The following is a 46,045-nucleotide window of genomic DNA, read 5'->3' as shown; positions in this document are numbered from 1 at the left end:
GGGATAAAAACCTATTAACGTGACCAACAGAGCGACCAGCAAGGTAATTTTTGGAAACTTCAACACCATACTCAATAATGGTTTATAAGCGCCGATTAATAAGCGATTAACTGGGTTTTTATGCTCTGAAATCACTTTACCGCGAATAAAATAGCCCATTAATACTGGCACTAAAGTAATAGCAAGCCCTGCAGAGGCGGCCATAGCATAGGTTTTTGTATACGCCAGAGGTGAAAACATCCGCCCTTCTTGGGCCTGTAAAATAAATACCGGCATAAAACTTACAGTAATGATCAACAAACTGAAAAATAAAGCTGGGCCCACCTCGCTTGCAGCATCAGTAACAACTTGCCAGCGGTTTTCGTCGGTTAGTGGCGTTTTTTCCATGTGTTTGTGCATATTTTCAATCATCACAATAGCGCCATCGGTCATGGCCCCCATAGCAATGGCAATACCACCAAGCGACATAATATTGGCATTAATCCCTTGCCAATACATAATAATAAATGCAGTTAAAATACCCAGTGGCAAAGTAATAATAGCCACCAATGATGAGCGCACATGAAACAAAAACACCACACACACTAGCGCTACAACAACAAGCTCTTCAAGTAATTTACTGGTGAGGTTATCTACCGCATTTTTGATCAAATTTGAACGATCGTAAACGGAAACTATTTCAACGCCATCCGGTAAGCCTTTTTTTAGAGTCTCAAGCTTTTCTTTAACCCGTTTTATGGTTTTTTGCGCATTTTCGCCAAAGCGCATGACCACTACGCCACCAGTTACTTCGCCTTTGCCGTTAAGCTCGGCAATGCCGCGACGCATTTGTGGCCCAAGGCGAATATCAGCTACATCTCCCAGCTGCAGTGCAGTGCCATTGGCATTAACGCCCAGCGGTATCGCTTCTAAGTCAGCAATACTTTGAATATATCCTGTACTGGTAACCATATATTCAGCTTCAGCCATTTCGAGTACTGATGCGCCCATTTCTTGATTACCTTGCTTAATAGCCGTTTGAATTAAGCTCAGCGGTATACCATAAGCGCGCAGCTTATCTGGCTCAACGCTTACTTGATACTGCTTAACCATGCCGCCCACTGAGGCAACTTCTGATACTCCCGGTACGGTTTGTAATTCAAATTTTAAAAACCAATCTTGTAAGCTTCGTAGTTGACTAATATCGTGCTGACCGGTTTTATCCACCAACGCATATAAATAAACCCAGCCTACACCGGTTGCATCGGGGCCAAGCTCCGCACTAGCTGTTTGTGGTAAACGACTTGCCACTTGACCTAAATATTCTTGAACCCGGCTACGCGCCCAATATAAGTCAGTATCTTCGTCAAAAATGACATAGACGTACGAGTCACCAAAAAATGAAAAGCCACGCACTGTTTCAGCGCCCGGTACCGACAACATCGCAGTAGTGACTGGAAATGTGACTTGATCTTGCACTACTTGCGGGGCTTGCCCTGGATATGAGGTTTTTATAATGACTTGTACATCTGATAAGTCAGGCAAAGCATCAACGGGGGTATTTTTTACTGAAAAAATCCCACCACCAATCACTATGGCTGTAAGTAACAGTACAAAAAAGCGATTAGTAACAGACCAACGTATTACTGCAGCTATCATATTACCTCCTAGTGCGCATCATGCGGTTGCATGATCATTAAAGGGTTAATATCACTAATAACAAACTCGCTGTTTTGCAAACTAAAGGTAAAACTTACTTGCTGCGCTGCACTGAGGTTTTCTAAATCAATATTGCCAGCAAATACAAATTCCATGATGGCAGAATCGCGGTGCCATTTTGGTATAGCATCACGGTTAATGGTAGCTGTGCGCTGGGCTTTATTAATACTATTAATGGTGCCATTTACAGTGGCTGAGTTGGCCATTTTCATACTGCGACTATTACTTTTCATATCTGTCATTGCTTTATCTTTCATAGGAGCTTGCATGCGTTTAAAGTCGGAGCTTTTACTCGACTCAGAATCAATTAAAAATTGCGCAGAGATCACCACTTCATCATCATGTTTAAGACCAGCTAAAATAACAGTATTATTGCTATCACTGCGGCCAAGTTTTACTGCCACCGATTTAAAGCGCCCTTCGCCTAACGCCACTACAACTCTATTTTGACTCCCGGTGCGGATCACAGCTTCTCTAGGCACAATCATCTGCTTGGCATCAGATTTGGCATGAATAGTTACTTGAGCAAACATATTGGGCTTTAATTGGTGATCTTTATTAATAAACCGCAGCCTTACTCGTAGGGTACGGTTATTAGCATCAAGCGTCGGATAAATATAATCCACTTTCCCTTGCCAGCTTTGTCCGGCTAAGTAATCAAGACGCATAGTGACAGGTAAACCCACGCTAATAAGCTCGGCTTGGCGTTCAAATACTTCAGCTTCAACCCACACCTCATCCAACTTGCCAATACTCATCATCGATGTGTCAGGTTTAACATAAAAGCCTTCGCGTATATTGAGCTCTTCAACGACACCACTTTGACGTGCATAGAAAGTAATATTTTGCATAATGTTTTTATTACGTTGTAAACGCTCAATGAAGCCGTCTGATACATTCAATGATTTTAAGCGAGCTTTAGCGGCGCGAATAAGTACTGTGTTATTACGATTAACCGCTAACATAAACTCTTCTTGAGCACTCACTAATTGCGGAGAGTACAACGTATACAACGGCTCACCTTGCGCTACTTGCTCACCAGCAGCTTTAACAAATAACGTTTCTAACCAGCCTTCTACGCGCGGGTGAATATGCACAAGCTGATCTTGGTTATATTGCACATACCCCACAGTTTTCACTTCGCTTTGCAAAGCTTGTAGCTGCACCTTTGCAGTTCTAACACCTAAGTTATTAACCACGGCAGGGGAAATTGTGACGGCACCAGGGTCATTTTGTGCTGAGCTGCTACTTTTTTCATAAACTGGAATTAAATCCATTCCCATAGGAGACTGGCCTGGCTCATCACGACGATAATTACTGTCCATTGGCGCAACCCAGTAAAGCGGCTTTTTATCAGCGTGGTTTTCGCTCATAGGGGGTGTCGCATGCATAAAGTTAAGCATAAGACCAGCAAGCCCCGCACCGACTAAGGCTGCAATTAATAGTTTAATATTAGAGTTCATGGTTTTGCTCCGCTCTTTGCTCACGCATTACTGCAGCATCTTTACTACTGGCATAATAATTCAGGCGGGCAATAATAATTTGTTGATCAATATTGATATTTAACGCATCAATTTTAGCGTTTAGTTCGCTGATACGTGCACGCATAACCTCGGAAAATTCACCGTAATCACGGGTATACGCATTTAAAGTGACTTGTGTTTGCTCTGCCATTTGTGGCAGTAATGAAGTTTGATAAAGCGCGCCACGCTTTTTTAATCTAGCCAACTGACTAAACTCTTTAAAATACATACCTTTTAACTTTTGTAACGCAATTAATTTATCGGTCTTTACCGCCTCAGCACTAGCGATAGCAGCATTGACTTGCTGATCTTGACGCTTATCGGTAAACAGGGGCAAATCAATACTCACGCCAACAGAGAATAAATCAGCTCGGGAGTCGCCCATTTGGGTATCATCGCGATAGCCATAATCCATATTCACGTCAAATTGTGGCTTGTAACTTTGCTCAGCTAGTGTAATTTCGGTTTGCTTTGCAGATACCGTTTTATCAATCGCAACAATTGCCGGATGCGCCATTAATAGTGACATTAACTGTGAAAGATCAAGGTTTTCAAAATCAACAAGCGCTGCGATATCTTGACGCTTAGCACTGACAGGCTGCGTTAACATAGATATTGGAAGCCATTGCGTTAAGCGTTTTTTAGCACTTTCGAACTGCTGCTCAAGCACGATAAGTTTGTCTTCCAATCGGGTTAACTCTAATTGAACACGAATAATATCTTGCTGGCGAGTATTACCCACTGAGCTGGCATAACTTGATTCAGTAATATCAATAAGCTGAGTAAATAAGCTTTTATCTTGCTCAATTAACTTAATGCTTTGCTGAGCTCGAAAGGCATTTAGCCATGACTCAATCACAATCACTTTTACTTGAGCAACGCGATCGGCGCGTAGCCAGGAGTATTGCTGTGCTGATTGAGCTAATACTTGCTGCTGCAATTCTAGGCTATTGCCGCGGCTAAACTTCTGGCTAAGCCTTACTTTTAGCTGGGTCATGCCTTCTTGTTCTAAAGAAAAACCACCGGTAGGTAAGTTCATTAATCCCACGCTGAGTACAGGATCGGGTAAGGTGCCAGCAACTAGGCTTTGTGCAATGACGGCTGCTTGGCGATGCTTACTGGCGCTCAGCCAAGGCTCGTTACTGAGCGCATAGGTAAGCGCTTTGTCAAGGCTAAGCCCATTACTTTGTTTTTGATTACTATGTACGGAAATTGCAGTTCCAAGCATTAAAGCAAAGAAACTGACTTTTACTGCGCTGAAGTGATTCATCACTTACTCCACTAAAATTAAAAAATGATTAATTCAGAGGCAGAAAAGAAGTGTTAAATCGATATATTATAAATTTTGAACACACCTATCCTGCAATTACGCAGACATAGGGGGGCGATATAAAGATCGTGTTATAAGGTGTTGATGTTGGGGAAGGTAAAGCTGTACTTTTTCAGATGCTGATAAAGCAAGTAAAAATGAAGCTTCGATATTAAGTATTGAATGCGCATTACACGCACTTGCAGGACAACCACACTCTTTTTTTACAATGGTGTCATCATCACAACAGTCTATATTCATCATGCCCGCAGACATTATATTATGTTGGTTTTCACTGTTATTATTTTTCTGGCTGTGGCTCATATGCGGCATTTCACACACCATAGATACAGACGCAACAGCTTGACCCACTAAAGTGAGTAACAAGCAAAGTGTCAGTAAACTAAGGTAAATGCGCTGCAAAAAACACCTTTTATAAGGCAGACTCAATATTCAGCGAAGTTTATGGTAACTTGCTGGTTAATACAAATGTTTAACTATTTTTCTTCAACACTAATCAAGTGACTCGCAGCAACAGCAAATAAACAATAGCCAGTAAAATACCAAAAGCCAACACCAAGCTCAGCATCCACATTAATTAATTCCCCCATCTGGCCATCCGCATTACCCGCTAAATACGCCACAATTAAGGCAATTACAAATACGTCCACCATACTCCACTTACTTAAGCCTTGTATAACTTGACCGAGCACTTGCTTAAATCTACTCACGGGTAAAAAGCAATGCAGTAATTGCATCAGTAATTTTAGCGTCGGGATCACAATTGAAAACAGCCCAATCAAGACGGCAACTAAGTAATTATTATTTTTGGCCAACTCGTTTACTGTTCCCCAAATACTACGCGTTTTTTTATAAGCGCTCACTTCACCTTCAAGTTTATCAAGGCCAAGCATACTTGAGGCCATCGACAACATATTACGAGTATTGTGGTTACCTTCGTCGGCCAACATATTAATGCCGGTTTGCGCTAGCTTTGATTTATCAATTTTCCCCTCAAGCGTAAGTACGGGCTGAGTTACCCCTGGAAGTAATAACCCTAATGCAATAATCACCGATAACACACTAAATAACGAACGCATAACTTTAACTCATAAACAATAATTGAATCTCATTATAGCGAAAGACATAGCCACAGTGAATTCAGCCAGACGCAATCATAGAAGCTAGCACTTCGTCAGCGTATTTCCGCGCACTTAGCATAGTGTTATGCACTTCATCGATACCAGATGCAGGACGGATGGTTTCAAGCAATTTAGTAGCTAACGGCCAATTTTCTTCTTCAACAGCTTTAACTAATTGAAGTGCGCCGCCTAACACGCCATCAAAACTAAGTAATGCGCTAGAAAGATCTGCTCCTAAAGTAAACTCTTTGGCTATGGCATCAAGTTCTATATCTAATATGGCATCGAGTACCGACATTAATCCGACTAAATAACCTTGCTCAGCTATTTCTTTACTGCCAAGGCTTAAAATAGATGCAATAAAGTATGCTCTAATTAATCCAGTTTTAGTAAGTTCAGAGGGTTTATCAACACCTAGCTCACCTAATGCCAGCACTCGAATAAATTGCCGCATAGCATCTTCGCCTAAATAAGTAACGGCTTGCGAAATAGACTTAATAACCAAGTTTTTATTACCAGAACGAGCATTAGCTAACTTTAATACCCTTGCTGTAAGCCCTACATCTCGAGATACCTTTTGCTGGACTTGGTCAAAGTTAATATTGGTATTAGAGGTACATCGTAACAGTTCGAACACAGCTAATTTTGAGGGCTCAATATTAGAATAAGAAAGCATTTCAGGGCGAGAAAAGAAAAAACCTTGAAATAGGTCACATCCTGCTGCTTTTAACTGTAAAAATTGTTGATGCGTTTCAATCCGCTCAACAACTATTTTTACATCAGGATAAAGCTGCTTGAGCTTTCTGATTTCCATATTCGTTTTTATAACCGGCTCAACAACTTCCAGCTTTATATAATTAACTAGAGGCAGTAATGGTTGCCATTTTTCATCACCATCGTAGTCATCAAGTGCAAACAAATAACCTTCTTTTTTTAATGCTTTAACTCGCTTCGCCACTTCTGCGATTTTATCAGCGCGCTCAACTATCTCGATAACGGTGTTACTAGGCTGTAAAAGCTTTGGAAAACCTTCAAGTAAAGCATCCGACGAAAAATTAATAAATGCAGGGTAATTAGCCACCAGCTTTTCAAGACCAATCAGCATCAACGCATTAAAAAATAGTCGTCCAGTAGCTTGTCCATCGGTGGTGCCCATAGGAAAAGCATTATCGGTAGAGTCTCGATACAACAGTTCGTACGCATAAAGATTTTGCTCAGCATCAAAGATAGGCTGCCTTGCTATGTACTGCGTTACTACCTTTGGAATTGGCTCCAAAACACCCTCTTTAGCCATTTAGGTTCCCGTTAACGTACTACTTTAAGTAAAGTCCAATGGATTTATTAATGTTAGCAATCAAATAACTTGCTTTATCTGAGTATAGTTAAGTTTATAATCATTACCTAGACAAAAATAACATGATGAAAATACCCTCACTGCAAATAAGGTTATTTCGCATTTTACTGATGATTGCTATAATAGCGAAAAATACTCCTTAAACTTATAGAACCCCAATATGAGCATTGAACAAGCCTTAATCGAACGTAGTAATAATCAGTGTGAGCTTTGTAGTTCAACAGACAACCTTAGTGTATATGAAGTACCGCCTGTTACAGAAGCACACTCAGATAAATGTATTTATACTTGCCAAACCTGTAAAAGCCAAATCGAAAATGACGCAAAGCTGACCCCAAATCACTGGCACTGCTTAAACGACAGTATGTGGAGCCAAGTACCTGCGGTGCAAGTAGTGGCTTACAGAATGCTTGCACGTTTAGCAGCTGATAACGGCTGGGCGCAAGATGCACTCGATATGATTTACTTAGAAGAAGAAACGCTTACTTGGGCCAAAATTGCACTAGCAGAAGAAGATGATATTAAACACGTAGACAGCAATGGAGTTGTTTTACAAGCGGGTGATTCGGTAACCCTAATTAAAGACCTTGATGTTAAGGGCAGTAGCCTTACAGCAAAACGCGGCACCGCAGTGCGTAATATCGGCTTAACCAGTAACCCCGAGCATATTGAAGGGCGCGTTGACGGCCAGCGAATTGTTATCCTAACTAAGTATGTTAAAAAATGAACATTTATTTAGGGTGTATAAGCACCCTTTTTTATGCATTTTAACAACAATTAGCTGATTTCTATTACTTAATTAAGTATTGATTAAGTAACTAGTTACTATCATTCTACAAAATAATCCAGTTATGATTAAAGGAACAACAATGTTTAAGCGTAAGCCAAGTTCAATGTTAAAGTCGGTAGCAGGGCTCAGCTTTTTAGCTACGGGTGCATTACTATTATCTGGATGTAATGATACTAAAAACACTGCAGAATCAACGCAAGTAGAATCAACAGCGACAATAACAGCAGAAGTCAGTTATTTAGATCGCAGCATGGTTGCACCTAATTCGCAGCTAAAAGTAACGCTTGTAGACGTATCTAAAATGGACACTAAAGCAACCACTATTAGCCAGCAAGTTATTGATTTAAATGGTGCTCCTCCTTACACGGTAGATCTAGTATACGATACCAATAAAATTAATAAATCACTAAGCTATAGTATTAGCGCGCGTATTGAAAATAATGGTGAGCTTCTCTACACCACAACCAGCAATAACGATCCTTTTGCAGCAGATGCACAAACTAATCCATACAAAATTGTGGTAACAAAAGTAAATCAAAAACCAGATGTAGATTTAGCAAATACCTACTGGAAAGCAATCACTCTAGCGGGTGATGATGTCACTGTTACTACAAAAGAACCATTCATTCAATTTAGTAATGACGATAAGGCACATGGCTTTTTAGGTTGTAATAACTTTAGCGGTAGTTATAAAGTGAGCGAACAGACAGTAACCTTTGATCACATAGCTGCAACTAAAAAAATGTGTCATGAAAACATGGATCAAGAAGCGGCAATGTCTAGTGTATTAAATAATGCCACACAGTGGCACATTAGTGGTGAATCGTTGATTTTAAAAGATAAAGAAGGTGAGCAGTTAGCTACTTTTAAAGCCACGTACTTTAACTAAACCACCTAAACTAATTAATATCTATTAACTAAAAACGCCCAGCTAATTTGCTGGGCGTTTTGTTTTAACAGAGGTACTTTACTCGTCTACCAGCAGCTCACTGCGATAAAAACCACTTGGTTGGCTCAGTAACTCAACGAGCTCAGGCAACACCTTATCCATAGTTTGCTTTAGCTTCCAGGGCGGATTAATTACAATCATTCCTGACGCAGTCATACCATGTACATCCGTGTCTGCCTCGGTTGCTAGTTCAAATAACTGAATATTACGAATTCCCGACTCAACTAACCCCGTCTCCATACGCTCAATGCGCTCTCGGTCAACCACTGGATACCAAATCATATATGTACCCGTAGCGAATCGTTGGTATGCTTGAACGATTGTTTTAATCACCGTGTCGTAATCGTCTTTCACTTCATAAGGAGGGTCAATTAGCACGCAAGCTCGCCGTGAAGCCGGTGGCAATAAACCAATTAAACCAGCAAAGCCGTTTTCACCACGCATTCGAATAGAGCGCCTACCTTGCATATTATCTTCAAGCAAGGTTAAATCTCGTGGGTGAAGCTCAAAAAACCACCCTTTATCTTGACGACGTAAAAAACGCTCTGCAACTTTAGGTGACCCCGGATAAAACTCAAGCTGCCCATGATTAAAAGACTTAATCAACGAAATGTAGTCATTCAACCCTTCATTATCGCTAGTATGTTGCCACAGCTTAGCAATTCCTTCTTGGTACTCTTGTGTTTTTTGGGCATCACTACTGGCAAGCTCAAAAAAGCCAGCTCCTGAATGAGTGTCTATATAATCAAGAGGCTTATCTTTAATTGTTTGGTAATTTAACACTTCGGCCAGTACTAAATGCTTGAGGACATCAGCAGGGTTTCCCGCATGAAATGAATGTCGGTAACTGAGCATATTTTATTTTCGCTATGAACTAGTTGATAAAAGTAGTGAACCATAAGCACTGTGCATTGGCAACTTAAGGTGAACCATTTCTGAATGAAAAAGCATAATAGCTGAATTATTCCTTAATTATAAATAAAAATCAGCTAAAACAAGCGTAAATGCTGGCATATCAAGTAACTTTGTTTTACATTTGCAAGACTTTAATCACAGTTATATGAGCGCATTAATGAACAACGACACTCTTCCTCAACTCGAACAACTGATCGACCAATTAATTAGTCGTAACAATCAACTTGAAAGCCAGTTTAATGAGCTAAAAGCTCAGCATTCAAAATTGATTGATGAAAATGAAACATTACAGCTTGAAGTACTTGATAGCGACGAAAAGCAAAAAGAAACCAATACAGCATTAGCAGGTTTACTAGACAAGTTGCAAAGCGCTAACCAGGCAAGCTAATGTCTGATTTGGAAAATCAGCGAGTTATGGTAAAGCTGCTCGGTAAAGAGCAGCAATTTGCTTGCCCTAAAGGGCAAGAAGATGCATTGATCGCAGCAGCAAAACATCTTAATGACTTAGTTGACCAAATGAAGCAACGCTCCGCTGTCCGTAACGACCAAAAAGCACTACTCATGGCTGCGCTTAATATTAGCCACGAATTACTTGAGACTAAAAATCAGCAAATTTCAGCCGAGCACCAGCAAGATCTACTTATTGATAAACTCACCGATTATTTAGGTGATAAATAACATGCTTGCACCGCTAATGGCGATTGACTAAGCGTCGTGTCATCGCCTTTTTTTATCATGCTAAAAAAACAACTCATAGTAAGTGTTGTTATCTTCATAAGCTTACCCATAAATGCAGTAACTTGGCAGCAAATAACCCCACACATAAACTTTTTACAACAGCCTGAACCGCTGCGCTTTTATGATTCTAACCAAATCGTTATTGAAGGCGATGAGTGCGCGCTGGTATTTGATGCCAGTGGTGATTTTAGCAACGTAGAACGGATGGTAGTTAAACTAAAAAAACGCCTCAAAACGCCACTGTGCTATTTAGTTGCCAGTCATTATCATGATGATCATCTACTTGGAATGGCTGTATTACAACACTACTTTAAAGATGCAAAATTAATTGTGCACCCTGCAATTAATGCAGAATTCAATAAGGTGAAAACTGCATTCACTGACAAGCTAGACAGTTATGAGCAAAGTATAGAGTTAAGCTACCAGCGTTTAGCTGAACAGCCAAAAGAACAACAAGCAGCTTGGCGCACTAAACTTAATAAAGCTAAAAAACGCTTACTGCGCTTTCGAAAATACTCATTACAACCACCAGCAATAACGGTGGCCCAAAGCCTTACTCTTGATTTAGGTAATTACCCAGTAGAACTTAAAGCTTACCAAGCCCAAACTAATGCCGACTTAACTTTATTTGCCCCGCAAGAAGGCGTGTTATTAGGCGGCGATATTATTGACTACCTACCGTACCCTGGGCAGGGTAATTTAGCCTCTTGGCTTGAGGTACTTAAGAAAATAAAACAAAATAAAAACATAAAAAAATTACTACCTGGCCACGGACCAGCACTACAAAAAGCTCAACTAACCCAACCAATTAGCTTTTTACAGGCTCTATTAGATACAGCTCAAAAAACACCAGAGCAATCACTTGAGCAGCTGCAATTGACTTTTCCAAGCCATTTTGCAACCACCTATGAACGCGACGAAATATCCAAAAAAATATATCCGATATTCCTTCAAGCTGGACTTAAGCGCGCTAAAGCGTCGAATATCAGAACACAGACAGATGCATTAACTGATTATTAAGTTAATTAAAATAGTGAATATGGATAGGTTTGTTATTGTGCAAATAGTTTTACTAAGCTTTTTTTAAAGATTGCATTGAGTGCCTTATTAGCTATTTTAATGCTTTTATTGGGCTGTCAAAGCACGGCTTAAAATAAAAATGAAGTGTTCGCAAGCGAACCTCGACAAAAATACATAGCCAATAAATTAGCAATGACGGTTTTTTATCTTAATCGCACTTTAAAAAACGTATTGCTTACTATAGCAAACTACCCCAAAGCATCAGCCTACCAACAATAAAAGTCTACTTTCAGGATTAAAGAAAGATAAACATGCCCTAGTTTATAAAGCTTATTATTTAGCGTAAAATTACACATTAACAAGTAGTATAACAAAAGAATATTATGCAAATTAATAAAGATTCTGTGGTTGAGTTTCATTACACTTTAAGTGAAGCGGGCGAACAGGTAGAAACCAGTAAAGATGCTGAGCCACTGTCATATATTCACGGCAGCCAAGGCATGCTACCTGGACTTGAAAAAGCATTTACAGGTAAAACCACAGGTGACACCTTTAGTGTTACTCTTAAACCAACTGAATCGTACGGCGAGCGTGCTGATGGTTTAATTCAGCGTATTCCACTTAAGCACTTACAAGGCGATACCAAAGTATGGAAAGCCGGCATGACTGCCATTGTTAATTCAAATCAAGGTCGTCACCAAGTTACACTCGTCAAGGTCGGTCGTTTTAATGCTGATTGTGATTTAAACCACCCATTTGCCGGCAAAACGCTGACTTTTGATGTAGAAGTTATCAATGTTCGTGAAGCAACCAATGAAGAGCTTTCTCATGGTCATGTTCACGGCGGAGGTGGCTGTGGCCAAAGCCACTAAAAAGCTGAGGAAAATTAAATGAATAAAGTTGCAATCGTTACTGGTGGTAGTAAAGGCATTGGCCGCGCTATTGTAGAGCGCTTAACAAAAGAAAATTATCAAGTGTTTAACCTCGATATTAATGAAGTTGAGGGGAATTGGCTAAAGTGTGATGTCAGTGATGTTAAACAGGTCCAGCAAGCTATTGAACATGTTATTGCTAAAACAGGCCGAATTGATGCACTTATATCAAACGCAGGCCGCCATTTAAGTGCCACCATAGAGCAAACTGACGAGGCAACTTTTGACTCATTATTTGCCCTCAATGTGAAAGGCGCATACAGCGCCATTCGCACCGTACTACCGACAATGAAAGCCCAGCAAGGCGGCGTAATTATTTTAGTCGCATCAGATCAAGCAATTATAGCCAAACCAAATTCATTTGCTTATAACTTAACAAAACATGCGCTAGCTTCTTTAGCAAAAACCACCGCGCTTGATTACGCTACATTTAATATTCGTACCAATGCAGTGTGTCCGGGCACAGTTGAAACACCGTTATTTCATAACGCTATTGATGCTTACTGCGCCAAAAGTGGCGCTAATAAAGCCGATATCGTTGCCGAGGAAGCCGCGCAGCAACCTATTGGACGTTTAGGTCAACCTGAAGATGTTGCCGCATTAGTTAATTTTTTAATCAGTGACGAGGCAAGCTTTATCACCGGCAGCTTACAAACTATAGACGGTGGTTACACCACCCAATGAGTGAAAAAATAATTGATCCTCATGTGCATTTTTTTAACCTTAATGAGGGTCAATACTCATGGTTACAAGGCGAAACCCCACCCGCTTGGCCAAACCTTGAAATCATTAAAACACCCAGCTCGTTTTCACAGCTTCAGCAAGCTTGTCCATTTGAGTTAACGGCTCTTGTACACATAGAGGCTGGCTTTGATAATCGCCAGCCAGTTAACGAGCTGACTTGGCTTGCAAAACACTTAGCAGGGCATAAATACAAAGCCGTCAGCTATGCTCAAATTGATAAACCCTTCAACGACTTTTCACACGCACTCGGTGTTCAATGCCACCCCAGTCTAGTTGGCATTAGAGATATAACTGAAGGTGATGATGCTATACGTTTACTAAGCTCAAATTGCCTTGCAAACCTTGATCATTTAAGCCAGCAAAAACTGGTGTTTGAAGCACAATTTAATATTGAAAATAGCGCTATTAGCCAGCAAGTGATTAACTATTGTCAGCAACTTCCGGATTTAAAAATTGTAATAAATCACGCAGGCTTACCCAATAACTTAGCCCTGTGGCAAGCTAATATTTGTCAGCTTGCAAAATTACCCAACTGCTTTATTAAGTTCTCAGGATTTGAGCTATTATGCGAAGTGCTTCAAGCGAAGCGCCAGTACTGTTTTGACTTTATTACTAAGCACTTTAGTCATCAGCATATTATGTTTGCCAGCAACTTCCCTGTGTGCCAAATAAACGCAAGCTATCAGCAGTGTTGGCAAAGTCATTTTGCGCTATGTAAAAGCCACAATTTATGGCAACAGCTTAGTTATAAAAACGCGCAACGTTGCTATCAAGTTTAATTAAAGCAGCTATATTCAGTTTGCATTTTATTAGCCATAGCACTGATTATTATGGCTAATTCATCCCATTTAAAGCAACTTCCACTCTTTTCACGTTCGCCATCATTGCTCTTCTAAATAGCTATTATCCAATTGCTGTTGCTTTAGTTATTACTTTACTTCAACGCGCTGCGATCGCATAACAACTTCATCATTAAGTTCGATACCTAAACCGGGTTCTTCTGATACTTCAAAGAAGCCGTTTTTAGGCTGTGGATCTTGCAAGCATAGCTCACGGTTCCATTTTTTAATCGCGTAAGTATGATGCTCATGAATTAAAAAATTAGGAATAGCAGTTTCTAAATGCAGTGACGCAGCCGTTGCAACAGGCCCGCCGCAAACGTGTGCCTGAATACGCACATCAAAAATATCAGCGTAATCACAGACTTTTTTAGTTTCAGTAAAACCACCGCATAAGCCGATATCAGGCTGTAGCACGTCAATACTTTGATCTTCTAAATATGGGCGCACACCCCAGCGATTATATAAACGCTCACCACCAGAAATAGGTACAGCCACTTTATCTGCTACTTTTGCATGTAAAGAGTGGTTTAAATAGTTTACTGGCTCTTCATAAAACATGCAGTCAAACTCTTCGGCTATTTCACCAATTTGAATCGCAGATGTTGCGCCTGGTAAACTGTGGCACTCAAAGATAATATCCACTTCATCACCTACGGCCTCACGAATAGCCTGCATACGTGCGCGATACAACTTCATTTCACCACGTGAAATTATATTCGTACGGTCATAGTAGGTATTGCCGTGCTTGTCATACTGAATTGGATCAACTTTAACCGCATCATAACCATCTGCAACCGCTTTTAACGCCGCATCTGCATATTCTTGTGGTTGCACAAGGGCTTTAAATTCACTGTCCCAGTCAAACTGTAGTTGTGATGCATACGTACGTAGCTTATCGTTAACCTTCCCACCAAGCAGCTGATAAACAGGCAAACCAAGGGCCTTACCTTTAATATCCCAAAGCGCGGTATCAATGGCACTCATAGCCGCATAAACTACAGGGCCACCACCTAATCCCCAAAAGCTTTCACGCAGCATGCGCGACCATAGCTTTTCGGTTTGAAAGGGGTCATGTCCAATTAAAAAAGCATCGGCCATTTCTTTGATCATCGCCGCAGCAGCACTGTGCCCTAAGTCGTAGGCAAGCCCAGCTTCACCTACGCCACTAATACCTTCATTTGTATGAATACGCACAAATACCGGTGTCCAAGCTGGACGTTCTGGGCAATGAATATCAAAAACTTCAACGCGATTTACTTTCATTATAATTCCTTATTGAGCAAAGCTAGGGTCAAGACGATAGGCTTTACGTAACATAGCAGGCCAAGCAAGTTGTCCGCCAGTACTACCGCTGTGTACTACATTCGCTTGATTATAAATATTATCAATAATAGCCTGCGGCACAGGAGTAACATCTTGGCCACTGGCTTGAAGCGCAAGTTGAATCTCACAGGCGCGCTGCAAGTCATAAAAACGCATAAAAGCATCACCGACCGTAGCGCCGACCGTTAAGCCTCCATGATTAACCAGTAGCATATGATTAGTGTTTGCTAAGTCATCTTGCAGACGTTTTTTCTCATCATTGTTTACAGCTAAGCCTTCATAGCCATGATACGAAAGCGACGCTAAAGAAAACATCGAATATTGACTAAGCGCTAACAAGCCATTTTTTTGTGTGGCTACACCTATGGTTTCTTTAGTGTGCAAATGGATAACACAATGGGCGTCGTCACGTACTTCATGAATTGCACTGTGAATTGTAAAACCCGCAGGGTTAATTTCAAATGGCGTGTCATCCAAGATTTTGCCATCTAAATCGACTTTCACTAAATTAGATGCGGTTACTTCGTCAAAACTTAACCCAAATGCATTCACTAAATAATGATCAGTACCCGGTAAACGAGCCGATAAGTGAGTATAAATTAAATCGCCCCAGCGAAAGTGCTCAACTAAGCGATAACATGCAGCAAGATCAACACGAAGTTGCCACTCTTGTGCTGATACTTTATTTTTTAAATCAAGTTGAGGTAAGTCAAACATAATGGGCCTTGGAATATGCAACAACACAAACAGATGGATAGAAGTCTAAAGCAGTCTGAGTTTTTGATCAATAGATAGGGCTCAAACTAAAAAGCCACATCAATTGATGTGGCTTAGGGATTTAGTCTGAGAATTACTTAACTTGTGACAAGTATTCTGCAATGGCAGTCATTTCTTCTTCAGTTACACTTGCAACCATAGCTTTCATAGCCATAGACATACCATTATTACGCGCACCAGATTTAATATCTTTCATTTGGGCAAGTAGGTATTCTTTGTTTTGACCATTTAGTTTTGGATACATCGCCATAATAGGCTCTTTACCCTCTGCACCATGGCAAGTTTGGCAGCTTTTTGCAGTATAGAGCGCTGCACCATCAGCAGCTTGTGTATTTAACGATAAAGTCGCGGTTAAACTTAAACCAGCCCCTAGTAAAATTTTTGTTATCTTGCTCATAATGTATTTCCTTTTGACGGTTAGAAATCTCTTTGTTAAGTGTAGACCAATATCACACACTATTTAGACTATATTTTATGCAGCAACAACTTACCAGATCAAATCATCAGGAACTTCAAAGTCAGCATAAGGATCGTCTTCATCTTTTGGCTTATTTTCAGGTTCAACATGAAACACGATATAGCTCTCACTAACAGCAGCTACTTTACGTGCAGGCTCATCTTCTAAAACAAAAAATTGCCCATCTAGTACACAAATAGCCAAACGACCACCTGATAATGCTTTTTGCGTCTTTTCGTTTACCTCAAGCTCTTTAACTTTATTGTTATAAGTAAAGTTAAAAGTACGCTCACCACGAATAGCATCCTGGTTATGGTGTTCAAGTATTTGTTTAACACGAGCAGCGTTTTCACGTTGATTTAACTCTTGCTGACGTTTTTTATTAAGCTCTTCAGCCTTTTTTTGCTGCTCTTGCTTGGTCTGCGCAATGTGCTTTTGCAAATCATTAGGATTACTTGTCGCCCCTTTCTTTGGTTTTTTCTGTTGCTTACGTTTTTCAGACTTAGCAACTTTCGCTTTATGTGATGTTGATAACCCTGCTTGCAACAATTGGTCTTGTAGTGAACCCATAACCTTGTCCCATTAAAACTGATATTAACGCTATTTTAATCAGCTCTTGGCACAAATAACAGTGTCACTTAGTTAAAAACGTAAATTAACAACAGCTAAATTTATAAGTATGAATTTTATGTACATCAAATATTAATCCACAATTAAGTAAACACTGTTGATTTAGCGAAAATTTTGCTACTTAACGGGTATTACTTGTAAATAATTATAACCTCGTTAAGCTTGTTACTTTTAGCTCTGGGCGTAGTTATGCAACTGATTCAATTACTTGGCTGCTCGGTCTTTATTTTCTTTGTTTTATACGCACCCCAACCGCTTTTAGATTTATTTTCTAAGCAATTTTCTGTCACCCCTGCAGCTGCTGGCAGCTTAATGACGGCTACCATGTTGCCATTAGCCGTTGCGCCATTACTGTATGGCCTACTACTTGCCAAGCGTAACCCGCTGCAAGTTCTACGCATCGCCATGCTGATATTAGCATTTAGCTGTATTTTATTTACCTGGGCAACCCGTTTTGAACTGCTGTTAGTCATTCGTTTCATACAAGGACTTACCCTACCCGCAGCGCTTATTGCCATGACCAGTCATATTGGTAACAACTACCAAGCCGATACATTACAAAAAAACATGACACTTTATATTGGTAGTACTATCGTTGGTGGATATTTAGGGCGTGTACTGGCCGCAAGTTTTAATGACTGGTGGAGCTGGCAAAGTTTTTATTATTTTATGGCCGTCATGCTATTGCTATTAGCATTAGCTATTAATAAGAAACATCGTCTTAGTCGCATAACTGTCACGGTTAATTCACCACTGGGGTTCTTAAAGCAGTTAGCAACACGCCCAGTATTGACTTTATACGGCGCCATTTTTTGTATGTTCTTTTGTTTTGCGGCACTGCTTAATTACCTACCGTTTATACTTAAAGATAACTTTTCAATTACTAATACACGACATATTGGTTGGGTATACACAGGCTACTTAATTGGTGCACTAGCGTCGGTTGCTAGTCCTTGGTTGCTCAAAAAAAGTCATTCACCTTGGCAGTTATTAGTAAGCGTATTTGCTTTTTATTGCTTAAGTACTGTATTACTACTGAGCCCACAATTGATAATATTTTTAATTGCCTTTACCTGCTTTTGTGGTGCCATGTTTATTATTCATTCCTGCGCGGCGCCACTGGTTAATAAGTTAAGCCAGGCGCCACCAAGTGTTACTAACGGCGGTTATGTATCATTTTATTATAGCGGCGGTGCACTGGGCTCATTTTTACCCGGTGTTATATATCAGCACTATGGCTTTAGCGCTTTTATTATTACTTTACTCTGTGTTTGCCTAAGTGGCTTAGCATTAGTTACACAAGGTTACTTTGCCGGTAAAAACACACTTTAGGTTGATGCCCTGTATTATCAAAAAACAATTCAAGATCTGCTTTTTTCATCAGCCAAGTTTCGGTGTTTTCAAAGGGATGACAATGAAACAAGTCGTTAAACCATACTTCCTGATCAATCCATAGAGTCACGTCATTTTGCTTATCATTCATTAAAGCAAGCATCGATACACAACCCGGTGCGACCTTTAAATAACGAGCCAAACGTTCATCCGAGGCAAACCCTAAGCGAGACAATCCTTGATACTTAGCCAATGTTTTTAAATCAAGTTGCTTGTCATGTGCCGTGATCACTAAAAAATGTTTTTTTCCTGCGTTGTCGCGTAAAAACAAGTTTTTTAAGCGTGTTCCAGGGCGTGTCACCATAAGGTCATCTGCATCCAAGCTACCATGTAAAGCAGGATGCTCAATAACATCATATTGAACCGCTAAATGGCTCAATAAGACTGTTAATTTACTTTTATCAGCCAACATACTATAAACACTCACCTCTTAACTGTACGCTTAGTTCACGCCACAACACTTCGTTAATTTCGTAATCATTATCACAATAATCACGCTCTTCAAGTTCAGATTGTAAAAGACGTACAGCTTCATCTTCTAACTGCAATTTTAAACTGCTCGACTCTTCAAAATATTCGTGCTCAGCAAAGCTTTTAAACTCACTACGGGTAAGCGGCCGGTTTGAATTTAAACTTTTGCGGCTATTTGCCTTAACTGAAACCACATAAGCAAAAACTTTATTCCCTTGCTCATCAAGTTTTTGATGAAACTGTTTGGTATTAATTTCATAAGGCGGTTCGTCATTTGAACTGCTACAAGCACTCAATAAAACTATAAATAGCCATGTGTATTTTTTCATAACGGGTTTCGTTTTAGTGGTTTATAGGAGCTAGTCTATCAAAAATTCTTTTCAGTAGTGAAAATTTGCGAAGATAATTAAAAAATGCTTGACCAAAATCATAAAAATATTTAAAGTTCACCCACTTGAGAGCCAAACTCAAGTATAAGAAATTTGGGGCTATAGCTCAGCTGGGAGAGCGCCTGCCTTGCACGCAGGAGGTCAGCAGTTCGATCCTGCTTAGCTCCACCATTTTCTTAACTCTTTTCTATTCTCTTATTTAGTATTTATTAATTAAACATCATCTACCTTGATAATATAAAAGCTACCCGTTTTCTATCTGCTAGATCTTGCGATTTTATTTATACGATCAAAAATGCCGAGCAAGGCTCGGCATTTATAGTTAGTACTTATAACTCGTGTTTAATTAGTCACGAGTTTGGCCTTCGCCGTTTACTAAATATTTTTCAGTTGTCAGTGACTCTAGGCCCATTGGTCCATAAGCATGTAGCTTACTTGTTGCGATACCAATTTCAGCCCCTAAACCAAGCTGCGAACCATCTGAGAAACGCGATGATGTGTTAACCATAACTACTGAAGCATCAACACTACGTTGAAATAACTCAGCAGCAGCTTTATCTTTAGTACAGATAACTTCTGTGTGGTTTGAGCCAAATTTATCAATATGGTCAATTGCACCGGCAAAGTCAGGCACTACGCGAATAGCGATTTCTAAATCTAGGTATTCTTCACCAAACTCGTCATCGGCTAAAACCGTTGCGTTATCAAAGTACTTAGCGGCTTGTTTATCTGCGTTGATTTTAACACCTTCTTGGCGTAAAACTACGGCACATAAATTTAAAAACTCATCAGCAATAGCTTGATGTACAACTAAGCCTTCAAGGGCGTTACATACACCAGTACGCTGAGTTTTACCATTTAGCAGTAAGTTTACAGCAACTTCTAAATCGGCGTCTTTATCTACGTATAAGTGGCAAACACCTTTAAAATGCTGAATAACAGGAATCGTGCTGTTTTCAGTTACGTAGTTAATTAAACCTTCACCACCACGTGGAATGATTAAATCAATGGTGTCACGTTGTTGCATTAATTCCATTAATAAACCACGGTCTGGATCTGGAATAACCGAAATTAGTGACGTAGGTAAATTATGCTGCTCAAGTACTTGATGCATTACACTTGCAATTGCTTGCGAGCTTTTAAGTGCTTCTTTACCACCACGTAAAATTACTCCATTACCTGATTTAAAGCACAATGCACCCGCATCAGCGGTTACATTTGGGCGTGCTTCATAAATCATACATACTACGCCAAGTGGTACGCGCATTTTACGAATTTTAATACCATTTGGACGATCTGTAATGTCACGTAGCTGACCAACTGGGTCTTCAAGACTAACGATAACTTCAATGCCTTCGGCCATCGCTTCAATACGTTCGTCATTTAACGTTAAACGGTCAACCATTGAGCTGGCTAAGTCGTTTTCACGAGCAGCAGCTAAATCACTCTCATTTTCTTTAATAATAAAGTCTTTTTGTGCACGTAAAGCATTCGCCATATCCCGCAGCACTTGATTCTTTGTCTCGGTATCGAGTAAGGCTAACTGGTTGGCAGCTTTTGCAGCTTGACTTGATATATCTGTAATTAAACTCATAACTTCTCCAATAATGCGATATCTTTTTCTGAGATAACAGGACCAATTGAGTCTTGCATTTTTTCACTAAAATCACTTTGGTCATTATCTGCAATAAAACTTAACAGGCAGCTACTATAATTTGCAGTAGCTTTGGCTAAACGGGTGCCATCTCCACTTCGTACTAAAATAGTATCACCTACGGCAAACTCACCATGTACAGCAACAATTTCATCGCCACGAATACAACCAGACTCACCTTCAAGAGAATCATCAAACGACCCATCGACAACCACTTCACCTTGTTCATTAGCGGTATGCGTCATCCAATGGACATTTTCTTGCATTGGCTTTTCGTATGGTAAGAAAATAGTGCCTGGATTCTCACCCGCAAGTAAACGACTAAACGTTTGCCCTTTAAAACCATTAATAATAAAAGTAGTTATACCATGCGAAGTTGCTTTTTCTGCTGCTTCAATTTTGGTTTTCATGCCACCAGTACCTACGGCGCTAGTTGCACACCCTGCCATCTCATAAATAGAATCATCTATAGACTTAATTTCTGGCAATAACACGGCATCATCATGTAGGTTAGGGTTTTTATCATACAACCCATCAACATCTGAGAAAATCATTAATGCGTCAGCGTCTGCAGCCGAAGCCACCATTGCTGATAAGTTATCATTGTCGCCTACTTTTAAGTCATCTGTGGTTACCGTATCATTTTCGTTCATGATAGGTAGTACGCCATGATCTAATAATGTAAATACTGTTTCACGAATACTTTCATAACGTTCACGGTCACGTAAGTCACCATGGGTTAATAGAATTTGCGCTGAAGGAAAGTCAAAAAAGCGGTCCCACATAGCCATCATTTCAGTTTGACCTGCAGCAGCCATCGCTTTTTTCATAGGTACAGTTCGTGGTGTATCAATAGGAAACAAGTGTGAGCCAGCGGCTACTGAGCCAGAAGAAACAAGTATTACTTCAATACCTTGAGCTCTACAACTAACAATAAATTGAGCGATAGTTAATAAGTAACGAGAACGACAACCATCTTGCTCTGGAGCTATTAGTGCACTACCAACTTTTAAAACTATACGGCGCCATTTAAACTTTTGCATAACTGTTCAACTTCCCATTTTACTATTTGTTCAGTGCTTTATATAGCACCGAATTAAAAGGTAACGTCTCACTTATTGTGTGGACGAATAAATTCTTCATCACTTTGTCATAGATTCACTTATCCACACACGCGCTGATACCGCGTACAGAGTACGTTAAATATATAGCACAACTTTTAACCTACTTGTAGATTATCGGATTAAAACCGTCAGTTGCTTAAAATAAGATAAGTGTTGTTTATGCATCGCTGTAAAAAGCTGTGTGTGGCTTTTTTATTAACAACATACATAGAGCCTCTGCAATCAGGTACACCAACAGATAGGGCGTAGATTGCAGGACCGAGATTTAGTTACCACGATGGGCACCAAATATTGACCGGATAATGAACTATTATTGTATTCAACTCTTACTAAATCTTCGCTGAATATGTAATGCTCATTCCTATTTAATTAGAAAACAAAGTGCAATTATTGCTCAAAACCATGTAATAAACCGTTTTTTTTGGTTAATTAAAAAAAATACACTAACCTCTTAAAAACTTTTTAGGTAACAAATTGTTTGAACACGAAGTATAATACGGTTTTAGCGGCCTAAGATCAAGGCTGTATTTTAATCATGCGCCATATTCTTGCTATACACCCAGTGAATAGATCTTAAATTTCAAAAAGTTAACTACAACAAAAAAACTTTTAATGATTTTTTACTACTCTAATTAGTGTGTAAAGTGAAATAACAGCTCAAAAAGTATGATAAACGACTAAAATATTATAAACATTATTAATGTTTTCTTGTGTAATTTACCAAGAGTACGCTTTAATAGCATACTTATACTCGCGCTATTTCATGATACAAGTTTCAGCTGGAGTAGTTGTGTATAATCCGTTGAACAAAATTACCAACCGATAGAGGGTACACATTATATTGAATGCTTTACCTTTACATAAACCAATTCGCTGTTTTTCATGCCTCGCTCGCAGTAACCAATAAGGAAGAGTTAATCTATGTCAGCAATTTATATCGCCGGGATCGCGCTATGCTCGGTTTTAGCTCAATGGGTAGCGTGGGCCTTTCGCGTTCCAGCTATCTTATTCTTATTACTTACCGGGCTATTACTGGGGCCATTTACCGATACCTTAGATCCCGATGCACTATTAGGCGACTTATTGTTTCCAGTCGTGTCGTTAAGTGTTGCAGTGATTTTATTTGAAGGTTCACTTACGCTACATTTCAGGGAGCTCAAAGGAATAAGCAAAGTGGTCAGGAACCTCTGCTCTATTGGTATGCTGGTAACCTGTATTGTTATAAGTTTAAGCGCTTATTGGATTCTAGAGCTAAATTGGCGAGTAGCAGCGGTGTTAGGGGCTGTACTCGTAGTAACAGGTCCAACCGTTATTGCACCACTACTAAACTCCATGCGCCCAAATCAAGATATTGACCGTGTACTTCGCTGGGAAGGCATCGTCATTGACCCTATTGGCGCATTATTCGCAGTATTAGTATTTGAAGCCGTTATGTTGGTAGGCCAAGGCGAGGTACTGAGCCACACGATTATTGCACTTGTCAAAACCTTAGCTGTTGGACTCTCTATTGGTGTTGCTGCAGGCTGGCTTACCACTCAATTAATTCGCCGAGAGTGGCTACCTTTTGAACTGCATAAGTTTGGTATTTTAGCACTGGTACTTATTAGTTTTACGGTTTCAAATCACTTAAGTCATGAATCAGGACTATTAGCGGTTACCGTATTTGGTATTTGGTTAGCTAATCAAGACGACCTTGAAATAGACTCCGTACTTGAGTTTAAAGAAGACTTGTCAATGATCTTGATTTCGACCTTATTTATTCTGTTAGCTGCCCGTTTGCAGCTCTCTGATTTAATGATGCTCGACAGTGATATATTTATATTTTTAGCCGTTGTACTGTTTATAGCGCGCCCACTGTGTATTGCCATTTCGACCTTTGGTACCGATTTACCTATCAGGTCACGCTTAGTGCTCGCTTGGATTGCTCCTCGAGGCATTGTTGCCGCAGCGGTCGGCTCCGTATTTGCATTAAGTATGATTGAAGCTGAAATTGCCGATGCTGAAAAAATAGTACCGCTTATATTTACAGTCATTATTATCACTGTGGTTTTGCAAAGCTTAACTGCTACACCGTTAGCTAAGTTACTTGGGGTGCGCCAGCCAGCACCGAATACCATTTTAATTATCGGTGCAAACCACGTAGCACGCGCCATTGGCCGAGGCCTCAAAGAGCAAAATGTTCAAGTACACCTATCTGATCCTGCTTGGGAAAACTGCAAAATGGCGCGTATGGATGGACTACCTTGTTATTATGGCAATCCGCAGTCAGAACATGCAGAACGTTATTTACCACTTACCACAGTTCGCAGCGTAATGGCGCTTTCGCCAAATCGCCATCATAATGCCTTGGGGGTGCAATACTTTTCGCACTTATTAAAAGAAAAAAATGTGTTTTCACTCCGCTCTTCTAATAGCCAAGCAAGAGCTAATAAAGACAGTGCGATGTTTTTATCTCGCCAGATTTTATTTGGTGATAGTGGTTCATATGCACGCCTTAGTAGCTTAATTGCTAAAGGTGGTAAGGTCAGTGCAACCCGTATTTCAGAAGAGTTTTCATGGGAAAAGTACCAAGAAGTAAATAATGAAGCTATTCCGCTATTTATACTTCAAGGTGAAAAAGACAATGATGAGGACTCGCCCGTTAAATTGCGTCCATTTACCATTAATATGGAAAAGCCACCTCAAGAAGGTGAACGAATTATTGCTTTACAACCTCCCAAAATATCAGTGTTAAAAGACCCTTCTAATGGTAAGTCTAAAAACGCCAAAGAAGATAAGTTCCCTAAAAGTGATGACGCTTTAAGTCAGAAGAAAGATTAAAAAATGGGCCAGGTTTGATACCTGGCCCATTTTCTTTAACTAAAAATTTACCCTAGCCAACTTTACCTCAGCTACATCAGCATTCGTGCGCGAATGCCATAACGCTATTTGGCATTTTTTTAGCAAGCTTACCAGTGATTTTTCGCTTTTTTGTGAGAGGCTTTATCAGCCACCATAGAGTGGAAAACCAGCGATAGGCAGCTTCAAAGTTTCTAGAACTACCGTACCCTTGATTAAATAAAATTTCCCAGCAGATCTGCGCTTTTAAATTTCCTTGCGCTGACGCTTCACATGGATACTTAACCGCCATATAAAAGTTGCTAGGGTGCCACGCCATTTTATTAGCTCGCGCTTCTATATGTTGTACTAACTGGCAATCATCTGCCTTTACTTGCACTAAATGAGTATTTTTATTAATTAATGTTACCAGCTCACTTTCAGTATACAAAGGTACAGTTGTAACGGGCTCTTGGTCCTAAACCAAGCTTGAAATAACAATGACAGTGGCAGTAAAGTACGCATGGTGATCACTTAGCAAAAAATCTCACTCGATAGTGAATAAAGATTGTTCCACATTGAATTTATGGCACAAAAAAAGCTGCATTCAGCAGCTTTTTTTAAACAAATAAGTGATTAAGCAAACGGGTTATTTAATACCATTGTTTCTACACGATCTGGACCTGTTGAGATAATATCAACTGGAACGCCGGTAATTTCCTCAATACGCTTGATGTAATCAATTGCCGCTTTAGGTAAGCCGTCAAGAGAAGTAACACCTACGGTATTTTCAGACCAACCAGGCATCTCTTCGTATACTGGAGTTACTTTATCATAACCTTCCGCTGCAAGTGGTGTAACGTTAGTTACAGTGCCATCTTCAAGCTGGTAGCCAGTACAGATTTTCAATGTTTCTAGACCGTCTAAAACATCTAGTTTAGTTAAGCAAAAACCTGAAATTGAGTTGATTTGTACAGCGCGGCGCATTGCAACGGCATCTAACCAACCGGTACGGCGTAAACGGCCTGTAGTCGCACCAAATTCATGGCCTTTATCACCTAAATGCTTACCTACTGGGTCTTGTTTTTCAAGGCCGTCATAAAGCTCTGTAGGGAATGGACCTGAACCTACACGTGTAGTGTACGCTTTAATAATACCTAAAACGTAATCAAGGTTTAATGGACCAAAGCCAGCACCTGTTGCCACACCACCAGCAGTAGTATTTGAAGACGTTACGTACGGATATGTTCCGTGATCGATATCAAGTAATGTACCTTGAGCACCTTCAAATAAAATATTATCGCCAGCTAAACGCGCTTGATCAAGCAGCTCAGTTACGTCAATAGACATCGCTTTAAAAATATCAGCAACTGCCATTGCATCATCGTACGTTTTTTGGAAATCAACAGGCTCTACTTTATAATAATTTTCTAAAGTAAAGTTATGGTATTCCAATATCTCTTTTAGCTTAGCTGCAAATTGTTCTGGCTGAAATAAATCACCGACACGTAAACCCCGACGGGCTACTTTATCTTCATAAGCTGGACCAATACCACGACCTGTAGTACCAATTGGCTTATCGCCGCGTGCTTTTTCACGGGCTACATCTAATGCAATATGAAAAGGCAGAATAAGCGGACATGCTTCACTAATTAATAAACGCTCGCGTACAGGTACGCCTCGCTCTTCAAGCATGCCGATTTCGTTCATTAATGCTTCGGGTGAAACAACTACACCATTACCGATCACACACTTAACATTGTCACGTAATACACCCGATGGAATAAGGTGTAAAACCGTCTTTTCTCCGTCGATCACCAAAGTATGGCCAGCGTTATGACCACCTTGGTAACGAACTACTAAAGATGCCTTGTCTGTAAGGAGGTCTACTACCTTACCCTTACCTTCGTCACCCCATTGGGTGCCTAATACAACAACATTTTTACCCATTGTAACTTCACTTAGAAAAAATTAGGACGAGATTTTATCAGAAAACAAGGTAAAAGATCACCCCGTTTAGCTTATTTTTTCTGCATTGCTAATAATAAATACCAATAAAAAAAAACAACTAACTGAATAACATCAATTTATAAATAAAACTATCGTCACAGTAAAAGAAAAACCCTGCTGAAGCAGGGTTTGGACTTGTTCTACATTAAAGCAACTGCTATTGCGATGCAGCTCCTTTCATATATTTAAAGAAGTCGCTGTCAGGCGATAACACCATTACGTCTTGCTTATCGTTAAAGGTGTTTTTGTATGCTTCGAGACTGCGTACAAAACTAAAGAACTCAGGGTCTTTATTGTAAGCTCCAGCATAAATTCCAGCGGCTTTTGCATCGCCTTGACCACGTACAGAACGAGCATTACGCTCTGCGTTAGCAAGCATTACTGTTACACGGCGATCAACTTCAGCGCGAATCTTTTCGGCTTTTTCTTGACCCTCAGAACGATGTTCTTTAGCAACTGCAGCACGTTCTGCGCGCATACGTTGATAAATTGAATTACTCACCTCTGAAGGTAAATTGATTTGCTTAACGCGTACATCAAGTACTTCAATACCTAGTTCTTGCGCACTTTCAGAAGCTTGCACAAGCGCTTCTTCCATAAGCTCACTACGCTCACCAGATACTATTTCGCGAATAGTACGAGTACCAAAGTTAGTACGCAGACCATTATTTACTTTTTGTTCTAGTAACGTCTCAGCATATTGCTTGTCGCCACGAGCACGTAAGTAAAAAGCACTAAAGTTACTCACTCGCCATTTTACAAACGAATCAACAATTAAGTCTTTTTTCTCACTGGTTACAAAGCGATCTGGCGCACCATCTAAAGTTTGAATACGCGCATCAATGCGACGTACTTGACTAAAGAAAGGCACTTTAAATTGTAAGCCAGGGTCATAGACAATAGCTTCGCCACTGTCATCTTTTTGCACTTTGCTAAATAGCATTACAATTGCTTTTTGCCCTTCTGGTACTACAAATACTGATGAAAAACATAGTACAACGGCAGCTAACAATACAACTAAACTAAAGTTTTTCATTATGCTTATCTCCCGCTATCGTTAAAGCGATCAGACGAAAAACGGTCTGAACCTGAATTGACAGTGCTGTTGCTTGAGGTATTAGCTTTGTTGCGTAGATCTTTAATATCACTCGAGCTTGGTAGCGCTAGCTTAGGTGCTGAACCATGTTTTTCCATGATTTTATCAAGTGGTAAATACATCATGTTATTACCTCCTTCCACATCAACTAACACTTTAGAACTGCTTCCTAATACTTCTTGCATGGTATCAATATATAAACGCTCACGTGTTACACGTTTAGCTGCTGTATATTCGGGTAATAATTTTTCAAATCGTGCAACTTCACCTTGTGCTTCTAAAATAACACGCTCACCATAACCTTCAGCTTCTTGTGTCATACGTGTTACTTGACCACGAGCACGTGGTTCAATTTCACGCGCATAAGCTTCAGCTTCACGAATAAAACGCTCTTCATCTTCTTGTGCTGCAATCGCATCATCAAAAGCATCTTTAACTTCGGTAGGCGGGCGAGAATCTTTAAAGTTCACATCAGTAACAATTAAACCTAATTTATAAGGTTCAACTATTTTATTTAGCTCATCCCAAGTATTTTGACGTACTTCTTCACGCCCATTAGTCAGTACTTGGTCCATTTTTGAATGACCAACAACATAACGCAGAGCACTGTCTAGTGACTCAGCTAAACTACTATCAGCATTAGTGACACTAAACTTGTAAAGATACGGATCAATAACACGGTATTGCACCTGAAAGTCTACACTCACTACATTTTCATCTTCTGTGAGCATAAAACCTGATGAAGAAAATGAACGCACGGCTTCAACATCAACAGGGATAACTGTTTCAATAAAAGTCATTTTCCAGCGTAAGCCCGGCTGTGAAATACGATCATATTGACCAAACTGTAATACGATACCGCGCTCGGCCTCTTTAACAGTATAAATACCGCTCAATGCCCACACTACTACCGCAATAATTAAAATAAATGAAAGACCGGCTCCACCAAGTCCGCCGCCGCTGTTATTGCCGGATTTCTTACCGCCAAACAAACCGCCAAACTTATTGCTGAATTTACGAAATACCTCGTCTAAATCCGGTGGCCCCTGATCTTTTCCGCCTTTGCTTTTCCACGGATCTTTATCATTGCCATTATTACCCGGTTCATTCCAGGCCATAGCTATACTCCATTGTTATCTAAATGAATTAGGTTAAATCTATCAAATATAGTGACGTTCTCATACTAAAAACGTCATTACAGAAGAGTTTTTTATACCGCTTCGATGAAAGCATCAATCTCATGACCCATTTCTTTTCGTAAGCGATTCCATTCAACCTGTGGTAATCGTATATCGAGCAGCCAACTGCCCTGCTCATCAAACGCTTCGTTATGAACCGCACTTAAATTATATAATGCAGCCCGTAGTTTACCCCATTCAGGCGGTAATTTAAGCTTTTCTGCCAACATTTTCTTGGCAATCAGCTCACTGATCGCTTCAGATAGTAGTTCACATCCAAAACCCGCCTGCGCCGACAACCAAACTCGGATTGGCTGACCTTGCTCATCACGATCAATACGCGGTGTAATACCTTCAAGCATATCAATTTTGTTATGAACCAATAACTGTGGCACTTCATCTGCGTCAATTTCTTTGAGTACTGATTGTACCTGCTCTATATTCTCTTTACTACGAGGATCGGCAGCATCAATAACGTGAAGCTGTAAATCGGCTTCACGAGTTTCAATTAAGGTAGCTTTAAAGGCAGCCACTAAATCATGCGGTAAGTGACGAATAAATCCAACGGTATCAGCTAAAATCACTGACCCTACATCGCCAATATCTAATTTACGTAATGTGGGGTCTAAAGTCGCAAACAGTTGATCGGCGGCATACACGTCAGAGTCCGTAATACGATTAAATAACGTCGACTTACCCGCATTGGTATAGCCGACTAACGAAACCGTTGGGATTTCGCTACGATTACGCGCACGCCTACCTTGCTCTCGCTGCACACCAACTTTGGCTAATCTTGCACGAATATTTTTAATTCGTGCCCGTAGCAAACGCCTATCGGTTTCAAGCTGGGTTTCACCCGGGCCACGTAAACCTATACCACCTTTTTGGCGTTCAAGGTGAGTCCAGCCGCGAATCAAGCGAGTGGACATATGACGCAACTGCGCAAGCTCAACCTGCAACTTACCTTCATGGGTACGTGCACGCTGAGCAAATATATCAAGAATTAAAGCCGTTCTATCGAGCACACGACACTGACAAACGCGCTCTAAATTGCGTTCTTGTGAAGGACTGAGTTGATGATTAAAAATAACGACATCTGCGTTGTGGATTTTGACAATCTCAGCTATTTCTTCTGCTTTTCCGGTACCGACGAATAGTTTCGGATGTGGTGCTTGACGGCTGCCTTGCACAACCGCCAAACTGCTAACACCAGCAGAAGATACCAACAATTCCAATTCGTGCAGATCTTCGCGATCGCCCTCTTTGGGTAAGTCGATATGAACTAAGACTGCCTGTTCGCCGGCTTCATAACGGTCAAACAAGCATTACGCTCCTAATTTAAAAATTTCCAGCTTCAGGCTCTTCTTCCACGTCATCACTTCCTTGAACACCTTGGAAGTTAACCGCGCGAGCTGGTACTACTGTTGAAATGGCGTGCTTATACACCATTTGATTTACGGTGTTTTCAAGTAAAATTACAAACTGGTCAAATGACTGAACTTTACCCTGTAATTTAATGCCGTTTACCAAAAATATTGATACGGGAATACGCTCACGACGTAACGCATTCAAAAATGGGTCTTGTAACGATTGGCCTTTTGCCATGTTATTTTCCTTCGTTCTAGGTGTTATTATAATTTAAGTAGCCGAACTGATTTAACAAAGCTAAAAATTTCAACTACTACTAGCTTAGCGAACTTACTACACGTTGCAAGTTTTCTTCATCACCTGTAGTTAACCAAGTAACCTCAGGCCATCCTCGTAACCACGTCAATTGACGCTTAGCAAGCTGTCGTGTGGCTGCAATACTGCGAAATACCATTTCATCATAATCAATTTCGCCCGCAATGTAATCCCACATTTGCCTATAACCTACACAACGAATAGAAGGTAAGTTCGGATGTAAATCCTTACGTTGATATAAGGACGAAACTTCGTTTTCAAACCCCTGTGTAAGCATTATTTTAAACCTTTGCTCAATACGTTGATGTAATTGGCTTCGATCGTCCGGCGCAATTGCGAATTGATGAAACGTATAGGGTAATCTCGCTGGCTTTTGCTGTTGCAGCTCAGACATGGTTTTACCTGTTAATCTATGCACTTCCAACGCGCGGTTTATTCGCTGAGAATCATTTTTACTCATTTTACTGGCGGCTACAGGGTCAATCTCTACTAGCTGTTTGTATAGGTGTGGCCAACCATGCTGCTGCGCTTGAAGCTCTAGCTCAGCACGCACCACAGGACACCCTTCAGGGAGTGGCGATAACCCGTCTAATAATGATTTAAAATACATCATTGTACCACCAACAAGTACAGGCACTTTACCTTGTTGATGAAATAGATCAATCTTTTCAATTGCATCTCGACGAAAGTCAGCAACTGAATAACTTTGAGCGGGATCAATAATATCAATTAAATGATGCGCAGCTCGCGTTAGTTCATCAGCATTTGGCTTTGCAGTACCAATGTTCATATCTTTATATACTAATGCTGAATCGACGCTGATAATCTCTGTATTTAAATGCTCACACAGTGAAATAGCCAGATCGGTTTTACCCGCAGCCGTGGGTCCCATTATAAAAATGACCGGTAAGTTACTCAAACTCAGTTACCTTGGTTTAATTGCGATAAGTGATTCGTTAAATCTATTTTAACTGCTTTTTCCAATAAACGCTGAATTGTTTGTGGGTTATTTTGTATTCGCGTTTGCTGTTCGCTAAATATTTGGCTAGTAAAATAGCGTGCTGGCACTTGGCTTTGCTGCCAGTTTAGCCAATCTGCTAGACTATTAAGCTCTGTATGACTGGCTTTTACTAACGCATCGACTGCTTGGCTTACATCAAGGAGATATAAACTATAAGGCAGTTTTTTTACCATCACAAATTGCTTATCAATTACCAGCTCAAACCCAAGCAGAGTAAACCAAGACTGTTGCTGCGTTAAATGCTGACAGTCTTCCTTAGATAAATTAACACGCACCGGCAGCAGTAAAGCTTTACCTTCAAGGTGGCCTTCACTTTGTGTTTGCGCTAACCAATCTTCAGCTAGTAAATACTTCATATGCGAGCAATACCATTGCTGCTCAGCGATAAACACACAACTGCCATCGTCATTAATTAATAAGTTCTGTGCAACTCGGTTTGTTTGTTCTGAAAAATCAGCTGCGGGAATAGGCTTAACATTAGCAGCATCAAAGTGTGCAGCATGGTGCTCACTCACACCTTGATAAAAAGCATTAACATCGTGATGTGAAGCCGTTGCAGGTGATCGCTGATGAGTATAACCACCACTACCTTGCTCGCCACCTTTTTGAGCGCTGTAACTTACACCGCCTGAAGTATAATTCCCCTCAGAGCTTTGTAGTGATGATTGAGGGTAATCAAATGCATCATGAGAAATGGGTTTATTTTGCGACTCATAAGACTGATTGTTCATATCAGCTTGTTCGTGAGGCTGCGATGAAAATACATCTCCTTGCAATGGCAGTACGACTTGCTTAATTGCTTGTAAAATAAAGTCATGCACTAAACGCCCTTGATGAAAACGCACTTCGTGTTTAGCCGGATGTACATTTACATCCACTTGGCGTGGGTCAATATCGATATAGATTACAAACCCCGGTAATTCTTCAGGCCCTGCCACTTCTTCAAAGGCTTGACGAATAGCATGTAAAATCAGCTTATCGCGCATCATCCGATTATTTACATAAGTATATTGTGTCGTATTGGCAGAACCAACCGGTAACACCCAGCCGCGAAGCATTAGCCCTGCTTCACCTGATTCTATATACGCGCCTTGCTCAGCAAACGCTTTACCCGCAACTTGAGCCACTCGCGTAATAGCTTGATTAGGATCTGTTTTGGCGCGGTACTGACGCAGCACTTTATCGTTATGAGTCAAAGTAAGAGAGACATCAAAACGACTCAGAGCAATGCGCTTTAATAGCTCATCAATATGATTAAACTCGGTTTTTTCTGTGCGTAGAAACTTGCGCCGTGCTGGAGTGTTAAAAAATAAATCTTTAACTTCAATTGTCGTGCCATCAGGGTGAGCGGTCGGTTTAACTTGTACCGCCATATCGCGGCCTTCAGCAAATGCTTGCCATGCCGCTTCTTGCTCTTTTGGCTTAGAGCTTAAAGTAAGCCGTGACACAGAGCTAATTGAGGCAAGTGCTTCGCCGCGAAACCCTAAAGAGCAAATGCTTTCTAAATCATCAAGAGATTTTAATTTACTGGTAGCATGGCGAGATAGCGCCAGTGTTAGCTCATCTTTACCAATGCCACTACCATTGTCGCGAATACGAATAAGTTTGTGCCCGCCGCGTTCAATATCAACTTGAATACGAGTAGCACCGGCATCAAGGCTGTTTTCGACTAACTCTTTAACGACTGATGCAGGCCGTTCAACTACTTCACCTGCGGCAATTTGGTTAGCTAGTCGCGCGGGTAATATCTCAATGCTCATACTTTTCCTAACAGGCTCTAAAGCGCAAAGTTTAGCTTTGTGGAATATCGAGCTCTTGGCCGATAAATAAGGTATTTGACCTTAATTTATTGATTTTTTTAAGCTGATTAACAGACACCCCATAGCGACTCGCCAATAAGCTAAGTGACTCACCTGGACGCACTTTGTGCTTTGTAGGGTACTTTGACTTTAATTTAGCAAATAATGAATCATCTGGTGGGTTCTGTAAATAGTAGCTTTTAATCGAGGTAAACATAGCTTTTGCTAAGCTTTCTTGGTAATTCGCTGTTTTTAGTAAGCGCTCTTCACGAGGATTTGAGATGAACCCCGTTTCAACCAAGATTGATGGAATGTCAGGTGATTTTAACACTGCAAAGCTCGCCGCTTGTGGTACTTTTTTATGTAGTCTAACCACTTTTTTAAGCTCACTTACCATTTTATCAGCAACATTAAAGCCGGTTTTCATGGAGTGATCCATCGACATATCTAACAACGCTTGAGCCAAATACTTCTCATTAGCGGTATCTTTAATAACACCTGCGGCCCCGCCTAGTAGTTCAGAGTGTTTTTCTTTATCTTCTAGCCATTTACCTATTTCTGAATTAGCACGACGCAACGATAACACCCAAACTGACGCCCCATTAGGTTCAGGACTTGTAAACGCATCAGCATGAATTGATACAAAAAAATCTGCTTTTTTCTCTCTCGCACGACTTGTTCGCGCATTCAGGTTAACAAAGTAATCAGTACGTCTGATCATTCTTGAAATCATACCACGCTCTGCATCGATCATCCGCTCAAGACGTTTTGCAATTTGTAGAGTAATGGTTTTTTCATAGGTGCCCGAGGGACCAATTGAACCTGGATCTTCACCGCCGTGGCCCGCATCTATAGCAATTACAATATCGCGCTCTTGGCTTATTTCACGCTTTTGTATATGTGCCTGGCTGGGTTCAACGGGGTCTTTAGGTATGCTCTTATCATATAAATCAACCACTAAACGATGTTTATAAGGCCCCGCTGGTGCAAGTGCAAAAACGACCGGTTTGGTTGCGCCTAATAGCTCAAATACAAAGCGAACACTGTTGCTACTCTTAGGTTTTGAATAACGTATTTTACTTAATATTTGGTGTTTACTAGGAATACTAGGTAAGTTATCAATTTTATTAGTTTTTGTTATATCAATAACCAATCGAGCTGGTTTTTTTAACATAAAATAACTAAAATCTGGCTTTTCAGTCAGGTCAAATACCACCCGTGTGCTGTCTGGAGACGGCCATATGCGTACACTATTGATATTATTCTGCGCTACTGCACACTGGCTTAGTACCAATAACAATATAAAAGACAAAAGTTTGTACTTACTTCGAGCCATATTCACCATCTCTGCCTTTATTATTTTAACTGTATAATCTTTTAACAATCATCGTACCGCGTTCACTTAGGCTATTAATAAGCACTTCACGGGAATCACCTACATACGTCAAAGTGATATCTAAATCTGGTGTAGGAATAAACTCGCCACCTTTTTCTGGCCACTCGACCACACAAACTGCTTGATTAGAAAAGTAATCGCGAATGCCCATATATTCAAGTTCTTCTGGGTCACCTAATCGATATAAATCAAAATGGTACACATTTGCTCGTGCCAATTCATAAGGCTCAACTAATGTATAAGTTGGACTCTTAACCTTCCCTTTATGCCCAAACCCTTGCACTATTCCTCGGGTTAACGTTGTTTTACCGGCACCTAAGTCACCATGTAAATAAATTACCGCACCACTGTCGATTAGTTCAGCAAGTTGACACCCCATTGCCACGGTTTCAGCTTCATCAGCTAGTTGAAAAGTAACGCTATGCGTCATTTCTACCTCAATAAAACAATTAGTTCATACTACATGTGCTCTGTTTTGCCTAAAACCCAAACACACTACAGCAAAAGTAACCTCTAAAGGTCAACAGCCTCTAATCATACCAGATTATTTTCACATGGCGATAGCAGGTATTTCAAAGACAAAAATGCCGGCTCAGTAGCCGGCATTTGAAGCGATTCTAGGTCCTTTGGTTAAGCAAACTTCAACCCTGAAAGGTCAACCTGCTCTACAACCTTTATAAACCTAGCTTTTTCTCTAGGTAATGAATGTTGGTGCCACCGCTCTGGAAGTTCTCGTCAGCTAAAATTCGTTTATGTAACGGGGTATTTGTTTTAATACCGTCGATCACTAACTCATTTAAAGCGTTACGCGCTCGAGCAATAGCCACATCACGGTTTTCACCGTAAGTAATTAACTTGCCAATCATTGAGTCGTAATGCGGTGGAACACTGTAGTCAGCATAAATATGGCTGTCCCAACGAATACCTAAACCACCGGCTGGATGAAAACGAGTTATTTTACCCGGTGAAGGGATAAACGTTTCAGGATCTTCCGCATTGATACGACATTCAATGGCATGACCACGAATAACGACATCGTCTTGGGTAAATGATAACGGCTGACCCGCAGCAATTTTTAACTGCTCTTTGATTAAATCAACGCCACTTACCATTTCTGTTACTGGGTGCTCAACCTGAATACGCGTGTTCATTTCAATGAAGTAGAACTCACCGTTTTCGTACAAGAACTCAAAAGTACCCGCACCGCGATAACCAATTTCGATACATGCACGCGTACAACGTTCACCAATAAACTTACGCACTTCTGCGGTAATACCTGGTGCAGGCGCTTCTTCAACCACTTTTTGATGGCGGCGTTGCATAGAACAATCGCGCTCACCTAAATGAACAGCATTACCTTGACCATCAGCTAATACTTGAACTTCAATATGACGCGGGTTTTCAAGGAACTTTTCCATGTAAACCACGCTATTACCGAAGAACTGTTTAGCTTCTTGCTGAGTAAGTGCAATTGAGTCAATAAGGTCTGCTTCGCTACGTACCACACGCATACCACGACCACCACCGCCACCGGCAGCTTTGATGATAACCGGATAACCGATGCGCTTAGCAATTTGCATATTGCGCTCTTTGTCATCTGATACAGGGCCATCAGAGCCTGGTACGCATGGAACACCCGCTTTACGCATCGCATTAATTGCCGATACTTTATCGCCCATTAAACGAATAGTGTCGCCGGTAGGGCCGATAAATACAAAGCCACTTTGCTCAACTTGGTCAGCAAAGTCAGCATTTTCTGCAAGAAAACCATAACCGGGGTGAATCGCTACTGCATCAGTAACTTCAGCTGCTGCAATGATACGTGGAATATCCAAATAACTTTCTGTTGCCGCTGGTTTACCAATACAAATCGTTTCATCTGCAAGTAATACGTGTTTAAGATCGCGATCTGCCGTTGAATGTACAGCAACCGTTTTGATCCCAAGCTCTTTGCAGGCGCGCAATATACGAAGTGCAATTTCACCTCGGTTTGCAATGACTACTTTATCTAACATGAGAGTTGGCCTCTTAGGTTGCACTATTATTCAATGATGAATAAAGGTTGATCAAATTCTACTGGTTCGCCATTTTCAACTAAGATTGCTTTTACAGTACCGGCTTTGTCTGACTCAATTTGGTTCATCATTTTCATCGCCTCGATAATACAAAGCGTGTCGCCCACTTTAACTTGTGAACCGACTTCAACATATGAAGGCGCTTCTGGAGAGGCAGCTGCATAAAAAGAACCTACCATTGGTGATTTAACTTGATGCCCTGCTGGTGCTGCAGGCTCTGCAGATTCAACAGTCGCTGGAGCCGCGGCTGGTGCTGCAGGAGATGGTGTTGGTGCGTACTGCGGTGCATATTGTGGAGCATAAGCAGGACCTGCACTCATGTTATTACGGTTAATACGTACTGATTCTTCACCTTCTGTGATCTCTAGCTCAGCAATACCTGACTCTTCTACTAGTTCGATAAGTTTTTTGATCTTGCGAATATCCATGAACGGCCCGCCTGTTTATTTGTTAGTTTAAAAATTAATTCGAGTATTGCAACCGCTTAACCGCAGCGTCGAACGCTGCGCGATAACCCATTGCGCCTAATCCACATATCACGCCTTGTGCGACATCCGAAAAATACGAATGATGACGAAACGCTTCCCGCGCATGCACATTGGTTAAATGCACTTCATAAAACGGGATATCAACACTCAGTAAGGCATCACGTAAAGCCACGCTGGTATGCGTAAATGCCGCTGGGTTGATAATAATGTAATCAATAGCCTGCCATGCGCTATGAATGCGCTCAATTAAGGCCTGCTCACTATTACTTTGATAATGCGTTAGCTCAATATCTAGATCATCAGCATGCGCTGTTAGTTCAGCCATAATTTCGCTTAGAGTTTGTTTGCCATATTTTTCAGGCTCACGCTTGCCAAGCATATTTAAGTTTGGACCATTTATAACTAAAAGTTTAAATCTTGCTGCCATAATCCGCGATATATCCTATAAGTAATGAGTTAAGCCATTTTGACTAGAATCACTCTTTAAAGTTGAAGAGGAAATCTAAAATAGCAACTATTTCTCACGTTAACCACCTATTATAGCCAGTTCGATGTAAATAACAGCAAAATACTGGTCTAATCACTATAGTAGGAACAATAAACAAAAACGCCACTGAAGTCAGTGGCGTTTCAAAAAAAAGCGCAAAGTCTTATTTAGCGCTGTCTCGCACCGAGGCTAAATGGTTAGCAAAGTCTTGTGCATTTAAAAAGCCGGTTACTCTTTGAGCAGATAATTCTTTACCTTGAGTGTCAAAAAACAAGATACTCGGTAAACCAAACACCGTATATTCTTCCATTAGCTCAATGGTTTTATCATCGCTCTCGGTTAAATCTACTTGAATAAGTTCAAAGTGACTAAATTCACTTTGTACTTTGGCATCTGGAAATGTGTAATGTTCAAACTCTTTACACGCCACACACCAGTCAGCGTATAAATCAACCATAACTAAACGGTCATTAGCGCTTGCATCACTAATAGCTTGTTTAAGTTCTGCTAAGTTAGCAACCTGTTTAAAGGTTTGCTCACTAGTAGATTGTTCATTTGTAACAACCGAACTTGGCCAATAGTAGTTTTTAGTTAAGCTTACACCCGTTATTACGAGTAAAGTAGCTGCAAACCATAACCCTGTTTTTAGCTTACTTTGGCTTTGTGCACTTTGCCAGTGATGTAAATACAACGCGGTTGCCAATGCTAATAACCCAGCCATTAACCAAATAAGCTCAATATCAACGATCCGTTCAAGCAGTATTAATGGCACCACTAACATAATAAAGCCAAATAGCGTTTTTACTTGCTCCATCCAACCGCCAGCTTTAGGCAGTAGCTTGCCGCCCGATGTGCCTAATAGCAATAATGGTAAGCCCATCCCTAAGCTAAGTACGTATAACGTTAACCCACCGACCAAGTAATCACCACTTTGCGCCACATATAATAAAGCAGCTGATAGCGGTGCAGTTGTACAAGGCGAAGCAATTAAGCCTGACAATACCCCCATCATAAACACGCCAAAATAATTGCCGCCTTTTTGGTTATTGCTGACTTGAGTCAGCTTGCTCATCATGCCGCTAGGTAGCTTTATTTCATACCAACCAAACATCGACATAGCTAACAATACAAATAAAATACTAAAGCTTATCAATACATATGGATGCTGTAAGTAACCCTGCACTTGACCGCCTAAAGATGCGACAACCAAGCCCAGTAACGCATAAGTAACTGCCATACCTTGAATATAAACAAACGACAGCGCGAATGCTTTTTTAGTTGATAGGTTCTTCTGACCAGCAATCAAACTTGATAAAATAGGGAACATTGGGAAAACGCAAGGCGTAAAAGCAAGACCAATCCCTATTAAAAAGAAGATAACTAAATTAGTTAATAATCCTTGAGAAGCCAATTTATCGGTGTATGACTGATCAACACTGCTAGAGTTCGTTGTTTTTGAATCGCTTTTAGTACCTTCACCATTAGTATCATCCGCAGATAAAGCAGCCACAGCATTGCTTGCTGAGGCGTTACCTGTTGTATTAGCTGTATTACTATCGGTGTAATTAGCAGGGCTATTTGAATTAGTCGCAGCAGTACCTTCTGCCACAACAGACAAAGGAATCGTAATTACTTCTGGCGGATAACAAAGTCCCGCTTCGGCGCAGCCTTGGTAGCGCACTTTAACTACTGCGCCTTCTGTTACATTATTAAGCTGGCTTACAATGCTTAATGAATCAAAGAATACTTCGGTTTTGCCAAAGAATTCATCTTCAATAATTTCGCCTTTACCAAGATCTGGTACCGTGACTTCTGCACTTTTGGCAATGATTTCTATTTTTTTCTTATATAGGTAGTAACCGGGAGTTATGTCCCAATCGATCAATAACTTATTGCCTTGCTGATCAAAATCAAAAACAAACGCTTGGTCAACCTGTAAAAAAGTTTCTTGTTTGGGTTCTAATAAGTCACTAAACACGTTGTTATTAACTGCACTTGCACTTTGCATCCACAACGCGCAAATTAATAAAAAAACATACCGCATTAATTAAGTACCTCATCCATCCAATTAAAATAGGCTAAATTGCCCGTTGCCACATCAACCACCTGAATTTCCGGAACCTCATAACTATGTAACGTTTTAATAGTTTGGATCACATCGTTCATTTTTTCAGATTTGGTTTTGATCAGTAACTTACTCTCTGTGGTGCAGGTTATTTCACCTTCCCACATATAGACAGATTGAGTACTCGGCAAAATACTCACACAAGCCGCTAATTTACGTTTAATAAGTTGCTCAGCTAAATAGCGTGCTTCGTGTTCATCTTTGCAGGTCGTAAAAATAAGTCGAAAATGCGTTGTCATAATGAACCTTTACTTGTTTGCTGGAGTCAAGATACATAGTAACTGATAGCATCAGCAAAGTGTACTGATACAAAAACTGCACCACCTTGAAATAAGACCAGCTAACCCCCATTATTATTTCACGACTCCAGTGGAGCCATTACTTTTTAGAGAGCCTTATGTTTAGATTTTTATTTTTGTTATTCATCCTAGTGCCAATTGTTGAAATAGCACTACTAATTCAAGTTGCTGAGGTTATTGGTGGTTTTGCAACCATCGCTTTAGTGATCATTACAGCGATTGCTGGCACTAGATTAGTGCGAAAACAAGGTATGGGCGCCTTACATAATGTACAAACCCAAATGGCACAAGGGCAAATGCCAGCCCAAGAACTATTCACGGGCTTATGCGTGATCATCGCAGGGGTGCTATTAATGACTCCAGGCATTATGACCGATGTATTTGGTTTTTTACTATTAACGCCAGCCATTCGTAACAAACTTGCAGCAGGGCTTGCTAGCCAAGCAACTGTAAAAATGAATGCGCAGATGCACAATACCGGCGACACATATGAGCAACCAAAGCAGTCACAACAACACCATGTTGAACAACCAAATACGATTGATGGCGAATACGAACGAAAAGATTAAATTTATTTAACTTTTTGACTTGGATTTTTGCCACCGACCCCCATTATTGAATGCAACCAAAGAAGCTTATTTCTGCAAAAGCAGAAACTGTTAGGAGAACTAAATAAATGAACATTCGCCCTTTACATGATCGTGTGATCGTTGAGCGCCTAGAAGAAGAAACTAAATCTGCTGGCGGTATTGTATTAACTGGCTCTGCGGCTGAAAAGTCAACCCGCGGTAAAGTTGTTGCTGTTGGTAATGGCCGTATCTTAGAAAACGGTGAAGTAAGAGCATTAGAAGTAAAAGTCGATGACACTGTGTTATTCGGCTCTTATGTTGAAAAAGCAGAAAAGATCGAAGGTCAAGAGTACCTGATCATGCGTGAAGACAACATTTTAGGCATTGTAGGCTAAACCTACTTTTCGTTTATCAAACATTTTAGAATTTAAAGGAAACTAATCATGGCAGCAAAAGAAGTACTTTTTGCAAGTGACGCTCGTAGCAAAATGCTATCAGGCGTAAATATCTTAGCAAACGCAGTTCGTGTAACACTTGGCCCTAAAGGTCGTAACGTAATATTAGACAAATCATTTGGCGCGCCAGTTATCACTAAAGATGGTGTATCAGTAGCTAAAGAAATCGAGCTTGAAGACAAGTTTGAAAACATGGGCGCACAAATGGTTAAAGAGGTTGCCTCTAAAGCAAATGATGCAGCAGGTGACGGTACAACTACCGCGACTGTTTTAGCACAGTCTATCGTAAACGAAGGCTTAAAAGCGGTTGCTGCAGGTATGAACCCAATGGATCTTAAACGTGGTATCGATAAAGCAGTTATCGCCGCAGTTGAAGAACTTAAAACGTTATCAGTTACATGTGCTGATAACAAAGCGATTGCTCAAGTGGGAACTATTTCAGCTAACTCTGATAAAGAAATTGGCGACATCATCGCAGAAGCAATGGAAAAAGTAGGCCGTAATTCAGGTGTTATCACAGTTGAGGAAGGTCAATCTCTACAAAACGAATTAGACGTTGTAGAAGGTATGCAGTTCGACCGTGGTTACTTATCACCGTATTTCATCAACAACGCCGAAAAGGGTGTCGTTGAACTAGATAACCCATTCATTTTACTAATAGACAAAAAAGTATCTAACATTCGTGAGTTACTTCCTACGTTAGAAGCTGTCGCAAAAGCAAGTAAGCCACTACTTATTATTGCTGAAGACCTTGAAGGCGAAGCATTAGCTACATTAGTAGTAAATAACATGCGCGGTATCGTTAAAGTATCAGCTGTTAAGGCTCCAGGCTTTGGTGATCGCCGTAAAGCAATGCTACAAGATATCGCAGTATTAACCGGTGCTACAGTTATCTCTGAAGAAATTGGTCTTGAGCTTGAAAAAGCCACAATCGAAGACTTAGGTACAGCAAAACGCGTTGTTATTACTAAAGATGACACCACAATTATCGATGGTGTTGGTGAAGAAGACGGCATTACTGGTCGCGTTTCACAAATTAAAGCACAAATCGAAGAAGCAACGTCAGACTACGATAAAGAAAAACTACAAGAGCGTATGGCAAAGCTTGCCGGCGGTGTTGCAGTAATCAAAGTAGGTGCCGCGACTGAAATCGAAATGAAAGAGAAAAAAGACCGTGTTGAAGATGCTCTACACGCAACTCGCGCCGCAGTTGAAGAAGGCGTAGTACCCGGTGGTGGTGTTGCACTAGTGCGTGCTGCAAGCAAGCTTGCAACATTAACGGGCGACAACGAAGATCAAAGCCATGGTATTAAAGTGGCTCTTCGCGCGATGGAATCACCATTTCGTCAAATCGTAACTAACGCTGGCGACGAAGCATCTGTTGTTATTAGTAAAGTTAAAGAAGGCAGCGGTAACTACGGTTACAACGCAGCCACTGGCGAATACAACGATATGATTGAAATGGGTATCTTAGATCCAACAAAAGTAACGCGCTCTGCACTGCAGTTTGCAGGCTCTATTGCGGGTCTTATGATTACCACTGAAGCCATGGTCGCTGAACTTCCTAAAGATGATGAAGCTGGCGCCCCTGATATGGGTGGTATGGGCGGAATGGGCGGAATGGGTGGAATGGGCGGCATGATGTAATCATCCTCCTAAACATTTAGCTCAAATAAAAACCCAGCTTAGGCTGGGTTTTTAGCTATAGGGCTAAAGAAATAAACATGTGCTAATTAAAGCTAGGTAATCAAGTTACTTTAATATGTATTTCAATACCATTAAACAGGTATCAAACTATACTTAGAGTAAGTATTACCTAAACAATATTATTAAGGATATTGAATTGAATAAAAAGCCTGAATTAATCATCTCAACACTCGATGCTGATAGAGTGTATGAATTAATGGAATCATTACCCACAGGTAGCTTCGCTGGCGAAAAAGCACTTGAGGCCGAACTTGGTCGCGCAACGATAGTCGAGCCAAAAGACATCCCCCCGACTGTGGTGACTATGAACTCAGCCGTCAACTTTATTGTTGAATCAACACAGGAGGAATTCACTTTAACGCTAGTGTATCCCAAAAATGTTGATGATAGTGGCGATAAAATATCAATTTTAGCCCCGGTAGGTAGTGCATTACTTGGCTTATCTCAAGGTGATGAAATTGAGTGGCCAAAACCAAACGGCGGTATGATAAAAGTAAAAATAAAAGAAATAATCTACCAACCAGAAAGAACTGGTGAGCTACATCGATAGTATTTAGTAGTATTGAAAACCCAGACTAAGCTGGGTTTTGACTTAATTGAAGATACTAATAAAGTTAATGGCAAGCGCTTGGTTTTATTATCGCCCTCAAACTATAATCGCAAAACTTATTACTCGCAAAAGCAAATACTCCTGAGCAATTAGAGTCCTTAGGGAAGTAAACTGGTGGCAGAGTATTTTTATTTCTACACACGAATAACTTTGGCGTGACTATGAAACAATGCGCAAAAATGACGTTACCTTCAATAAGCAACCTCTTGAAGAAAAGCACGGTTCCGTCGGATCTGTATGGCAATAAATTGGATTTATTGCAACTACGCGCAGGTTAACTATGATAAAGACTAACTATTTTTGTTTATTAGCTCTCTTACGATCGTGAATAGATCGCTAGGTAACATGCCCCGCTCACCATCTCGCTCTGCGGCAATATCACCCGCTTTTGCATGGAGCACCACACCGAAACCTGCGGCATCAGCCAAGCTTAAACCTTGTGCCAGTAATGCGCCAATTATACCCGTTAATACATCTCCACTACCACCAACAGCAAGTGCGGGGTTACCATTTTCACACACCCACGCTTTCTGAGTATTATCAATTATCGTCCCCGCGCCTTTTAATACACAGGTAGCAGTATAGCTTTTTGCACACTCGTGGGCGTAATAATAGCGGTTTGCCTCAATAGCCATAGCATCACGGCTCATAAGCCGCGCAGCTTCGCCTGAATGTGGAGTAATAATGCAATTATTAAGACGATAAACAGAGGCATTTTTTGCTAGTAAATTAAGCCCGTCAGCATCAATCACTAGTGGCTTTTTATGTGCTAAACAATAGTTGATTACTTTAATAAAGGTTTGTTCAGCCCACTTATCTTGACCAAGTCCAGGCCCTATAACGACACTGCTTGCCCATTCAAGTGCTGAGCTTAAGTTTTCACTACTGACCATAATTTCAGGTCGTCCCATACTAATGGGAACAATAGAGCCGCTATGGGTGTAAACTCTAACCATACCGGCCCCCGTCCTGAGAGCGGCTTCGCTAGTTAGCCTAATGGCGCCAGCAGTACCCTGATTGCCACCAACACAAAGTAGTTTTCCATGTGTCCCTTTATGACTATTAATCTTGCGAGCTTTTAAGTTACCGAAGCTATGAAGATTAATTAGCTCAGCAGCCGGACTCACCAATGCTATGAAAGCCTTAGAAATACCGAGATCATCAAGTAGCAATTGTCCACTATAGTGCTTACCAATACCCGTAACTAAACCTTGTTTGATACCAACAAATGTAATAGTTTTTGTAGCTTGTATAGCGTCACCCAGAGGTTCACCAGTATCCGCATCGACACCTGAAGGTATATCAATACTTAATACAGGTTTAGTGCAGTGATTCACTTTATGAATAATAGCGCCATAATTATCGCGCACAGAGCCATTTAAGCCAGTTCCAAGTAAAGCATCTACAATGACATCTGCTTGGATAATATATTCTTCGCTGAATTCTATAACCTCACCACCTGCATCAATCCACAATCTCTGCGCTTTTGCAGCGTCACCCTTGAGCTCTTTACTAGGTTCGACGGCACAAACATTAACTTTGAAACCGGCCTCTTTGATCAACCTTGCGGTAATATAGCCATCCCCCGCATTATTACCATTGCCTACTAGTACTAAAGTGTTTTCTGCATCAAAATTTTGCCAGTGTCTGTAAATCGATTGCCCCGCACGCTCCATTAAGATAAATAAGTCACATCCATTTTCTTTTGCCGCATCGGCTTCATAAGTACGTACTTGATCAGCAGTGAAAAGTAACTGTTCAATTTTTAAAGGCTTTTCTTTTTCAGACATAATCTAGCTTAATAAAATAGAAAGTAGCTCTAGCATCAAGGATTAAATAGTTATTTTCAAGAGGGTTAAATTACTTTATATACATTCGGTGTTAAAGCACCTCCACAAAAATATATAATGCAGCTTAGGAGCACTCTTTAGCCGCGGATAGAATGTCTGCAAGGCTTGTGAACAAATAATAATGGACATTCCATGAGGCTCGCCCAGAGCTGCTGTGTTTCACTACTGAGTTCGGTACGGGGTCTTGGCTTGGTGTTTTTACTTTAT

Annotated in this window: 44 protein-coding genes, 1 tRNA gene and 1 pseudogene; 15 read left to right on the top strand and 31 right to left on the bottom strand. The window is 40.6% G+C overall.

The annotated features are described in order from the left end of the window. The 6 genes from ACT3RM_RS03910 to ACT3RM_RS03885 all read right to left on the bottom strand — a co-directional run. A partial coding sequence (locus ACT3RM_RS03910; RefSeq protein WP_444511338.1) for an efflux RND transporter permease subunit occupies window positions 1-1,638 on the bottom strand: 1,638 nt, incomplete at its 3' end. Between the two features lie 8 nt (window positions 1,639-1,646). After that, window positions 1,647-3,161 carry an efflux RND transporter periplasmic adaptor subunit gene (locus tag ACT3RM_RS03905; RefSeq protein WP_441833928.1) on the bottom strand — a complete coding sequence of 505 codons (1,515 nt, stop codon included), beginning with the start codon at window positions 3,159-3,161 and terminating at the stop codon, window positions 1,647-1,649. After that, window positions 3,151-4,491 carry a TolC family protein gene (locus ACT3RM_RS03900; protein WP_441992854.1) on the bottom strand — a complete coding sequence of 447 codons (1,341 nt, stop codon included), beginning with the start codon at window positions 4,489-4,491 and terminating at the stop codon, window positions 3,151-3,153. Before ACT3RM_RS03900 ends, ACT3RM_RS03905 begins: the two co-directional genes overlap by 11 nt. Before the next feature lie 96 nt (window positions 4,492-4,587). Next, window positions 4,588-4,953 carry a hypothetical protein gene (locus tag ACT3RM_RS03895; RefSeq protein WP_441833926.1) on the bottom strand — a complete coding sequence of 122 codons (366 nt, stop codon included), beginning with the start codon at window positions 4,951-4,953 and terminating at the stop codon, window positions 4,588-4,590. A gap of 74 nt (window positions 4,954-5,027) precedes the next feature. After that, complete coding sequence (locus ACT3RM_RS03890; protein ID WP_441833925.1) at window positions 5,028-5,630, bottom strand: paraquat-inducible protein A; 603 nt, start codon at window positions 5,628-5,630, stop codon at window positions 5,028-5,030. Between the two features lie 61 nt (window positions 5,631-5,691). Continuing rightward, window positions 5,692-6,966, bottom strand: a complete 1,275-nt coding sequence (locus ACT3RM_RS03885; protein ID WP_441993697.1) for an EAL and HDOD domain-containing protein — start codon at window positions 6,964-6,966, stop codon at window positions 5,692-5,694. A gap of 220 nt (window positions 6,967-7,186) precedes the next feature. Between ACT3RM_RS03885 and ACT3RM_RS03880 the strand changes: the two genes are divergently transcribed. Continuing rightward, window positions 7,187-7,753: a PhnA domain-containing protein gene (locus tag ACT3RM_RS03880; RefSeq protein WP_441993695.1), complete on the top strand. Its 567-nt coding sequence runs from the start codon at window positions 7,187-7,189 to the stop codon at window positions 7,751-7,753. A 142-nt stretch (window positions 7,754-7,895) separates the two neighbouring features. Beyond that, the gene (locus ACT3RM_RS03875) at window positions 7,896-8,705 is read left to right on the top strand and encodes an META domain-containing protein (RefSeq protein WP_441994563.1); all 810 of its coding nucleotides are present in this window, start codon (window positions 7,896-7,898) and stop codon (window positions 8,703-8,705) included. A 78-nt stretch (window positions 8,706-8,783) separates the two neighbouring features. Here ACT3RM_RS03875 and ACT3RM_RS03870 read toward each other — a convergent pair whose 3' ends face one another. Continuing rightward, window positions 8,784-9,620 carry a 23S rRNA (adenine(2030)-N(6))-methyltransferase RlmJ gene (locus ACT3RM_RS03870; protein WP_441993185.1) on the bottom strand — a complete coding sequence of 279 codons (837 nt, stop codon included), beginning with the start codon at window positions 9,618-9,620 and terminating at the stop codon, window positions 8,784-8,786. Between the two features lie 217 nt (window positions 9,621-9,837). On the opposite strand from ACT3RM_RS03870, the gene ACT3RM_RS03865 reads away from it, so the two are divergent. The 6 genes from ACT3RM_RS03865 (at window position 9,838) to ACT3RM_RS03840 (ending at window position 13,893) form a co-directional block, all read left to right on the top strand. Continuing rightward, the gene (locus ACT3RM_RS03865) at window positions 9,838-10,068 is read left to right on the top strand and encodes a DUF904 domain-containing protein (protein WP_441993183.1); all 231 of its coding nucleotides are present in this window, start codon (window positions 9,838-9,840) and stop codon (window positions 10,066-10,068) included. Further along, a complete protein-coding gene (locus ACT3RM_RS03860) occupies window positions 10,068-10,358 on the top strand; it encodes a cell division protein ZapA (RefSeq protein ID WP_441833919.1) in 291 nt (96 codons plus the stop codon). Before ACT3RM_RS03865 ends, ACT3RM_RS03860 begins: the two co-directional genes overlap by 1 nt. Window positions 10,359-10,394: 36 nt before the next feature. Further along, window positions 10,395-11,438 (top strand): MBL fold metallo-hydrolase, encoded by a 1,044-nt coding sequence (locus ACT3RM_RS03855; protein WP_441993181.1) that lies wholly within the window; start codon window positions 10,395-10,397, stop codon window positions 11,436-11,438. A 383-nt stretch (window positions 11,439-11,821) separates the two neighbouring features. Then, window positions 11,822-12,310, top strand: coding sequence for an FKBP-type peptidyl-prolyl cis-trans isomerase (locus ACT3RM_RS03850; RefSeq protein WP_441993179.1), 489 nt, complete (start codon window positions 11,822-11,824; stop codon window positions 12,308-12,310). Between the two features lie 18 nt (window positions 12,311-12,328). Continuing rightward, the gene (locus ACT3RM_RS03845; RefSeq protein WP_441833916.1) at window positions 12,329-13,054 is read left to right on the top strand and encodes an SDR family NAD(P)-dependent oxidoreductase; all 726 of its coding nucleotides are present in this window, start codon (window positions 12,329-12,331) and stop codon (window positions 13,052-13,054) included. After that, window positions 13,051-13,893 carry an amidohydrolase family protein gene (locus tag ACT3RM_RS03840; protein WP_441994562.1) on the top strand — a complete coding sequence of 281 codons (843 nt, stop codon included), beginning with the start codon at window positions 13,051-13,053 and terminating at the stop codon, window positions 13,891-13,893. The genes ACT3RM_RS03845 and ACT3RM_RS03840 overlap by 4 nt, the downstream gene beginning before the upstream one ends. 150 nt (window positions 13,894-14,043) lie before the next feature. On the opposite strand, the gene ACT3RM_RS03835 is transcribed toward ACT3RM_RS03840, so the two are convergent. The 4 genes from ACT3RM_RS03835 to ACT3RM_RS03820 all read right to left on the bottom strand — a co-directional run bounded on the left by ACT3RM_RS03835 (window position 14,044) and on the right by ACT3RM_RS03820 (window position 17,083). Then, window positions 14,044-15,219, bottom strand: a complete 1,176-nt coding sequence (locus ACT3RM_RS03835) for a mandelate racemase/muconate lactonizing enzyme family protein (protein WP_441994561.1) — start codon at window positions 15,217-15,219, stop codon at window positions 14,044-14,046. A gap of 9 nt (window positions 15,220-15,228) precedes the next feature. Next, window positions 15,229-15,996, bottom strand: coding sequence for a class II aldolase/adducin family protein (locus tag ACT3RM_RS03830; protein WP_441833913.1), 768 nt, complete (start codon window positions 15,994-15,996; stop codon window positions 15,229-15,231). Window positions 15,997-16,129: 133 nt separating this feature from the next. Beyond that, window positions 16,130-16,453 (bottom strand): c-type cytochrome, encoded by a 324-nt coding sequence (locus ACT3RM_RS03825; RefSeq protein ID WP_441833912.1) that lies wholly within the window; start codon window positions 16,451-16,453, stop codon window positions 16,130-16,132. 90 nt (window positions 16,454-16,543) lie between these two features. After that, complete coding sequence (locus tag ACT3RM_RS03820) at window positions 16,544-17,083, bottom strand: DUF2058 domain-containing protein (RefSeq protein ID WP_441993174.1); 540 nt, start codon at window positions 17,081-17,083, stop codon at window positions 16,544-16,546. 249 nt (window positions 17,084-17,332) lie between these two features. Between ACT3RM_RS03820 and ACT3RM_RS03815 the strand changes: the two genes are divergently transcribed. Further along, window positions 17,333-18,475, top strand: coding sequence for an MFS transporter (locus ACT3RM_RS03815; RefSeq protein ID WP_441994560.1), 1,143 nt, complete (start codon window positions 17,333-17,335; stop codon window positions 18,473-18,475). Here the strand turns inward: ACT3RM_RS03815 and ACT3RM_RS03810 are convergent. Both ACT3RM_RS03810 and ACT3RM_RS03805 read right to left on the bottom strand, forming a co-directional pair. Continuing rightward, on the bottom strand, window positions 18,438-18,947 hold the full coding sequence (locus ACT3RM_RS03810) for a prolyl-tRNA synthetase associated domain-containing protein (protein WP_441994559.1): 510 nt from the start codon (window positions 18,945-18,947) through the stop codon (window positions 18,438-18,440). The two genes, ACT3RM_RS03815 and ACT3RM_RS03810, sit on opposite strands and share 38 nt — an antisense overlap. Window position 18,948: 1 nt before the next feature. Beyond that, window positions 18,949-19,335, bottom strand: coding sequence for a hypothetical protein (locus ACT3RM_RS03805; RefSeq protein ID WP_441994558.1), 387 nt, complete (start codon window positions 19,333-19,335; stop codon window positions 18,949-18,951). A 155-nt stretch (window positions 19,336-19,490) separates the two neighbouring features. Between ACT3RM_RS03805 and ACT3RM_RS03800 the strand changes: the two genes are divergently transcribed. Beyond that, window positions 19,491-19,566: transfer RNA gene (locus ACT3RM_RS03800), tRNA-Ala, on the top strand. A 175-nt stretch (window positions 19,567-19,741) separates the two neighbouring features. Here ACT3RM_RS03800 and ACT3RM_RS03795 read toward each other — a convergent pair. Together ACT3RM_RS03795 and proB are read right to left on the bottom strand one after the other, a co-directional pair. Further along, window positions 19,742-20,989 (bottom strand): glutamate-5-semialdehyde dehydrogenase, encoded by a 1,248-nt coding sequence (locus tag ACT3RM_RS03795; protein WP_441834990.1) that lies wholly within the window; start codon window positions 20,987-20,989, stop codon window positions 19,742-19,744. Next, window positions 20,986-22,092, bottom strand: a complete 1,107-nt coding sequence (gene proB / locus ACT3RM_RS03790; RefSeq protein WP_441834989.1) for a glutamate 5-kinase — start codon at window positions 22,090-22,092, stop codon at window positions 20,986-20,988. Before proB ends, ACT3RM_RS03795 begins: the two co-directional genes overlap by 4 nt. 1,002 nt (window positions 22,093-23,094) lie before the next feature. On the opposite strand from proB, the gene ACT3RM_RS03785 reads away from it, so the two are divergent. Continuing rightward, window positions 23,095-24,993: a cation:proton antiporter gene (locus tag ACT3RM_RS03785; protein ID WP_441994557.1), complete on the top strand. Its 1,899-nt coding sequence runs from the start codon at window positions 23,095-23,097 to the stop codon at window positions 24,991-24,993. A gap of 76 nt (window positions 24,994-25,069) precedes the next feature. Here the strand turns inward: ACT3RM_RS03785 and ACT3RM_RS03780 are convergent. The 15 genes and pseudogenes from ACT3RM_RS03780 to cutA form a co-directional block, all read right to left on the bottom strand. Beyond that, window positions 25,070-25,462 (bottom strand): annotated as a pseudogene (locus tag ACT3RM_RS03780) (flagellar protein MotX); the annotation flags it as partial. Between the two features lie 164 nt (window positions 25,463-25,626). Continuing rightward, a complete protein-coding gene (locus tag ACT3RM_RS03775) occupies window positions 25,627-26,940 on the bottom strand; it encodes an adenylosuccinate synthase (RefSeq protein ID WP_441993089.1) in 1,314 nt (437 codons plus the stop codon). A gap of 217 nt (window positions 26,941-27,157) precedes the next feature. Then, a complete protein-coding gene (hflC, locus tag ACT3RM_RS03770; protein WP_441994556.1) occupies window positions 27,158-28,036 on the bottom strand; it encodes a protease modulator HflC in 879 nt (292 codons plus the stop codon). A gap of 5 nt (window positions 28,037-28,041) precedes the next feature. After that, entirely contained in the window at window positions 28,042-29,214 is a 1,173-nt protein-coding gene (hflK, locus tag ACT3RM_RS03765; protein ID WP_441993087.1) for an FtsH protease activity modulator HflK, read from the bottom strand. 92 nt (window positions 29,215-29,306) lie between these two features. Beyond that, on the bottom strand, window positions 29,307-30,596 hold the full coding sequence (gene hflX / locus ACT3RM_RS03760; RefSeq protein ID WP_441834984.1) for a ribosome rescue GTPase HflX: 1,290 nt from the start codon (window positions 30,594-30,596) through the stop codon (window positions 29,307-29,309). A gap of 16 nt (window positions 30,597-30,612) precedes the next feature. Next, complete coding sequence (gene hfq / locus ACT3RM_RS03755; protein ID WP_441834983.1) at window positions 30,613-30,879, bottom strand: RNA chaperone Hfq; 267 nt, start codon at window positions 30,877-30,879, stop codon at window positions 30,613-30,615. A gap of 79 nt (window positions 30,880-30,958) precedes the next feature. Continuing rightward, window positions 30,959-31,876 carry a tRNA (adenosine(37)-N6)-dimethylallyltransferase MiaA gene (miaA, locus tag ACT3RM_RS03750; protein WP_441994555.1) on the bottom strand — a complete coding sequence of 306 codons (918 nt, stop codon included), beginning with the start codon at window positions 31,874-31,876 and terminating at the stop codon, window positions 30,959-30,961. Between the two features lie 2 nt (window positions 31,877-31,878). Then, the gene (gene mutL, locus ACT3RM_RS03745) at window positions 31,879-33,738 is read right to left on the bottom strand and encodes a DNA mismatch repair endonuclease MutL (RefSeq protein WP_441834981.1); all 1,860 of its coding nucleotides are present in this window, start codon (window positions 33,736-33,738) and stop codon (window positions 31,879-31,881) included. Window positions 33,739-33,769: 31 nt separating this feature from the next. Next, window positions 33,770-35,113, bottom strand: coding sequence for an N-acetylmuramoyl-L-alanine amidase (locus tag ACT3RM_RS03740; protein ID WP_441834980.1), 1,344 nt, complete (start codon window positions 35,111-35,113; stop codon window positions 33,770-33,772). A gap of 25 nt (window positions 35,114-35,138) precedes the next feature. Further along, complete coding sequence (gene tsaE / locus ACT3RM_RS03735) at window positions 35,139-35,603, bottom strand: tRNA (adenosine(37)-N6)-threonylcarbamoyltransferase complex ATPase subunit type 1 TsaE (protein ID WP_441993084.1); 465 nt, start codon at window positions 35,601-35,603, stop codon at window positions 35,139-35,141. 244 nt (window positions 35,604-35,847) lie between these two features. After that, window positions 35,848-37,188 (bottom strand): acetyl-CoA carboxylase biotin carboxylase subunit, encoded by a 1,341-nt coding sequence (gene accC / locus ACT3RM_RS03730; RefSeq protein ID WP_441834978.1) that lies wholly within the window; start codon window positions 37,186-37,188, stop codon window positions 35,848-35,850. 26 nt (window positions 37,189-37,214) lie between these two features. Beyond that, entirely contained in the window at window positions 37,215-37,676 is a 462-nt protein-coding gene (gene accB / locus ACT3RM_RS03725; protein ID WP_441834977.1) for an acetyl-CoA carboxylase biotin carboxyl carrier protein, read from the bottom strand. A 34-nt stretch (window positions 37,677-37,710) separates the two neighbouring features. Next, a complete protein-coding gene (gene aroQ, locus ACT3RM_RS03720; RefSeq protein ID WP_441834976.1) occupies window positions 37,711-38,163 on the bottom strand; it encodes a type II 3-dehydroquinate dehydratase in 453 nt (150 codons plus the stop codon). Between the two features lie 223 nt (window positions 38,164-38,386). Continuing rightward, a complete protein-coding gene (locus ACT3RM_RS03715) occupies window positions 38,387-40,267 on the bottom strand; it encodes a protein-disulfide reductase DsbD (RefSeq protein ID WP_441834975.1) in 1,881 nt (626 codons plus the stop codon). After that, the gene (gene cutA / locus ACT3RM_RS03710; protein WP_441834974.1) at window positions 40,267-40,587 is read right to left on the bottom strand and encodes a divalent-cation tolerance protein CutA; all 321 of its coding nucleotides are present in this window, start codon (window positions 40,585-40,587) and stop codon (window positions 40,267-40,269) included. The genes ACT3RM_RS03715 and cutA overlap by 1 nt, the downstream gene beginning before the upstream one ends. A gap of 158 nt (window positions 40,588-40,745) precedes the next feature. Between cutA and ACT3RM_RS03705 the strand changes: the two genes are divergently transcribed. From ACT3RM_RS03705 to rnk, 4 genes are all read left to right on the top strand, one after another. Beyond that, window positions 40,746-41,216, top strand: a complete 471-nt coding sequence (locus ACT3RM_RS03705) for an FxsA family protein (RefSeq protein ID WP_441834973.1) — start codon at window positions 40,746-40,748, stop codon at window positions 41,214-41,216. A gap of 107 nt (window positions 41,217-41,323) precedes the next feature. Continuing rightward, window positions 41,324-41,611 (top strand): co-chaperone GroES, encoded by a 288-nt coding sequence (locus ACT3RM_RS03700; RefSeq protein WP_441834972.1) that lies wholly within the window; start codon window positions 41,324-41,326, stop codon window positions 41,609-41,611. A 48-nt stretch (window positions 41,612-41,659) separates the two neighbouring features. Continuing rightward, window positions 41,660-43,318: a chaperonin GroEL gene (gene groL, locus ACT3RM_RS03695; RefSeq protein ID WP_441993114.1), complete on the top strand. Its 1,659-nt coding sequence runs from the start codon at window positions 41,660-41,662 to the stop codon at window positions 43,316-43,318. A 196-nt stretch (window positions 43,319-43,514) separates the two neighbouring features. Continuing rightward, window positions 43,515-43,928, top strand: a complete 414-nt coding sequence (gene rnk, locus ACT3RM_RS03690) for a nucleoside diphosphate kinase regulator (RefSeq protein ID WP_441834970.1) — start codon at window positions 43,515-43,517, stop codon at window positions 43,926-43,928. Between the two features lie 350 nt (window positions 43,929-44,278). Here the strand turns inward: rnk and ACT3RM_RS03685 are convergent, their stop codons facing one another. Further along, the gene (locus tag ACT3RM_RS03685; RefSeq protein ID WP_441993116.1) at window positions 44,279-45,778 is read right to left on the bottom strand and encodes an NAD(P)H-hydrate dehydratase; all 1,500 of its coding nucleotides are present in this window, start codon (window positions 45,776-45,778) and stop codon (window positions 44,279-44,281) included. Window positions 45,779-46,045 lie beyond the last annotated feature (267 nt).

Source organism: Pseudoalteromonas sp. AOP7-A1-14 (assembly GCF_052376275.1).
Taxonomy (GTDB): Bacteria; Pseudomonadota; Gammaproteobacteria; order Enterobacterales; family Alteromonadaceae; genus Pseudoalteromonas.
The sequence above is the reverse complement of the archived record's forward strand: the minus strand, read 5'-3'. Positions and strand labels throughout refer to the sequence as shown.

Bases quoted from the DNA above. Each gene is read 5' to 3' on its own strand.
- ACT3RM_RS03775 (WP_441993089.1), bottom strand. From the start codon at position 26,940: ATGGGTAAAAATGTTGTTGTATTAGGCACCCAATGGGGTGACGAAGGT.
- ACT3RM_RS03795 (WP_441834990.1), bottom strand. From the start codon at position 20,989: ATGAGTTTAATTACAGATATATCAAGTCAAGCTGCAAAAGCTGCCAAC.
- ACT3RM_RS03835 (WP_441994561.1), bottom strand. From the start codon at position 15,219: ATGAAAGTAAATCGCGTTGAAGTTTTTGATATTCATTGCCCAGAACGT.
- ACT3RM_RS03880 (WP_441993695.1), top strand. From the start codon at position 7,187: ATGAGCATTGAACAAGCCTTAATCGAACGTAGTAATAATCAGTGTGAG.
- ACT3RM_RS03885 (WP_441993697.1), bottom strand. From the start codon at position 6,966: ATGGCTAAAGAGGGTGTTTTGGAGCCAATTCCAAAGGTAGTAACGCAG.
- ACT3RM_RS03845 (WP_441833916.1), top strand. From the start codon at position 12,329: ATGAATAAAGTTGCAATCGTTACTGGTGGTAGTAAAGGCATTGGCCGC.
- aroQ (WP_441834976.1), bottom strand. From the start codon at position 38,163: ATGGCAGCAAGATTTAAACTTTTAGTTATAAATGGTCCAAACTTAAAT.
- ACT3RM_RS03870 (WP_441993185.1), bottom strand. From the start codon at position 9,620: ATGCTCAGTTACCGACATTCATTTCATGCGGGAAACCCTGCTGATGTC.
- ACT3RM_RS03865 (WP_441993183.1), top strand. From the start codon at position 9,838: ATGAACAACGACACTCTTCCTCAACTCGAACAACTGATCGACCAATTA.
- ACT3RM_RS03685 (WP_441993116.1), bottom strand. From the start codon at position 45,778: ATGTCTGAAAAAGAAAAGCCTTTAAAAATTGAACAGTTACTTTTCACT.
- tsaE (WP_441993084.1), bottom strand. From the start codon at position 35,603: ATGACGCATAGCGTTACTTTTCAACTAGCTGATGAAGCTGAAACCGTG.
- accC (WP_441834978.1), bottom strand. From the start codon at position 37,188: ATGTTAGATAAAGTAGTCATTGCAAACCGAGGTGAAATTGCACTTCGT.
- ACT3RM_RS03715 (WP_441834975.1), bottom strand. From the start codon at position 40,267: ATGCGGTATGTTTTTTTATTAATTTGCGCGTTGTGGATGCAAAGTGCA.
- ACT3RM_RS03820 (WP_441993174.1), bottom strand. From the start codon at position 17,083: ATGGGTTCACTACAAGACCAATTGTTGCAAGCAGGGTTATCAACATCA.
- ACT3RM_RS03700 (WP_441834972.1), top strand. From the start codon at position 41,324: ATGAACATTCGCCCTTTACATGATCGTGTGATCGTTGAGCGCCTAGAA.
- hfq (WP_441834983.1), bottom strand. From the start codon at position 30,879: ATGGCAAAAGGCCAATCGTTACAAGACCCATTTTTGAATGCGTTACGT.
- hflK (WP_441993087.1), bottom strand. From the start codon at position 29,214: ATGGCCTGGAATGAACCGGGTAATAATGGCAATGATAAAGATCCGTGG.
- hflC (WP_441994556.1), bottom strand. From the start codon at position 28,036: ATGAAAAACTTTAGTTTAGTTGTATTGTTAGCTGCCGTTGTACTATGT.
- ACT3RM_RS03850 (WP_441993179.1), top strand. From the start codon at position 11,822: ATGCAAATTAATAAAGATTCTGTGGTTGAGTTTCATTACACTTTAAGT.
- ACT3RM_RS03840 (WP_441994562.1), top strand. From the start codon at position 13,051: ATGAGTGAAAAAATAATTGATCCTCATGTGCATTTTTTTAACCTTAAT.
- ACT3RM_RS03890 (WP_441833925.1), bottom strand. From the start codon at position 5,630: ATGCGTTCGTTATTTAGTGTGTTATCGGTGATTATTGCATTAGGGTTA.
- groL (WP_441993114.1), top strand. From the start codon at position 41,660: ATGGCAGCAAAAGAAGTACTTTTTGCAAGTGACGCTCGTAGCAAAATG.
- ACT3RM_RS03875 (WP_441994563.1), top strand. From the start codon at position 7,896: ATGTTTAAGCGTAAGCCAAGTTCAATGTTAAAGTCGGTAGCAGGGCTC.
- ACT3RM_RS03825 (WP_441833912.1), bottom strand. From the start codon at position 16,453: ATGAGCAAGATAACAAAAATTTTACTAGGGGCTGGTTTAAGTTTAACC.
- ACT3RM_RS03805 (WP_441994558.1), bottom strand. From the start codon at position 19,335: ATGAAAAAATACACATGGCTATTTATAGTTTTATTGAGTGCTTGTAGC.
- ACT3RM_RS03830 (WP_441833913.1), bottom strand. From the start codon at position 15,996: ATGTTTGACTTACCTCAACTTGATTTAAAAAATAAAGTATCAGCACAA.
- ACT3RM_RS03900 (WP_441992854.1), bottom strand. From the start codon at position 4,491: ATGAATCACTTCAGCGCAGTAAAAGTCAGTTTCTTTGCTTTAATGCTT.
- proB (WP_441834989.1), bottom strand. From the start codon at position 22,092: ATGCAAAAGTTTAAATGGCGCCGTATAGTTTTAAAAGTTGGTAGTGCA.
- accB (WP_441834977.1), bottom strand. From the start codon at position 37,676: ATGGATATTCGCAAGATCAAAAAACTTATCGAACTAGTAGAAGAGTCA.
- ACT3RM_RS03785 (WP_441994557.1), top strand. From the start codon at position 23,095: ATGTCAGCAATTTATATCGCCGGGATCGCGCTATGCTCGGTTTTAGCT.
- ACT3RM_RS03705 (WP_441834973.1), top strand. From the start codon at position 40,746: ATGTTTAGATTTTTATTTTTGTTATTCATCCTAGTGCCAATTGTTGAA.
- ACT3RM_RS03810 (WP_441994559.1), bottom strand. From the start codon at position 18,947: ATGTTGGCTGATAAAAGTAAATTAACAGTCTTATTGAGCCATTTAGCG.
- ACT3RM_RS03860 (WP_441833919.1), top strand. From the start codon at position 10,068: ATGTCTGATTTGGAAAATCAGCGAGTTATGGTAAAGCTGCTCGGTAAA.
- mutL (WP_441834981.1), bottom strand. From the start codon at position 33,738: ATGAGCATTGAGATATTACCCGCGCGACTAGCTAACCAAATTGCCGCA.
- ACT3RM_RS03905 (WP_441833928.1), bottom strand. From the start codon at position 3,161: ATGAACTCTAATATTAAACTATTAATTGCAGCCTTAGTCGGTGCGGGG.
- ACT3RM_RS03740 (WP_441834980.1), bottom strand. From the start codon at position 35,113: ATGGCTCGAAGTAAGTACAAACTTTTGTCTTTTATATTGTTATTGGTA.
- ACT3RM_RS03815 (WP_441994560.1), top strand. From the start codon at position 17,333: ATGCAACTGATTCAATTACTTGGCTGCTCGGTCTTTATTTTCTTTGTT.
- cutA (WP_441834974.1), bottom strand. From the start codon at position 40,587: ATGACAACGCATTTTCGACTTATTTTTACGACCTGCAAAGATGAACAC.